This is a genomic window from Hymenobacter armeniacus (genome assembly GCF_014699055.1).
Lineage (GTDB): Bacteria > Bacteroidota > Bacteroidia > Cytophagales > Hymenobacteraceae > Hymenobacter > Hymenobacter armeniacus.
In genome coordinates, this window is record NZ_JACXAC010000001.1 from 453,698 (window position 1) to 509,732 (window position 56,035).

The 56,035-nt window shown below is 63.2% G+C and carries 53 protein-coding genes and 1 tRNA gene (2 of these 54 cut by a window edge); 26 read left to right on the forward strand and 28 right to left on the reverse strand.

The window, feature by feature from the left end; all coding sequences use genetic code 11:
- The 3 genes from murA to IC234_RS01970 all read right to left on the reverse strand — a co-directional run.
- Positions 1-133, reverse strand: the start of a protein-coding gene (murA, locus tag IC234_RS01960; RefSeq protein ID WP_190922144.1) for a UDP-N-acetylglucosamine 1-carboxyvinyltransferase. The gene continues 1,172 nt to the left of window position 1, outside the view; 133 of the gene's 1,305 nt are visible here — the first part of the coding sequence; it begins with the start codon at positions 131-133; its stop codon lies off the left edge, out of view.
- A 140-nt stretch (positions 134-273) separates the two neighbouring features.
- Positions 274-987, reverse strand: coding sequence for a DUF4290 domain-containing protein (locus tag IC234_RS01965; RefSeq protein ID WP_190922145.1), 714 nt, complete (start codon positions 985-987; stop codon positions 274-276).
- A 126-nt stretch (positions 988-1,113) separates the two neighbouring features.
- On the reverse strand, positions 1,114-3,357 hold the full coding sequence (locus tag IC234_RS01970) for an ATP-dependent helicase (protein ID WP_190922146.1): 2,244 nt from the start codon (positions 3,355-3,357) through the stop codon (positions 1,114-1,116).
- Between the two features lie 102 nt (positions 3,358-3,459).
- On the opposite strand from IC234_RS01970, the gene IC234_RS01975 reads away from it, so the two are divergent.
- The gene (locus IC234_RS01975; protein WP_190922147.1) at positions 3,460-4,038 is read left to right on the forward strand and encodes a DUF3109 family protein; all 579 of its coding nucleotides are present in this window, start codon (positions 3,460-3,462) and stop codon (positions 4,036-4,038) included.
- A 113-nt stretch (positions 4,039-4,151) separates the two neighbouring features.
- Here IC234_RS01975 and IC234_RS01980 read toward each other — a convergent pair whose 3' ends face one another.
- A complete protein-coding gene (locus IC234_RS01980; RefSeq protein ID WP_190922148.1) occupies positions 4,152-4,610 on the reverse strand; it encodes a peptidylprolyl isomerase in 459 nt (152 codons plus the stop codon).
- Positions 4,611-4,784: 174 nt separating this feature from the next.
- Here IC234_RS01980 and IC234_RS01985 point away from each other — a divergent pair, with 174 nt between their 5' ends.
- Positions 4,785-5,417, forward strand: a complete 633-nt coding sequence (locus IC234_RS01985; protein WP_190922149.1) for a fasciclin domain-containing protein — start codon at positions 4,785-4,787, stop codon at positions 5,415-5,417.
- Positions 5,418-5,597: 180 nt separating this feature from the next.
- On the opposite strand, the gene rsgA is transcribed toward IC234_RS01985, so the two are convergent.
- From rsgA to IC234_RS02010, 5 genes are all read right to left on the reverse strand, one after another.
- Positions 5,598-6,557, reverse strand: coding sequence for a ribosome small subunit-dependent GTPase A (gene rsgA / locus IC234_RS01990; RefSeq protein WP_190922150.1), 960 nt, complete (start codon positions 6,555-6,557; stop codon positions 5,598-5,600).
- The gene (locus IC234_RS01995; protein ID WP_190922151.1) at positions 6,554-7,807 is read right to left on the reverse strand and encodes a 3-deoxy-D-manno-octulosonic acid transferase; all 1,254 of its coding nucleotides are present in this window, start codon (positions 7,805-7,807) and stop codon (positions 6,554-6,556) included. Before IC234_RS01995 ends, rsgA begins: the two co-directional genes overlap by 4 nt.
- Before the next feature lie 46 nt (positions 7,808-7,853).
- The gene (locus tag IC234_RS02000) at positions 7,854-8,438 is read right to left on the reverse strand and encodes a peroxiredoxin (RefSeq protein WP_190922152.1); all 585 of its coding nucleotides are present in this window, start codon (positions 8,436-8,438) and stop codon (positions 7,854-7,856) included.
- Positions 8,439-8,596: 158 nt separating this feature from the next.
- Positions 8,597-9,370, reverse strand: a complete 774-nt coding sequence (locus IC234_RS02005; RefSeq protein WP_190922153.1) for an enoyl-CoA hydratase-related protein — start codon at positions 9,368-9,370, stop codon at positions 8,597-8,599.
- A gap of 69 nt (positions 9,371-9,439) precedes the next feature.
- Positions 9,440-10,741, reverse strand: coding sequence for an aspartate kinase (locus tag IC234_RS02010; RefSeq protein ID WP_190922154.1), 1,302 nt, complete (start codon positions 10,739-10,741; stop codon positions 9,440-9,442).
- Between the two features lie 191 nt (positions 10,742-10,932).
- Between IC234_RS02010 and fbp the strand changes: the two genes are divergently transcribed.
- Entirely contained in the window at positions 10,933-12,006 is a 1,074-nt protein-coding gene (gene fbp, locus IC234_RS02015; RefSeq protein ID WP_190922155.1) for a class 1 fructose-bisphosphatase, read from the forward strand.
- A 79-nt stretch (positions 12,007-12,085) separates the two neighbouring features.
- Here fbp and IC234_RS02020 read toward each other — a convergent pair whose 3' ends face one another.
- The 3 genes from IC234_RS02020 to yihA all read right to left on the reverse strand — a co-directional run bounded on the left by IC234_RS02020 (position 12,086) and on the right by yihA (position 13,965).
- The gene (locus IC234_RS02020; protein WP_190922156.1) at positions 12,086-12,706 is read right to left on the reverse strand and encodes a DUF5606 family protein; all 621 of its coding nucleotides are present in this window, start codon (positions 12,704-12,706) and stop codon (positions 12,086-12,088) included.
- A gap of 97 nt (positions 12,707-12,803) precedes the next feature.
- A complete protein-coding gene (locus tag IC234_RS02025) occupies positions 12,804-13,265 on the reverse strand; it encodes an energy transducer TonB (protein WP_190922157.1) in 462 nt (153 codons plus the stop codon).
- Between the two features lie 79 nt (positions 13,266-13,344).
- Positions 13,345-13,965, reverse strand: a complete 621-nt coding sequence (yihA, locus tag IC234_RS02030; protein ID WP_190922158.1) for a ribosome biogenesis GTP-binding protein YihA/YsxC — start codon at positions 13,963-13,965, stop codon at positions 13,345-13,347.
- A gap of 433 nt (positions 13,966-14,398) precedes the next feature.
- Here yihA and IC234_RS02035 point away from each other — a divergent pair, with 433 nt between their 5' ends.
- The 4 genes from IC234_RS02035 (at position 14,399) to IC234_RS02050 (ending at position 19,148) form a co-directional block, all read left to right on the forward strand.
- On the forward strand, positions 14,399-16,648 hold the full coding sequence (locus IC234_RS02035; RefSeq protein WP_190922159.1) for an OmpA family protein: 2,250 nt from the start codon (positions 14,399-14,401) through the stop codon (positions 16,646-16,648).
- A gap of 174 nt (positions 16,649-16,822) precedes the next feature.
- Positions 16,823-17,551 carry a bifunctional demethylmenaquinone methyltransferase/2-methoxy-6-polyprenyl-1,4-benzoquinol methylase UbiE gene (gene ubiE / locus IC234_RS02040; RefSeq protein ID WP_190922160.1) on the forward strand — a complete coding sequence of 243 codons (729 nt, stop codon included), beginning with the start codon at positions 16,823-16,825 and terminating at the stop codon, positions 17,549-17,551.
- Complete coding sequence (gene porT, locus IC234_RS02045) at positions 17,500-18,303, forward strand: type IX secretion/gliding motility protein PorT/SprT (protein WP_190922161.1); 804 nt, start codon at positions 17,500-17,502, stop codon at positions 18,301-18,303. The genes ubiE and porT overlap by 52 nt, the downstream gene beginning before the upstream one ends.
- 95 nt (positions 18,304-18,398) lie before the next feature.
- The gene (locus tag IC234_RS02050; protein ID WP_317173326.1) at positions 18,399-19,148 is read left to right on the forward strand and encodes an SDR family NAD(P)-dependent oxidoreductase; all 750 of its coding nucleotides are present in this window, start codon (positions 18,399-18,401) and stop codon (positions 19,146-19,148) included.
- 9 nt (positions 19,149-19,157) lie between these two features.
- Here IC234_RS02050 and IC234_RS02055 read toward each other — a convergent pair whose 3' ends face one another.
- Both IC234_RS02055 and cdd read right to left on the reverse strand, forming a co-directional pair.
- On the reverse strand, positions 19,158-19,808 hold the full coding sequence (locus IC234_RS02055; RefSeq protein WP_190922163.1) for an alpha/beta hydrolase: 651 nt from the start codon (positions 19,806-19,808) through the stop codon (positions 19,158-19,160).
- Between the two features lie 5 nt (positions 19,809-19,813).
- On the reverse strand, positions 19,814-20,311 hold the full coding sequence (gene cdd, locus IC234_RS02060) for a cytidine deaminase (protein WP_190922164.1): 498 nt from the start codon (positions 20,309-20,311) through the stop codon (positions 19,814-19,816).
- A 98-nt stretch (positions 20,312-20,409) separates the two neighbouring features.
- On the opposite strand from cdd, the gene IC234_RS02065 reads away from it, so the two are divergent.
- The 3 genes from IC234_RS02065 to IC234_RS02075 all read left to right on the forward strand — a co-directional run bounded on the left by IC234_RS02065 (position 20,410) and on the right by IC234_RS02075 (position 23,511).
- Entirely contained in the window at positions 20,410-21,753 is a 1,344-nt protein-coding gene (locus tag IC234_RS02065) for a saccharopine dehydrogenase family protein (RefSeq protein WP_190922165.1), read from the forward strand.
- A gap of 45 nt (positions 21,754-21,798) precedes the next feature.
- Positions 21,799-22,752 (forward strand): hypothetical protein, encoded by a 954-nt coding sequence (locus IC234_RS02070; RefSeq protein WP_190922166.1) that lies wholly within the window; start codon positions 21,799-21,801, stop codon positions 22,750-22,752.
- Positions 22,753-22,818: 66 nt separating this feature from the next.
- Positions 22,819-23,511 carry an ATP-binding cassette domain-containing protein gene (locus tag IC234_RS02075; RefSeq protein WP_190922167.1) on the forward strand — a complete coding sequence of 231 codons (693 nt, stop codon included), beginning with the start codon at positions 22,819-22,821 and terminating at the stop codon, positions 23,509-23,511.
- Positions 23,512-23,588: 77 nt separating this feature from the next.
- On the opposite strand, the gene IC234_RS02080 is transcribed toward IC234_RS02075, so the two are convergent.
- From IC234_RS02080 to IC234_RS02105, 6 genes are all read right to left on the reverse strand, one after another.
- Complete coding sequence (locus tag IC234_RS02080) at positions 23,589-24,314, reverse strand: tRNA1(Val) (adenine(37)-N6)-methyltransferase (protein WP_317173312.1); 726 nt, start codon at positions 24,312-24,314, stop codon at positions 23,589-23,591.
- 12 nt (positions 24,315-24,326) lie between these two features.
- A complete protein-coding gene (gene rnhA / locus IC234_RS02085; RefSeq protein WP_190922168.1) occupies positions 24,327-24,791 on the reverse strand; it encodes a ribonuclease HI in 465 nt (154 codons plus the stop codon).
- An 89-nt stretch (positions 24,792-24,880) separates the two neighbouring features.
- On the reverse strand, positions 24,881-25,441 hold the full coding sequence (locus IC234_RS02090; RefSeq protein WP_190922169.1) for a MarC family protein: 561 nt from the start codon (positions 25,439-25,441) through the stop codon (positions 24,881-24,883).
- Between the two features lie 114 nt (positions 25,442-25,555).
- Positions 25,556-26,623 (reverse strand): aminotransferase class V-fold PLP-dependent enzyme, encoded by a 1,068-nt coding sequence (locus IC234_RS02095; RefSeq protein WP_190922170.1) that lies wholly within the window; start codon positions 26,621-26,623, stop codon positions 25,556-25,558.
- 437 nt (positions 26,624-27,060) lie between these two features.
- Positions 27,061-27,507 (reverse strand): type II 3-dehydroquinate dehydratase, encoded by a 447-nt coding sequence (aroQ, locus tag IC234_RS02100; protein ID WP_190922171.1) that lies wholly within the window; start codon positions 27,505-27,507, stop codon positions 27,061-27,063.
- A gap of 45 nt (positions 27,508-27,552) precedes the next feature.
- The gene (locus tag IC234_RS02105) at positions 27,553-30,192 is read right to left on the reverse strand and encodes a M36 family metallopeptidase (RefSeq protein WP_190922172.1); all 2,640 of its coding nucleotides are present in this window, start codon (positions 30,190-30,192) and stop codon (positions 27,553-27,555) included.
- A gap of 135 nt (positions 30,193-30,327) precedes the next feature.
- Here IC234_RS02105 and xerD point away from each other — a divergent pair, with 135 nt between their 5' ends.
- The 8 genes from xerD to IC234_RS02145 all read left to right on the forward strand — a co-directional run bounded on the left by xerD (position 30,328) and on the right by IC234_RS02145 (position 40,472).
- Positions 30,328-31,227 (forward strand): site-specific tyrosine recombinase XerD, encoded by a 900-nt coding sequence (gene xerD / locus IC234_RS02110; protein ID WP_190922173.1) that lies wholly within the window; start codon positions 30,328-30,330, stop codon positions 31,225-31,227.
- An 87-nt stretch (positions 31,228-31,314) separates the two neighbouring features.
- Positions 31,315-34,308, forward strand: coding sequence for an FtsK/SpoIIIE family DNA translocase (locus IC234_RS02115; RefSeq protein WP_190922174.1), 2,994 nt, complete (start codon positions 31,315-31,317; stop codon positions 34,306-34,308).
- Between the two features lie 132 nt (positions 34,309-34,440).
- The gene (locus tag IC234_RS02120; protein WP_190922175.1) at positions 34,441-35,085 is read left to right on the forward strand and encodes a LolA family protein; all 645 of its coding nucleotides are present in this window, start codon (positions 34,441-34,443) and stop codon (positions 35,083-35,085) included.
- 68 nt (positions 35,086-35,153) lie between these two features.
- Positions 35,154-36,455, forward strand: coding sequence for a DUF2851 family protein (locus IC234_RS02125; protein WP_190922176.1), 1,302 nt, complete (start codon positions 35,154-35,156; stop codon positions 36,453-36,455).
- Positions 36,452-37,816 carry a hypothetical protein gene (locus IC234_RS02130; RefSeq protein ID WP_190922177.1) on the forward strand — a complete coding sequence of 455 codons (1,365 nt, stop codon included), beginning with the start codon at positions 36,452-36,454 and terminating at the stop codon, positions 37,814-37,816. Before IC234_RS02125 ends, IC234_RS02130 begins: the two co-directional genes overlap by 4 nt.
- Positions 37,817-37,884: 68 nt before the next feature.
- A complete protein-coding gene (locus IC234_RS02135) occupies positions 37,885-38,517 on the forward strand; it encodes a NeuD/PglB/VioB family sugar acetyltransferase (protein WP_190922178.1) in 633 nt (210 codons plus the stop codon).
- Between the two features lie 87 nt (positions 38,518-38,604).
- On the forward strand, positions 38,605-39,549 hold the full coding sequence (trhO, locus tag IC234_RS02140) for an oxygen-dependent tRNA uridine(34) hydroxylase TrhO (RefSeq protein WP_190922179.1): 945 nt from the start codon (positions 38,605-38,607) through the stop codon (positions 39,547-39,549).
- A gap of 50 nt (positions 39,550-39,599) precedes the next feature.
- A complete protein-coding gene (locus IC234_RS02145; protein ID WP_190922180.1) occupies positions 39,600-40,472 on the forward strand; it encodes a nucleoside phosphorylase in 873 nt (290 codons plus the stop codon).
- A gap of 177 nt (positions 40,473-40,649) precedes the next feature.
- Here the strand turns inward: IC234_RS02145 and IC234_RS02150 are convergent, their stop codons facing one another.
- Positions 40,650-41,663: an acyl-CoA reductase gene (locus tag IC234_RS02150; protein ID WP_190922181.1), complete on the reverse strand. Its 1,014-nt coding sequence runs from the start codon at positions 41,661-41,663 to the stop codon at positions 40,650-40,652.
- 193 nt (positions 41,664-41,856) lie between these two features.
- Between IC234_RS02150 and IC234_RS02155 the strand changes: the two genes are divergently transcribed.
- Positions 41,857-42,207: a 4Fe-4S dicluster domain-containing protein gene (locus IC234_RS02155; RefSeq protein ID WP_190922634.1), complete on the forward strand. Its 351-nt coding sequence runs from the start codon at positions 41,857-41,859 to the stop codon at positions 42,205-42,207.
- 78 nt (positions 42,208-42,285) lie between these two features.
- Here the strand turns inward: IC234_RS02155 and IC234_RS02160 are convergent, their stop codons facing one another.
- Complete coding sequence (locus IC234_RS02160) at positions 42,286-42,771, reverse strand: hypothetical protein (protein WP_190922182.1); 486 nt, start codon at positions 42,769-42,771, stop codon at positions 42,286-42,288.
- A gap of 270 nt (positions 42,772-43,041) precedes the next feature.
- Between IC234_RS02160 and paaZ the strand changes: the two genes are divergently transcribed.
- Positions 43,042-45,105 (forward strand): phenylacetic acid degradation bifunctional protein PaaZ, encoded by a 2,064-nt coding sequence (gene paaZ, locus IC234_RS02165; protein ID WP_190922183.1) that lies wholly within the window; start codon positions 43,042-43,044, stop codon positions 45,103-45,105.
- Between the two features lie 235 nt (positions 45,106-45,340).
- On the opposite strand, the gene IC234_RS02170 is transcribed toward paaZ, so the two are convergent.
- From IC234_RS02170 to IC234_RS02190, 5 genes are all read right to left on the reverse strand, one after another.
- Positions 45,341-46,588, reverse strand: a complete 1,248-nt coding sequence (locus IC234_RS02170) for a 5-(carboxyamino)imidazole ribonucleotide synthase (RefSeq protein ID WP_223827429.1) — start codon at positions 46,586-46,588, stop codon at positions 45,341-45,343.
- Positions 46,585-47,097, reverse strand: a complete 513-nt coding sequence (gene purE / locus IC234_RS02175) for a 5-(carboxyamino)imidazole ribonucleotide mutase (protein WP_190922184.1) — start codon at positions 47,095-47,097, stop codon at positions 46,585-46,587. The genes IC234_RS02170 and purE overlap by 4 nt, the downstream gene beginning before the upstream one ends.
- Positions 47,098-47,207: 110 nt before the next feature.
- Entirely contained in the window at positions 47,208-48,485 is a 1,278-nt protein-coding gene (locus IC234_RS02180) for a dihydroorotase (RefSeq protein ID WP_190922185.1), read from the reverse strand.
- Between the two features lie 78 nt (positions 48,486-48,563).
- The gene (locus IC234_RS02185) at positions 48,564-49,544 is read right to left on the reverse strand and encodes an aspartate carbamoyltransferase catalytic subunit (RefSeq protein ID WP_190922186.1); all 981 of its coding nucleotides are present in this window, start codon (positions 49,542-49,544) and stop codon (positions 48,564-48,566) included.
- 988 nt (positions 49,545-50,532) lie between these two features.
- A tRNA-Asp gene (locus IC234_RS02190) sits at positions 50,533-50,606 on the reverse strand.
- Between the two features lie 299 nt (positions 50,607-50,905).
- On the opposite strand from IC234_RS02190, the gene IC234_RS02195 reads away from it, so the two are divergent.
- From IC234_RS02195 to IC234_RS02215, 5 genes are all read left to right on the forward strand, one after another.
- A complete protein-coding gene (locus IC234_RS02195) occupies positions 50,906-51,853 on the forward strand; it encodes an acetyl-CoA carboxylase carboxyltransferase subunit alpha (protein WP_190922187.1) in 948 nt (315 codons plus the stop codon).
- Positions 51,854-52,005: 152 nt separating this feature from the next.
- Positions 52,006-52,854, forward strand: a complete 849-nt coding sequence (locus tag IC234_RS02200; RefSeq protein ID WP_190922188.1) for an MBL fold metallo-hydrolase — start codon at positions 52,006-52,008, stop codon at positions 52,852-52,854.
- 66 nt (positions 52,855-52,920) lie between these two features.
- Entirely contained in the window at positions 52,921-53,766 is an 846-nt protein-coding gene (locus tag IC234_RS02205; RefSeq protein WP_223827430.1) for a patatin-like phospholipase family protein, read from the forward strand.
- 145 nt (positions 53,767-53,911) lie between these two features.
- Entirely contained in the window at positions 53,912-54,448 is a 537-nt protein-coding gene (locus IC234_RS02210; protein WP_190922189.1) for a 1-acyl-sn-glycerol-3-phosphate acyltransferase, read from the forward strand.
- A 39-nt stretch (positions 54,449-54,487) separates the two neighbouring features.
- A complete protein-coding gene (locus tag IC234_RS02215; RefSeq protein WP_190922190.1) occupies positions 54,488-55,042 on the forward strand; it encodes a hypothetical protein in 555 nt (184 codons plus the stop codon).
- 52 nt (positions 55,043-55,094) lie between these two features.
- Here the strand turns inward: IC234_RS02215 and IC234_RS02220 are convergent, their stop codons facing one another.
- The gene (locus IC234_RS02220) at positions 55,095-55,760 is read right to left on the reverse strand and encodes a DUF4159 domain-containing protein (RefSeq protein WP_190922191.1); all 666 of its coding nucleotides are present in this window, start codon (positions 55,758-55,760) and stop codon (positions 55,095-55,097) included.
- Between the two features lie 272 nt (positions 55,761-56,032).
- On the opposite strand from IC234_RS02220, the gene IC234_RS02225 reads away from it, so the two are divergent.
- Positions 56,033-56,035, forward strand: partial view of a hypothetical protein gene (locus IC234_RS02225; RefSeq protein ID WP_190922192.1) — the 5' portion only. The gene runs 456 nt beyond the window's last position; only the first 3 of its 459 coding nucleotides appear in the window; it begins with the start codon at positions 56,033-56,035; its stop codon lies off the right edge, out of view.

The window sequence follows — 56,035 nt, forward strand, 5'->3', positions numbered from 1 at the left end:
GAATGTTGCTGATGGTGACGGGCTCGGGGGTGAGCAGTACCGCGCAGAGAATCTGGAGGGCTTCGTTCTTGGCGCCCTGGGGCGTGATTTCGCCGCGCAGCTTTTTGCCGCCGCGTACTTCAAATGCAGCCATGTGTTTAGGAGAGAGTAAGATTTGTCATCCGGAGCATTCTGCGATTCAAGCAGAGACGAAGGTCCTTGTCACGCCCGCACGAACGATGGGGGCGTGACAAGGACCTTCGCCGTACTCCAGACGACAGTAAAGAAATGAAATTACTGAGGCGGCTGCTGCGGCTCCTGGCTGCGGCCTTTCTTCCGTTTTTTGCCATTCTTGCCCCCAAAGCCGTTGCCGCGGTTGTCGCGGCCCTCGCGCCGGTCGCGCTGCTGCGAAGGCTGCGGCACAATGAAAGCCGGCGTGCGGCCCACCGGCATTTCAAACAGATTCTCGGCGTCCACCACGGCCGGGTCGAGGCGCAGTTGCCCGCCCGACAGCTCGCTCAAATGCCGCAGAATGGTCACGTCCTTGGCGTTTTCCTTGTTGTGCTGGCGGTAAAGGAACTTCATGGTGCGGCCAATCTGCACGGTGGCCTGCTCGCGTTCGGTGGTGTCCTCGATGGTGAGGGCCTTGGCAATCAGGGCTTCAATGCCGGCGCCGTAGGCGCGCAGCCGGGGCGCGGTGCGGGGGTAGGGCACGCGGGCGGGCTTCTCGGTGCGCACCGTGAGGCTGCGCAGGGGCACGGGCGCTTCCAGCGTCACTTCTTCGCCCGCCATGGCGTGCAGGTGGTTCCAGAGGCGGGTTTGCACTTCCGGCAACTCGCGCAGTGCGGGCTGCAGGCGCAGCATGAGCTGCACAATTTGCCCGGCGCGCTTGGTACGCTCGGCCACGTCTTCAATCTGGGCCAGGCCCTGAATGAGCTGGTAGGTGCTGTGCCCGTATTCGCGCACCAGCAGCTGCAGGTGGAAGGGCAAAGAATTGATATCGGTCATAAAAAACAAAAGGGGAGGCCGCCAGGGGCAGGGCTCAGGCCAAAGATAAGGCGTGTGCGTGCATGGCGGAGGTACTGGCCCGTCGGGCCTTGGCCGTGCCCGGCCCGACGGGCAACCCAGCAGGCGCTAGTGCACCCGCAGCTTGGCAAAGCTCAGCAGCAGCACCTTTTCGCCCACTTCCTCAAATTGAATGGTGGCTTTGGTGGTGCCTTGCTGGGTTTCGAGCTGGCTCACCACGCCAAACCCAAACTTGGCGTGCTCCACGCGCTGGCCGGTTTGGAGTTTGGACGTGTCCGAGGGAGTAAAATCGGCCGGCGCCACGTACTTCGTGGCCTGCACTTTACGGGGAGCGGTCGGAATGAGGTTCGAGCGACGCTCAAATACGTGCTGAAAGGGCGAAGCTTCGCCCGGCCCGGCCGAGAACTTGAAGTTGACGTACTGCGGGTCAATTTCGTCGAGAAAGCGGCTTTTCTCGCAGCTGCGCAGGTTGCCCCACTGGTAGCGCGAAGTGGCGTAGCTCAGCGTCAGTTTCTTCTCGGCCCGCGTGATGGCCACGTAAAACAAGCGGCGCTCCTCTTCGAGGTCGGCCCGCGAGGTAATCATCATCTGGCTGGGAAAGAGGTTTTCCTCCATGCCCACGATGTACACGTTGCGGAATTCCAGGCCCTTGGCCGAGTGAATGGTCATCAACGTCACGGCTTCGCCGTCCTGCTGGGCGTCCTTCACGTCGGAATCGGTGACAAGGGCAATGTCCTGCAGGAAAGCCGCCAGGCTTTTGTCTTCGCGCTCGGGGTCGTCCACGTACTCCTTGATGCCGTTGAGCAGCTCCTGCATGTTTTCGTAGCGGGAGAGGCCTTCAATGCTCTTGTCGGCGTACAGCTCTTCCAGCATGCCGGAGTTTTTGGCAATGAACTTGGCCGCTTCGAAAGCGTCTTCCTTGCCGGCTACCACGATGTAGCTCTTGATTTTCTCGGCAAAGCCCACCACCGGATTGGCCACGCGGGCCGGCATGAACTGGTCGGCATTCGCCACCACTTCCCACAGCGTGTGGTTGGCTTCCTCGGCCGTGGTAATCAGCTTGCTGATGGTGGTGTCGCCGATGCCGCGCTTGGGGTAGTTGATGACCCGGCGCAGGGCCTGCTCGTCGTTCTGGTTCACCGTCAGGCGCAGGTAAGCCACCAGGTCCTTGATTTCCTTGCGCTGGTAAAAGCTCAGGCCGCCAACAATCTTGTACTTGATGTTTAGCTTCCGCAGGGCTTCTTCCATCGCGCGGCTCTGCGCGTTGGTGCGGTAGAGAATGGCAAAATTGTCGTACGACAAATGCCCGTTCATCTTGTCTTCGAAGATGGAGTTTGCCACCAATTTGCCTTCTTCGTTGTCGGAGGCGGCTTTGATGACTTCAATCAGCGTCCCGTCTTCGTTCTCCGAGAAAACGTCCTTGCGCAGCTGGGCCTGGTTGTTTTTAATCACCGAATTGGCGGCCCACACGATATTTTTCGTGGAGCGGTAATTCTGCTCCAATTTAAACACCTGCAATTCCGGGTAATCCTTCTCGAAATTGAGAATGTTGGTGATATCGGCGCCGCGGAAGGCATAGATGCTTTGCGCGTCGTCGCCCACCACGCAGATATTCCGCTCCTTGGCCGCCAGCTTGCGCGTGATGAGGTACTGCGAGTAGTTGGTGTCCTGGTACTCGTCCACCATCACAAACCGGAACATATTCTGGTACTTATTCAGAATATCGGCGTGCTCCTTAAACAGCACGTTGGTGTTGAACAGCAGGTCATCAAAGTCCATGGCGCCGGCCTTGAAGCAGCGCTGCTGGTACTGCTGGTAGAGCACCCCGATTTTGGGCCGCAGAGCCGCCTCGTCGTCGGCCTTGATGTTGGGGTCGTGCAGGTATTGGTTGACCGAAATCAGCTTGTTCTTGGCGGCCGAGATGCGGCCCAGCACCAGGCTCGGCTTGTAGAGCTTGTCGTCGAGCTCCAGCTCTTTCACAATCTGACCAATCAGGGTTTTGGAATCCTGCGTGTCGTAGATGGTGAAGCTGCGCGGGTAGCCAATTTTGTCGGCCTCGGAGCGCAGGATTTTGGCGAACACCGAGTGAAAGGTGCCCATCCAGAGGTTGCGGGCGGCGGGGCCCACCACCTTCTCCACGCGGGCGCGCATCTCCTTGGCGGCCTTGTTGGTGAAGGTGAGGGCGAGGATGTTGAACGGGTCGACGCCCTTTTCGAGCAGGTTGGCGATGCGGTAGGTGAGCACCCGGGTTTTGCCCGAGCCGGCACCCGCGATAATCATGCACGGGCCTTCGGTTTGCATCACCGCGGCCGCCTGCGAGCCATTGAGGAGGGATAAATAATCTAGTGCCATCAGCGAATTAAGCCGCCTAGGGGGCGGTTTACAAAGATACGGCCCACCGGGGAGGGGGCCCAACGAATTTCAGGCCCCGCAGCCGGGGTTATCTTTGTACTAATGATTATTATTCAAGAAACGGTCATCTCCGACGACATCGCCGACAACTTTTTTGTCTGCAACCTCGAAGCCTGCAAAGGCGCCTGCTGCGTGGAGGGCGACCTCGGCGCGCCGCTGGAAGAAGCCGAGCTGCGCATTCTGGAGCAGGAATACGCCAACATCGAACCCTTTCTCAACGAAGCCGGCAAGGCCGCCATCAAAGCCCAGGGCCTCTACATCAAGGATTGGGAAGGAGACTTTAGCACAACAACGATTGACGACAAGGAGTGCGCTTACGCGCTCTACGACGAGCGCGGCATTCTGAAATGCGGCATCGAGCAGGCCTACCTGGCCGGCGCCACCACGTTCAAAAAGCCCATCAGCTGCCACCTGTACCCCATCCGCATCACCAAATACGACGGGTTCGACGCCCTTAACTACGACCGGTGGGGCATCTGCAACCCGGCCTGCTCGTTTGGCGGCTCGCTGGGCGTGAAGGTGTACCAGTTCCTGAAAGAGCCGCTGATTCGCAAGTACGGCGAAAGCTGGTACGGGGAGTTGGTGCGGGAGATTGAGAGCCCGACGACGGAGAAGAAATAAAAACAACTGTCATCCTGAACGCAGTGAAGGACCTTCTCACGCTCAAACGAAATGTTCGGGCGTGAGAAGGTCCTTCACTGCGTTCAGGATGACAGGACCGAAAAAGGCGAAGCCTATTCCTCCTTCACCACAATTTTCTCGATTTCGTCGTTGGCCTGAATCTGGTCGATGACGTCGAGGCCATCGACTACTTTGCCAAACACGGTGTGCACGCGGTCGAGGTGGGCGGTGTTCTGGCGGTCGTGCACGATGAAGAACTGCGAGCCGCCGGTGTTTTTGCCGGCGTGGGCCATGCTCAGGGCGCCGCGCTCGTGGTACTGGTGGCCGCCGCTGGTTTCGCAGTCAATTTTGTAGCCGGGGCCGCCGGTGCCGGGCATGCCTTTGGCGCCGGCGCGGGTGTTGGGGCAGCCGCCCTGAATGACGAAGTTCGGGATGACGCGGTGGAATTTCAGGCCGTCGTAATAGCCTTTCTGGGCAAGGTCGGTGAAGTTTTTCACGGTGTTCGGAGCGTCTTGCTCGTAGAACTCAACCTTCATCACGCCCTTTTTGGTGTGGATTTCTGCGGTTTTCATGGGAATGCGGATTTAGCGGGTAAACTCGGGTGAAGCCGCTGGGGTTTTGGCCGGCGGGGCCGCGAAGGTAAGAAAACCGGCCAGTACCGAAACAACCGGGTGGGGTAGTTTCTTCGTAAGCGCAAACGCCACATTGGCATATACCCTTCCTGCTTTTTTCACACAACCGTTTTCATGAAAAGACATTTTGCTCCTCTGCTGGCTGCTCTGGCCACTTCGCTCCTGATGGCCAGCTGCGGCAACGACAAGCCCGCCACCACCGAAACGGCCGCCAGCAACGTCAACCCCGCCGACTCGCTCGCGGCCCTGGCCGGCGACTCGGCCCGCATGGCCAAGCCCGGCGGCGTGATGGTGGACGGCGTGGCCATGACGGCCGACAAAGACATTGTGGACAATGCCTCGGCCGCCAAAAGCGTGAGCACGCTCGTGTCGGCCGTGAAACAGGCCGGCCTGGTGGAAACCCTGAAAGGCGCCGGCCCCTTCACCGTATTTGCCCCCACCAACGCGGCCTTCGACAAACTGCCCAAAGGCGCCCTGGCCGGCCTGATGGACCCCGCCAGCAAAGAAAACCTGAAGGGCGTGCTCACCTACCACGTCATCCCCGGCCGCCTGGTGGCCGCCGACCTCAAGGATGGCCAGGAGCTCACCACCGTGAACGGCGAAAAGCTGCACATCTCGGTGAAAGACGGCAAGGTGATGGTAAGCAACGGCAAAGACGCGCCCGCTACCGTGCAAATTGCCGACGTGATTTCCAGCAACGGCGTCACGCACGTGATTGACGGCGTGGTGCTGCCGCTGGCCAAGTAAGCGCCCGTTATTGCGAGCGCAGCGACGCAAGCAGTCCTGCTTCGCAGCGACTGACCAAATAATAAAAAAAGCCCCGGCTCTGGATGGAGTCGGGGCTTTTTTATGAGTTTATCGTACTTCAGAGGCTGGTCGTAAAGTGAGGAAGGATTGTGTCGCTGCGCTCGCGATGACAATGCACGCCTAATGCCGATTGTCCTCGCCGGCCAGCATGCTGAGGTAGCTGTCGTAGCGCGGGAGGGCAATGCGGCCCTGGTCCACGGCCTCGCGCACGGCGCAGCCGGGTTCGTGAATGTGCTGGCAGTTGTGGTAGCGGCACTGGCCCAGTAGGGCGCGCATTTCGGGAAAGTAGCCGGCCAACTCGGCGGGCGGCAGGTCTACCAGGCCGAGCTCTTTGATGCCGGGCGTGTCGATGATGAAGGTGCCGGGGCGCACTTCCAGCATTTCGGCGAAGGTGGTGGTGTGCACGCCCTTGTCGGAAAATTCGCTGATTTCGGCGGTTTTCAGGTCGAGGTCGGGCACCAGGGCGTTGATGAGCGTGCTTTTGCCCACGCCCGAATGGCCCGCCAGCAAGCTCACTTTGCCATCGAGCAGCTGGTCGATTTCGGCCACGCCCTCACCGATGCTGGCGGCGCAGGTGCGGCTGGGGTAGCCCAGGCTGGCGTACATGCCCGCGATTTCGGCCTGGTATTCAACCCCCTCCTCGTCGTACAAATCGGTTTTGTTGAACAGCAGCGTGACGGGAATGTGGTAGGCTTCGGCCGTGACCAGAAACCGGTCGATGAACCCAAACGACGTGGCCGGCGACACCAGCGTGACCACCAGCAGGGCTTGGTCCAGATTGGCCGCCACGATGTGGACGTGGCCGGTTTTGTGCACCGAGCGGCGCACGATGTAGTTGCGCCGGGGCTCGATGTGCGAGATGACGCCCGCGCCTTCGGCCTGGGCCTCCACGCTGAAATCGACCTGGTCGCCCACGGCCAGCGGGTTGCTGGCTTTCAGCCCCTTCATCTTGAATTTGCCCCGCAGCCGGCAGCGGTAGAGCTGGCCCGTGGCGCCGCGCACGAGGTACCACGAGCCCGTCGATTTGATGACGGTGCCGCGCTGCAGCGGGCTGGCGTCGGAAGAATGCGCTGGGGTCATGGGGCAGGGGTGAGGCCGGGCAGGGCGGCCATGATGGTGCGGGTGGCGCCGGCCTGGCCGTGCACGTAGTCGAGCAGTTGGTCTTGCAGAGTCAGGCGGAGCTTTTCGCTGTTCCAAATGGGCGCAAACCGGGCGGCCAGCTCCTCGGCGTTGGCCACCGGAAAGGCCAAGCCCAGCTCCGCCAAATCGACGGCTTCCTGAAACCGCTTGTAATTCGGCCCAAAAAAGAGGGGCAGGCCAAAAGCCGCGGCCTCCAGGGTATTGTGCAGGCCCTTGCCGAAAGCGCCGCCGATGTAGGCATAATGCCCAAACCGGTAGAGCTGGCTCAGCAGGCCGATGTTATCAATGAGCAAAACCCGGGCTTGGGCAACGGACGCGGGTTGCGCCTGAGAATACCGCACCACCAAGCCAGGAAATGCGTTTTCCACGGCCAGCAGCGTGGCCTCGTCGATTTCGTGAGTAGCCACGATGGTGCGCAGCCGCCCGGCGTAGTCGCGCAGGAGCGGGGCCAGCGTCGGCAAATCATCGGGCCAGAGGCTGCCGGCCACCAGCACCGGCGCACCATCGGCCACGAATGCTTCCACCACGGGCAGGGAGCGTGGCGCGGCCGCCGCCGTGGCCACCACCGTATCGAAGCGGGTGTCGCCGGCCACGCTCACCTGCCCGATGCCGTGCTGGCGCAACAGCGCCGCCGACGTTTCGGTTTGGGTGAAGATGTGGGCGAAGCGCGCGAGGATTTGCCGGAAGAAGCCGCCCCAGGGCTTGAAAAACACCTGCTCGGGCCGGAAAATGGCCGATACCACCACGGCCGGAATGCCGCGCCGGTGGGATTCGGTGAGGAAGTGGTACCAGAACTCGTACTTCACAAACACCGCCAGCCGGGGCTGCACCGCGTCGAGAAACGCCCGGGCATTGCTGCGCGTGTCGAGCGGCAGGTAGAAGATGTAGTCGGCCCCCGGCCAGTTCTTCCGGATTTCGTAGCCCGAAGGCGAGAAGAAGGTGAGCACCAGCTTCACCTCCGGGTGGGCCTGGCGGTAAGCTTCGAGCAGGGGCCGGCCCTGTTCAAACTCGCCCAGGGAAGCACAATGAAACCACACCCGCGGCGCCGCCTCGGCGCTCAACTCGTGGCGAATGCGGGCCAGCAGGCCGCGGCGGCCGGCCACCCACGCCGCCGCCTTGGGCACCAACGGCGCCAACAGGCGCAGCAGCAGGCCATACAGGCCCAGGGCTATGTTATAGAGAAACAGCAAGCCTCAAAATTACGCAAATGTGCCCAAGGTCATGGCCCGGCTCGGTTTAGGCTTCGGTGGTTTGTTCCCAATCGGCGGGGCAGGATTCGCCGTTTTTCTCGAAATGCTGCAGCGCATCAATCATGCGCAGGGCCTCGGTGAGGCTGCGGCCGAGGGGCCGGTCGTTCACGAGCTGATGCCGCACAATGCCGTCGCGGTCGATGAGGAACAGGCCGCGGTAGGCCAGGGGCGAGCCCACGTACACCATTTCGCCCTGCTCGGTGTAGTCGTAGTGGCCGCCCAGCACGTCGTAGTTGGCCGAAATGGTTTTGGTGGCGTCGGCCACCAGCGGATACTTCACGCCGAAAATGCCGCCCCGCTCGCGCGGCGTCAGTTGCCAGGCCAGGTGGGCGTATTGGGTATCGGTAGAGCAGCCCACCACGGCCACGCCCCGCTTTTCAAACTCGTCGAGCCGGTCCTGAAAAGCCAGGATTTCGGTGGGGCACACCCGGCTGAAATCGGCCGGGTAGAAGTAAAACAGGACGTGCTTTTTGCCCAGGTAGCGGTCCAGCGAAAATTCTTCTTCGAAGGTGCCGTCTATCACGGCCGTGGCTTTAAAAGAGGGGGCGCGCTTGCCCACGAGTACTGCCATTTATAAAAGGTTTGTTGGGATGTAGGGGCTTGTACGGAATTGAAACCAGAACGTCATGCGGAGCACAGCCCAAGCATCTCACGTGCAGCCGTACGCACGTTGCTTGCGCGGGAGAGGTGCTTGGGCCGTGCTCTGCCTGACGTTTTGATTTTAAGCATTTAGCGCCCCTTAAACTCTGGCTGGCGCTTCTCGACGAAGGCAGCCATGCCTTCTTTCTGGTCGTCGGAGGCGAAGGTGAGGTAGAAGTTTTTGCGCTCGAAGTGCAAGCCTTCTTCCAAGTGGGCCTCGAACACGCGGTTGATGGATTCTTTGGCCAGGCGGGCCGCCACGGGGCTTTTGGCGGCAATGCTGGCGGCCAGCCGGAAGGCTTCTTCCAGGTACTGGCCCACGGGCACCACGCGGTTCACGAGGCCCACGCGGTGGGCTTCCTGGGCCGAGATAAACTCGCCGGTGAGCACCATTTCCATGGCTTTGGCCTTGCCCACGGCCCGGGCCAGGCGCTGGGTGCCGCCCGCGCCGGGCATGGTGCCCAGCCGGATTTCGGGCTGCCCAAACTGGGCCGTTTCCGACGCTACGAGCATGTCGCAGGTCATGGCCAGCTCGCAGCCGCCGCCCAGCGCAAAGCCCGAAACGGCCCCAATCAGCGGCTTCCGAAACCGCCGAATCTGCTCCAGCGTGGCAAACCGGTCGTCCAGAAACATATCCACCGCCGTTTTGCCGGCCATTTCCTTGATGTCGGCCCCGGCCGCAAATGCCCGCTCATTGCCCGTGATGATGACCACGCGCACCGCCTCGTCGGCATCCAGCGCCTGCAGCGCGTCGCGGATTTCGCGAACGAGTTGCCCGTTCAGGGCATTCAGTTCTTTGGGCCGGTTGAGTTGGATGAGGGCCACACCGGGCCGCGCTTGAGGCGTTACGAGTAAGAAGTCCATGGATGAGATGTGGCGCGGACGTTGAGTCCGCGAGTGAATCAGAAAGCAATTGCCGGCTACAAGCCCGCGCTACTTGCACACAAATTGAAACGTGCTGCGCGTGCGCTGCTCCAGCAGCAGCGCCCGGCCGGCGGTGAGCTGCTGAATGCTGGCCGCGTCGTAGTTTTTGATGGTGAACAAGGTCAGCCCGGTGTTGTAGTGCAGCTTGAATTGCTCGCGCAATAAATCCAGCAGCAGGTGCACGCGGCGCTCCGAAAAATCGGTGCACACCGAGAAGCTGATGGCCGAGTTCTGCATCACGTTAATCTTGAGCTTGGCCTGCGCCAGCGCCGCAAAAATCACCGCCAGGTTCTCTTCCGAGATAAACGAAAAGTCCTTGCTTTCGAAGGAGAGCAGGCACTGGTCGGTTTTGCGAATAAACGCCGGCGCCAGCGCGGGGTGCTGGCAGTCGTGGATTACGGTGCCTTCTGCCGCGGGGTCCAGAAACGACTTTACGTATAGTGGAATGCCTCGGTCAGCCAGCGGCTTAAGCGTTTTAGGGTGAATGACGGAGGCGCCGTAATACGCCATTTCAATGGTTTCGCGGTAACTAATTTCTGGGTAGCGCACCGTGTCTGGGAAAATTTTGGGGTCGGCGTTGAGCAGGCCGGCCACGTCTTTCCAGATGGTCACCGACTTGGCCCGTAGGCAGTAGGCCAGGATGGCGGCCGTGTAGTCGGAACCCTCGCGGCCGAGGGTGGTGGTGCGGCCGTCGGCGGTGCCGCCGATGAAGCCTTCGGTTACCAAAATCCGGGCACCGTCTGCCAGGGCTTTGGTGACGAACTGTTTGGTGTGCGCTTCGGTTGCGGCCCACTCAATTTTGCCTTCGCGCCAGGTTTCGTCCGTATTCACGATAAGCTGGGCGGGCACATGCTGGGCCGCCGCGTCAGGCAAAAACTGCGCAAGAGCGGTGCTAACCAATAGGGTTGAAAACCGCTCGCCGTACGAAACCACTTGGTCATAACCCGAGTCGTACGATTCGGGCAAGTGCACCAGGTGCATAAATTTTAGCCCTTCGGTAAGGTCTGCCACGAGGTGCTGCAACTGCTTCAGCAGCTGCGGCAGGTTTAAGGACGGAATCAAGGCCGCCAGTTCTTCGCAAGCATTCTCGTGGTAAGCCGCCAAGCGGGCAGCTTGCTGGTTCCAGTCCTCGCCCCGGTACGCCAAATCATAAATCTCCTCCAGCGCGTTGGTTGTCTTGCCCATCGCCGACACCACAATCACCAGAGGCCCCTGCGGCCCAAAGTCCCGCACGATGCGGCAAAGGTTGAGAATGGCCGCCGCGTCCTTCACCGACGCGCCGCCAAATTTGTACACCTGCAAATGTTCCATCGGCGGCAAAGGTAGGCGCAGCACTAGGCTAAAATGAAAGCCCTTACCTTCCTCGGAAAGGCGCTTACAACCGCGTTTTGTGCCCCTAGGGCAAACGTATGCGCTTAAAAAAGGGCAACTTCCTACAAAAAACTACGCGGCCTGGGGAGTAGCTTTGTTGTCCGTTCCCGCCACCATTTTTTAGGATTGATATGGACCACAACAAGCTGGCGTTGCCCGTCGGCACCACCCTCGACCGTTTCATCATGCGCAAGCAGGAAGACTTTCCCTACGCCACGGGGGAGCTTTCGCAACTGCTGCGCGACATCGCGCTGGCCGCCAAAATCGTCAACCGCGAAATCAACCGCTCGGGCCTCATCGACATCGCCGGGGCCTACGGCAGCCAGAACGTGCAGGGCGAAGACCAGCAGAAACTCGACGTCATTGCCAACATCCGCTTCATCCGCGCCCTGCGCAACGGCGGCGAGGTGTGCACCATCATTTCGGAGGAAGACGACGAGATGATTCAGACCGGCAACAACCAGGGCAAGTACGTGGTGGCCATCGACCCGCTCGACGGCAGCAGCAACATCGACGTGAACGTGAGCATCGGCACCATCTTCAGCATCTACCGCCGCGTGTCGCCCACCGGCCGCGAGGGCACCGCCGCCGACTGCCAGCAGCCCGGCACCCACCAGGTAGCCGCCGGCTACGTCATCTACGGCTCCAGCACCATGCTGGTGTACACCACCGGAAACGGTGTCAACGGCTTCACCTACGAGCATTCGCTGGGCGAATTCTTCCTTTCGCACCCCGACATCTCGACCCCCAAAACCGGCGCCATCTACTCCATCAACGAGGGCAGCTCCGACTCGTTCTCGCCCGGCGTGGCCGCGTTTGTCAAGCACTGCAAAGACCAGAAGTTCTCGGCCCGCTACATCGGCTCGCTCGTGGCCGACTTCCACCGCAACCTGCTTAAGGGCGGCATCTACATCTATCCTTCCACGGCCAAAAGCCCCGAGGGCAAGCTGCGCCTCATGTACGAGTGCAACCCCCTGGCGTTCATCGTGGAGCAGGCCGGCGGCAAAAGCTCCAACGGCAGCCAGCGCACCATGGAAATCGAGCCCAAAAGCCCGCACGAGCGCTGCCCCGTCTTCATCGGCAGCAAGGAGCTGGTGGAGCAGGCCGAAGCTTTCCTGGCCCAGGAAAAGCAGGCCAGAGCGGCCGAGAACAAGGAGGCCCTCACCAAAGAGGCCCCGTTGGCTAAAAAAGCCGTGGCCAAATAGCCCGGCAGGCAGCCCAAGCCCAACAAAAAAGCCGTTTCGACGTGTCGGAACGGCTTTTTTGTTGGTGGTCAACGCGGGCCTATTCGGCCTTTTTGCGGCTCTTCTTGGCCGGAGCGGTGGCTTCGGGGTTGCCTTCGGCGGCGGGGGCCGGGTCGGTTTCGGCAATGACGCCACCCGTGCTCAGCGGCTCGTTGGCCGCGGGCTCCTCGGCGGCTTTGGCCGATTTGCGCTTGGCTTTGGGAGACGCGGCCGGGGCTTCAGCGGCGGGCGTTTCGGCCGCAGCTTCGGCCACGGGGGCTTCGGCGGGCTGGTAGGGGCGGTGCTTGCTCACGATGCCGTACCAGGTGGCCAGTTTCTTAATGTCGGACAGGTACACCCGGTCGCGGTCGTAGTCGGGAATCACGCCGGCCAGGAAATCGGTCAGCTCGCCTTCGCTCGACTTGGCCGTGACCGGCGAGGCCGCGCCGTGCTTCTGGTAAATGCGCTCAAATACCTCGGTCAGCGGCACGGTCTGGTCGGGGTCCTGGGTGTAGATGGAGATTTCCGACAGCAGCGACACTTTGTTGCGAGCTGGGGCCAGCGTCCGGGTGGCTTTTTCGTCGAGGCTTTCAACCAGGACGCCGTGGCGGGCGGCGCGCACCAAGCGGTACAGGCCGGGCATGCCGCTGATGGCGGCCAACTCTTGCAATTCGTAGGGCATTTTTGGGAATTATGAATGGGAAAATGACCAATGAGGCAGAAAAAGCCGACGCAGGCGCCGGCTTCTTCTTTTCTCATTGGTCATCCAAAATTACGAACTATTGCGCATCCGTCGCGTTCGAGGCCGTCTGGCCCAGCTTGAACACGATGGGCAGGCTGGCTCGAATGGGCAGCTCGGGCTTCTTGAACTTGAGCAGCCGCACCACGCGCAGGGCTTCTTCGCCGGTGCCGCCGCCCAGCTGCTTCACAATGCGCATGTCCTGCATGGTGCCGTCGGCGTTCAACTGGAAGCTGATGATGCACTGGCCCTGGATGCGGTTGCGCTTGGCCATCACGGGGTACTTCAGCTCCTTGCCGATGAACTCGTACATGGCGGCCTGGCCGCCTTCGTAGTACTCGGCCACGGGAATGGCCTTGCCCACCGAGCCGATGCCGGTGCCTTTCTCGCCGGGCGCCTGGCCCGCCGGGGTGGTGTTGGGGGTGGTTTGGGCCAGGGCCGGGGCGGCCGCGGCCAGCAACAGGCCCAGGGCCAGCTGCGAAACGGAACGTGCTTTCGTCATGATGATGAAATGGGGCGGGGAAACAAGAGGAGTGAGGCCCACCGCGGGCCCGAGCCCCGATGGCAATTTAGGGGCCAATCTACGCATCGGGCGCCGCATCGGCCACCCACTGTCGGTTGACTTCGGCAATAAAATCGAGCAGCTCGTCGCGCCCCAGTCCGGTTTCGGCCGAGGTGAGGAAGTGGCGCGGCAGCTCGTCCCAGATTTCGCTCATCTTCTTAAGGTAATCGGCCAGCAGGGCCTTGGTCTGGGCCGTCGACTGCTTGTCGGCTTTCGTGAACACCATCACGAAGGGAATGCCTTCCTCGCCCAGCTTTTCCATAAACTCCAAGTCGGCGGCCTGCGGGGCGTGGCGCGAGTCGATGAGCACGAACACGCACATGAGGTTGGCCCGGTGGCGCAGGTAAAAATTTATCATGCGCGTCCACTCGGCGCGCGATGTTTTGCTCACTTTGGCGTAGCCGTAACCCGGTAAATCGACCAGGTACCATTTCTCGTTGATGATGAAATGGTTAATCAATTGCGTCTTGCCCGGCGACGACGACGTTTTGGCCAACCCTTTGCGTTCGGTTAGCATATTAATAAGAGAGGACTTGCCCACGTTGGAGCGCCCGATGAAGGCGTATTCGGGCAGCGTGGGGGCCGGGCACAACTCCGCCCGCGAATTACTCGTGAGAAATTGGGCGTCGTGAATAATCATGGAAAGCAAGGAAATAGGAAATTGTCAGGAAACCCAAAATTACGACTGAATGCGGGCGCGCTTCGAATAAATAAAAGGAGTTGAATGAATTGCTATTTCCTTGGTGCGTCTATATTTGCGCGGCATGCCTGCCTTCCAAGTGGGCCGCTGCCGTAGCACTCGACCGCTGTTGGATGGCCGTTATTTCGCCAAGAACCGCTTTTAGCAAGCAAAAAACCTATCTTTGCCCGCCAGCAACCCCTCCGGTTTTGGGATTTTGGGCGGTAGGCCCGGCGGTTGGCAACGGTTACCTTATTCGCATTTGCGGATTAAAGCCTAACCCTGCCGTGGTTTTTCAGTATAAGCCCAAAATATAGTTTGCTCCGCAGCCCTTCCGGGGCTCGTTTCCTCGTACAACCCCTTCAGAAATTCTTTTTTTCAAACCTCTCCTCCAATGGACAACTTATCCAGAAGGTTACTGCAAGCGTCGTGCGCCGTTGCCCTTTCCGCCACAGTAGCCGCTCCGGCCCAGGCTCAAAGCACGCGTAAAGACCTCAAGACCGGCAACAAGTTCTTCGAGCAGGAAAACTACCGCGCTGCACTGCCTTACTACGAGAAGGTGCTTGCCAAAGACCCGAACAACGCCAAAGCGCTGTTCAACGCCGGTATTTCCTACATGTCCTTCGACAAGGAGAAAGCCAGCGACTACATCTATAAGGCGCAGAAGCTGAAGCCGAAGGTGTCGAAAGACGTGGAATACTGGCTGGGCCGGGTAGACCACCTCAACTACAACTTCGACGAGGCCGTGGCTCACTTCCAGGCCTACAACGCCACGCTGAAGAAGAACGACCAGCGCAAGGAAGAACTCGCGCAGCTCATTCAGCACAGCAAAAATGCCAAGGTGCAGTTCAACTCGCCCAAGGACATTTTCGTGAAGAACCTGGGCCCCACCATCAACACGCAGTATTCGGAGCACAGCCCGGTTATTTCGTCCGATGACAAGCTGCTCATCTTCACCTCGCGCGGCGAAAACGTGACCGGCGCGGCCGGCAAGCCCAGCGACAAGAAAAACAAAGCCATTGCCGCCGACGGTGAGTACTACGAAGACATCTTCGAAGCACGCCGCATCGACGACGAAAACTGGGAGAAGCCCCGCTCGCTGAGCGGCGTGCTCAACGGTAAAGGCCACGACGCCTCCACGCAGCTGTTCGACAACGACACCAAGCTGCTGATGTACCGCAACGACAACAACGGCGACATTTTCGTGTCGGACAAGACGGGCGGCGACTGGTCGGCCCCGAAGCCGTTGGACAGCAACATCAACTCGAAGTCGTACGAAGGCGACGCTTACATCACGCCGGACGGCAAAACCCTGTACTTCGCTACGGGCCGCTACTCCGAAGATGGCACGCTGGACCTGTACTACAGCACCCGCGCTGAAGGCGGTGATTTCGGCCCGGCCAAGTCGCTCGGCGCCAACATCAACACCAAGTACGACGACGATAGCCCGTACCTGAGCAAAGACGGCAAGACGTTGTACTTCTCGTCGCGCGGCCACAATACGATGGGCGGCTACGACATCTTCAAGTCGGAGTGGGACAGCGTGGGCCGCAAGTGGGGCGCCGCCCAGAACATGGGCTACCCCGTGAACACCCCGGACGATGACTCCTATTACCGCCTGAGCCCCGATGGCTCGTATGCCTATCTCAGTTCGTACCGCATTGGCGGCTACGGTGAGAAGGACATCTACACCATCAACTACATCAAGAACGCCAACATCCGCGGCAAGGTGTTCTCGTCCAAGGACAGCACGACCGTGATTCCGGGCGTGGAGCTGGTGTTCAGCGGTGCGCAGGCCGACAAAACGGCTCTGAGCTTCCGCGACATCACCAAGCCCGACGGCTCGTACCAAGTGGCCGTGCTTTCGGGCCGCACCTACCAGGTGGCCGTGAGCAAGGATGGCAAAAACATCGAAACGCAGGAATTCCCGGTGCCGGTGTCGACCAACGACTCGACGACCATCACCAAGAACTTCTACGTGAACTACGTGGACACGACGTCGACTTCGATGTTCGCCACGAAGAACATCTACTTCGATACCGACAAGTACAAGCTGCGTCCGGAGTCGATTACGACCCTGAACGAAATCAGCTCGATTCTGACGGCCAACCCCGGCATCAACATCTCGATTGAAGGCCACTGCGACTCGCGCAACACCGACGAGTACAACATGGTGCTCGGCGACAACCGCGCCAAAGCCGCCTTCAACTACCTGAAGAAGCAGGGCATCACCGAAACCCGCATGAGCACCGTAAGCTACGGCGAGCGTCGTCCGGCCGCGCCGAACGATTCGCCCGAGAACATGCAGCTCAACCGTCGTGACGAGTTCAAGGTAGTGGGCGGCATGCCGACCACCGGCACCATGAACAACGGCACGGGCACTACCGGCATGGGCGCCACCACGACCACCGGCACCACGACCACCACGACTACTTCGGCTCCCCTGGTGCCCGGCAAGAGCAAGGTGAAGATGGCCGACGGCACCAAGGTGAAAACCAAGGTGGACGAGGATTCGGACAAAGTGAAAGTGAAAACCAAAGGCCCCAGCGGCGACACCAAAACCACCACCAAAAACGGTGAGCTGGACGGCAAAGCCAAGGACGCCAACGGCGAAAAGACGAAAATCAAAGCCAAAAATGAGTAGTCGTTGACGCTGAGAAATTTGGGAAGCGGGCCGGGCACATTGCCCGGCCCGCTTTTTTATGGGCGCTCGGCACTCATTGCCACCGAATTGCTGGCCCCGGCGCCAACAAACCCGGCCCCTTGGGCGTTGGGAGAAAACAATTTTCCCGCAACCTTACCGTTCTTTGCGCCCCTCATGGCCGTATTACCTTATAAAGACAACTCCGCCGACAAGAAATCGCAGGTGGCCCAGATGTTTAACTCCATCGCGGGCAAGTACGATTTCCTCAACCACTTCCTCAGCGCGGGCACCGACATTTACTGGCGGCGCAAGGCGGTTGACGAGCTGAAGGCCCTGCGCCCGGCGCGCATTCTCGACATTGCCACCGGCACGGCCGATTTCGCGATTGAGACGCTGCGGACCGCCGCGCCCGACGCGCAAGTAACCGGCGTGGACATTTCGGAAGGCATGCTGGAAGTGGGGCGCCGCAAGCTGGCGGCCAAAGGCCTGGGCAACCGCATTCAGCTGGAATTGGGCGACTCCGAGAACTTGCCGTTTCAGGACGGCGAGTTTGACGCCGTGACGGCGTCGTTTGGGGTGCGCAACTTTGCCCACCTCGAGGCCGGCCTGGCCGAGATGCGGCGGGTGCTGCGGCCCGGCGGCAAGCTCGTGATTCTGGAATTCAGCAAGCCCACCGCGTTTCCGCTCAAGCAAGCGTATAATTTTTACTTCCGCCGGGTGCTGCCGGTTTTTGGCAAGCTTATTTCCAAAGACCAATCGGCCTATACCTACCTGCCCGCTTCGGTGCAGGCATTCCCCGACGGCCCCGATTTTTTGGCCATCCTCACCAAAGTCGGCTTTAAAGAACCTGCATGGCAACCCCTCACTTTCGGCATCAGCTCCATTTACACGGCGCACAACTAAAGCGCTTGGCCCTGCTGGGCCTGCTGCTGCTGCTATTGCCCTCGCTGGCCCACGCGCAGCGCCGGGCCCGCTCCAAAGCCAACCGCGGCAAGAATGGCACGCTGAAATCCATCACCACCCAAAACCTGCCTTCTTACGACGAGCGGTGGTTTCACCCGGGCATGTACGTGGCCCTCGCGGCAACGCGCTTCGACATTGAGCAGTCGCAGTACTACATCGCCACCCAAAACGTGACGGCCAACTCCATTGTGAGCCCCACGCTGGGGGTGGGCTTTATCGGCGATGCGCGCATCGGGGGGCCGAATTCGCCGTTCATCTTTCGGTTTGCGCCGGGGGTGAGCTTTCTCACGCGCAAGGTGGAATTCAAGCCGCGCAATTACCCGGTGCCCGACTCTATCGTGACGCAGGAGGTGTCGTCGACGGTGGTGCAGTTTCCCATCATGCTGAAGTACCAGTCGGACCGCCGGCGCAACGCCCGCATGTACATGATTGCCGGCATCAGCCCCAGCATTGCGGTGAGCAACCGGCGCAACGACCCCCTGCGCAACATGCTGCGGACCGCCAACAGCGACCTGACCCTGGAGTATGGCGTGGGCCTCGACCTGTTTTACCCGCTGTTTAAGCTGGCGCCGGAGCTGCGCTTTTCGCACGGCCTGCGCAATCTGCTGGAACCGCATAACGACGTGTTCAGCCGCAGCCTGCAAAGCATGAGCACCAACGCGGTGACGCTTTACATCAACATCCAGAACTAGGGTTTGGCGGTAAGTTGCTCGTGGTGATTTGTTTGTGTGCTATTGTTCACTGACCACACGTAACTACCAGCCAACACCCGGAAACCGATAACAACATTATGCGCACTGCCTTCATCACGGGAGCATCATCGGGAATTGGCCGGGCCACGGCTGTGGCACTGGCGGGGGCGGGGTTTCAGTTGGTGGTAGCCGGGCGGCGGCGCGAGCGGCTAGATGAGCTGGCCGCGCAGCTGGCCCCGGTGCCAGTGCACGTGCTGGAATTCGACGTGCGCGACCGGGCGGCTGTGAACGCGGCGGTGGCCTCGCTGCCCCAGCAGCTGCAGGCGCCCGACGTGCTGGTAAACAACGCCGGCGGCGCGCACGGGCTGGCCCCCATTCAGGCCGGCGACCCTGCCGACTGGGACCAGATGCTGGACGCCAACGTGCGCGGCCTGCTGAACGTGACGCACGCGCTGCTGCCGGGCATGACGGCCCGCCAGACCGGTTTTATTCTCAACGTGGGCTCCATTGCCGGGCAGGAGGCGTATGCCAACGGCAACGTGTACTGCGCCAGCAAAGCCGCCGTGCAGATGCTGACCAAAACCATGCGCCTCGACCTGCTGCCCACGGGCGTGCGCGTGGCCGAGGTGAACCCCGGCGCCGTGGAAACCGAGTTTTCGCAGGTGCGCTTCAAGGGCGACGAGGCGCGGGCGGCCAAGGTATACGAGGGCTTCGAGCCGCTGCGCGCCGAGGACGTGGCCGACATCATTGTGTTTATGGTGACGCGCCCGCCGCACGTCACCATTGCCGAGGTGCTGGTGCTAGCAGGGGCACAGGGCGCCGCCACCACCATCGTGCGCAAGTAAACAAGCCGCTTATTTGGCGGCCAGGCGGGCCAGCAGCTCGCGGTTGAGCTCGTGCCGCCCGGCAAACGTGGCCACGATGGGGGAGCCGCCTAGCTGCCGCAGCTGCTCGAGCTGGGCTTGCAGCTTTTCGGCGTCGATGTATTCGTCTGCGGTGCCGGCCACTACCGACAGGCGCAGGCCGTGCAGCAGGGCGTGGGCGGCCACGGCCGGCAGGTCTGGGGGGAAGCCGCCGGCCCACAGAATGAGGTGCGCCGGCCGAAACGTTGCCTGCGCCAGCCAGCGCGAAACGGTGGCCGTGCCCTGCGAAAATCCAAGCACCGTGATTTCAACCTCGGGTGGGCACGCGGCCAGTAGCTGCCCGGTGAGTTGGTTGAGGAAGTTGACGTGGTCCTCAATTTCGTGCAGGCGGTCGTCGCGCGTCATCCAGCTGGCGCCCACGCGGCCGCTGGTGCCGTCGAGGTAAAACCGGGAAAGCCCTTCCGGCGCCACCACCACTGTATCGGGGTCAGCCTCGGCGAGAAAGGCGAAGTGGCGAATGAAATACTGCGCCAGCTGCCCGTAGCCGTGGCACACCAGCCACACGCGCCGGGTGCGCGCCGACAGCTGGCCCAATTGGTGGTAGCGGGCGCGGCGCGCCACGAGAAGGTGATGCTCGGCCATCGGCGCTACAGCGTGGGCAGGTCGTCGGGCGAAAAGTTGAAGGGCATGAGGTCGGTTACGGAAGCAAACCGCAGGATGGTGCCGGCCCGGCTGGGCAGCAGCAGCGGGATGGCCCGCGACTGGCGGGCTTCGTACTCCAGCATCACCTGCCGGCAGGCGCCGCAGGGCAACGCCGGGCCGTACTCGCCCCCGGCGGGCCGGGCGGCCACCGCCATGCCCACAATGGGCGCGTGGCCGGGGCGGCTGGCGGCCAGGCCAAACAGCGCCGTGCGCTCGGCGCACAGGCCGGAGGGGTAGGCCGCGTTTTCCTGGTTGGTGCCCCGAAACACGGTGCCATCGGCCAGCAGCAGCGCGGCCCCCACCTGGAAGCCGGAATAGGGAGCGTAGGCGTGGGCCGTGGCCTCGCGCGCGGCTTGCCAGGTGGTTTGCTCGTCGGCAGTTAAGTCGGTGGGAAAATCCAGCTCTTCGTAGGCAATGAGCTGCTGGCGGGAATTGCGGGCCATGCGGATTTAATGAAGGGGCGCGAAGGTAATAATATTGCTGTGAATGAATGGCGCCGGCGTTCCGTGCCGGGCGCGGCGGCGCGTCCTACTTTTGCGGCATGAATTCCCGCCTTCTGCTCCTTGGCGCGGGCCGCTCGGCCTCGTCGCTTATTCAATACCTGCTGCGCCACGCGCCCACCGAGGGCTGGTTTCTGACCGTGGCCGATGCCAATCCTGCCCACCTGGCGCCGGTGCTGGCCGCGCACTCGCAATACGCCCGGGCCGTGCCTTTCGACGCGGCCGACGAAAACCTGCTGGAAGACTTGGTGGCCCAGGCCGACGTGGTGATTTCGATGCTGCCGGCCGTGCTGCACCCGGTGGTAGCGCGGGCCTGCGTGCGGCACGGCCGGCACCTGGCCACGGCCAGTTACGTGAGCCCGGCCATTGGCGAGCTGCAGGAGGCGGCGGGGGCCGCGGGCGTCACGCTGCTCATGGAATGCGGCCTCGACCCCGGCCTCGACCACATGTCGGCCATGCGGGCCATTGCCCACATTCGGGCGCGGGGCGGCGTGATTACGAGTTTCAAGAGCTACTGCGGGGGCCTGCTGGCGCCTGCGGCCGAGGCCGACAATCCCTGGAAGTACAAGTTCACTTGGAACCCACGCAACGTGGTACTGGCCGGCCAGAGCACGGCCAAATTCCTCGAAGACGGCCGGCCGCGCTTCATTCCCTACCAGCAACTCTTTGCCCGCACCGAAAAGCTCACGCTGCCCGAGTACGGCGACTTTGAGGGCTACGCCAACCGCGACTCGCTCAGCTACCGCGCGCCCTACGGGCTCGACGACATCCCGACCATCCTGCGCGGCACCCTGCGGCGGCCGGGCTACTGCGCCGCCTGGCACGCCCTGGTGCGCCTGGGCCTGACCGACGACGCCGTGAACCTTGACAACCCCGAAACCATGACCTGGGCCGAGCTGGTGGCGGCCTACTTGCCCGCGCCGCACGTGCCCGGCCTGGAGGTGGCCACGCGCGCGGCGCAGTACCTGGGGCTGGCGCCCGAAAGCGAGGAAATGGGCCGCCTGCACTGGCTGGGCCTGTTCTCTGACCGGCCGGTGGGCCACGCTCACGCCACGCCGGCCCAGCTGCTGGAGCGCCTGCTGAGCGAAAAGTGGCAACTGCAGCCCCACGACCACGACCTGATTGTGATGCAGCACCTCTTTGAATACGAGCTGAATGGGGCTACCCACCGCCTCACGTCGTCGCTGGCCGTGGAGGGCGACGACGCCACCCACACCGCCATGGCCAAAACCGTGGGCCTGCCGCTGGGCATGGCCGTGCGCCGGCTGGTGCGCGGCGAAATCGCCCAGCGCGGCGTGGTCATCCCGGTGGCGGCTGACCTGTATGAGCCCATTCTACAGGAACTGGCGACGGAATACGGCATCCGCTTTCAGGAACAGGAATAGTAGACCGCTACAATCTGCCCCCCGGCTCACGCGTTAGGCTCGTCCATGTCTGCGTTGCTTGCTTACCTGCGCCTTCGTGGCCGTCTGTCCTGGCGCCTTTTGGTGGAAGTGGGGTGGCTGCGCATGGCCGTGCTGGGGCCCATGGTACTGATTTTGGTGAGCCGGGCGCTTGTGCTGGCTGCCCCCCACCGGCAGGCGCAGTGGCTGGTGCCCGTAGCGCTGCCGCTGCTGCTGGCTTCGGCCCACCGGCAGCGGGCCGACCTCCGGTTCTTGGCCACCAGCGCGCCAGATTACCGGCGCTGGCTGGCCGTGGAATATGGCGTGGTGGCCCTGCCCGCGGCCTTGCTGCTGGCTTGCTTCCAGGATTGGGGCGCGGCGGCCCTGCTGCTGGCGGCGGCTCCGGCCGTGGCAGCCCTGCCGGCCGCCCGCGAAGACCGCAGCACCCGGCACCGGGCGCGCAGCCTGTTTCGCAGCGAGGCGTTTGAGTGGGTGGGGGGGCTGCGGGGCGGCGGGCAGTGGCTGTGGCCGCTGCTGGTGGCGGGGGCCTGCTGGTGGCACGCCTACCCGCTGGCACCGGCGGTGGCGCTGGCCGTCTGGCTGCTGCTGCTTGCGGGGTGTTTCGGCACGCCGGAGCCGATTACGATGCTCACGCTGGCGGGGCAACCCTCGCGGGCCTGGCTGGGCCGCCGGCTGCTGCTGAGCCTGGGCTACGCCGCCCTGACGGCCGCACCACTGCTGTGGGTGCTAGGCAGCGGGCCGGCGGGAGCGGGCGGCGCGCTGGCCGTGGGCACGGCTTGGCTGGGCTTGGTGGGCCTGCTCATTCTCGCCAAATATGCCTTTTACCCCAATGCCACTCACATTCGCACCACCCAGGCGCTGGTGCTGGGCGTGGCTTTTCTGCTGCCCGGCCACCCGTTGTACCCGGTGCTGCTGCTGGTGGCCGTGGGCGGCCTCATTTGGCAAAGCCAGCGGCGCCTGCGTGCGGTGCTGGGTAGCTGAAAGCAAAGCAGTCAGAATCGATATCCTTTTAACAGTGCATTCTTATCGGGTTCTCCATCACCTCACATGCTTGAAATCCTGGACCTGCGCAAAGCTTATGGCCCGCACGAGGTGCTGCAGGGCGTGAGTCTGGCCTTGCGCCCCGGTACCATTCACGGCCTGGTGGGGGCCAACGGCGCCGGCAAAACCACGCTGATAAACTGCTTATATGGCTTGGAAACGAGCTTTGGCGGAAGCGTGCAGGACACGGCCGGCGTGCCCGTGCGCCACAGCACCGGGCTGCTGCCCTACGAGCCCTATTTTTACCCGCGCCTGACCGGCCGCGAGTACCTGGAGTTCTGCCTGCAGGCGCGTGGCCGCCGGCTGTTGGACTTTGCGGGCTGGAACCAGGTGCTGGAGCTGCCCCTCGACCAATACGCTGACGAATATTCAGCGGGCATGCGCAAGAAGCTGGCCCTGCTGGCCTTGCTGGTGCAGCAGTTCGATTACCTCATCCTCGACGAGCCCTTCAACGGCCTCGACCTTGAAGCCAACCTGCTGCTGAAATCCATCCTCAAGCGCCTGCGCGACCGCGGCACGGGCATTTTGCTCACTTCGCACATCCTGGGCGCCCTCACCGAAACCTGCGACGAAATATCGGTGCTGGTGGCCGGGCGCATCCAGCGGCACTACCCGGCGGCCGAGTTTGGCACCCTGGAGCACGACCTGCTCGACAGCCTGCACCGCGAGAAACTGAAGCTGCTGGACGGCCTGGTATAGCGCCGCGTATTCGCGTCTCGCCGCGGAGAGTGAGCTATACGCAAGCGGCGCGCACGCCGCGACGCAACCATGCGTCCTTACAGCGCCAGGTAAAACCCGGCCAGCAGCGCCCGGAACTCAGCCGAATACGCTCCGTCATCCGTGGCGCTGCGGATGACCAACTCGGTTTCGGCTACTTGCGCCGCCTCCTGCCGGAAGCCGACGATGTGCCGCAGCGGCCGGCTGCCGGGCCGGTGCCGCACCACCAGCCGCGTGGCCGGGTGCAGGCCCAGGCCGGCCGCTTCCTGCGCAAAGACCTGCATTTCGGGCGGGGGCAGCAGCACGGTGAGCAGGCCGCCGGGCCGCAGATACGCCGCTGCAAAAGCCGCCAATGCTTCGAAGGAAAGCGTGTCGGCGGCTTCGTGGCGGGCGGTGGTGCGGGCCGCATCCGGCGAGCGCAGCGACTGCCGAAAGAAGGGCGGGTTGCAGATGATGTGGCTGAAGGGAGCTGGTTGCGTGGCCGCAAATTCGGCCAGGCCCAGCGCGTGGATGCGGATGCGCCCGGGCCACGGACTGGCCGCGGCATTGGCCGTGGCCTGCGCAGCGGCCGCAACGTCGATTTCCACGGCTTCAATCTGCACGGTGGGATGACGCTGGGCGGCCATGAGGGCCAGCAGGCCGGTGCCAGTGCCAATGTCCAGCAGCCGCGTGGCCCCGCGGAGGTCGGCGGCCGCGCCCAGCAGGCAGGCGTCGGTGCTCACCTTCATGGCGCAGGCGCCTTGCTCGATGCGGAACTGCTGAAACTGGAAGTAGTCGTTGGGCACGGCGGCGTGTACTTAACCAGCCGCCACGATGGCCTCGTAGCCCTCATCCACCAACAGACCTTTGCCCGTGGCGCTTTGCACGGCCAGCACGTCGCAACGCTCGTTTTCGGGGTGGCCGGCGTGGCCTTTTATCCAGTGGAAGGTGACCTTGCGCTGCTTGTAGATGCGCAGGAAACGGCGCCACAGGTCTTCGTTGGCTTTTTTGCCAAAATCGGGCTTGGCGGCCCAGCCAAACACCCATTTCTTCTCCACGGCGTCGACCACGTATTTTGAGTCGGACACCACGCGGATGGGCAGCTCGGGCCGCGTCACGGCTTCGAGGCCCACGATGACGGCCAGCAGTTCCATGCGGTTGTTGGTGGTGAGGCGGAAGCCCTGGGTGAGCTCTTTTTCGTGAGGGCCGTAGCGCAGAATGGCGCCGTAGCCGCCCGGGCCGGGGTTGCCGCGGGCCGAGCCGTCGGTGAACAGGTGAATCAAGTTCGTTATCAGTTGTTCGTTGTTCGTTGTTAGGTTGTTCAGGATGAAGTTCTAGACCAACAACTGACAACGAACAACGGACAACAAAATTAAAAATTGGTTTTAAACAGCTTGATGGCGATGGCCAGCAGAATCACGCCAAACACTCGGCGCAGCACGTCCTCGCCGCCTTTGCCGAGCTTGCGCTCTATCCAGGGGCTGGTTTTGAGCACCGCGTACACAAACAGCAGGTTTAGCAGGATGCCCACCAGGATGTTGGGCAGCGAGTAGGCGGCCCGCAGCGAGAGCAGCGTGGTCATGGTGCCGGCGCCAACAATGAGCGGAAACGCCAGCGGCACAATGGAGCCCGTGCTGCCCGACAAATCGGACTTGAACAGCTCGATGCCGAGTATCATCTCCAGGCCAATGAGGAAAATGACCACCGCGCCGGCCAGGGCAAAGCTCTGGTTGTCGACGCCCAGCAGCCGGAGCAGGCTTTGCCCCACAAACAGAAACGTGACCATGAGGCAGCCCGCCACAAAAGTGGCCAGCTCGGCCTTGATGGCGCCTTCGCGCTGCCGAATCTGAATAATCACCGGGATGGACCCGATGATGTCGATGACGGCAAACAGCGTGAGCGTGACCGAAAAGATGTGCTGGAGGTTGAACATGGACCTTGCAGGGTGCTGAGGAACGGCGTGCAGCGCGCAGCGAAGCATCCCGTGTGCTTTCACTGATTACTTTCTGCGAGCGAGGTGCTTCGCTGCGCGCTGCATGACCGTCAATTAGCCTGGGTATTCCTTCGCGAAAAACTGCACCAGCGCCTCGAAAGCGGCGTCGGGCACGGCGGGGAAGTTGGCGATGCGGACGGTGGTGTTTTTGAGGGGGCCGTAGCCGCTGCCCAGTTGCAGGCCGGCTTCCTTGGCTTTGCCCTTGATTTCTTCGATGAGCGCGGCGTCGCCTTTCAGGCCGACGACGGTGGTGGAGCGCGTTTCGGGGTTCGTGACGAAGGGCTGGAGCGGAGTGGCCTGGTCGAAGAAGGCGTAAAGCTTCTCGGCGCGGTCCACGAGGTGCTGGTGCACGGTTTTGATGGGCTCGCGGTCGGCCAGTACGCGGCTGAGCAGGTAGATGCCCAGCACGTTGGGCGTGTAGTTGGTTTGGTAGTTCAGCATCTGGCTCAGCATGGCCGGCAGCGCGTTGTAGTGGGCGCGGTCGTTCACGGCTTTGGCCTGGGCCACGGCGCGGGGCGACAGTATCATCACGCCCAGGCCGGCGGGCAGCCCGAAGCACTTCTGCACCGAGCCAAACCACACGTCGGCCTTGATGTACTTCAGGTTGAGCCCGGCCAGCGAGCTGGTGGCGTCCACGGCCAGCAGGGTGCCGTTGAGGCGGTTGAACAGGTTCAGGATGAAGCCTTCGCGCAGCTGGGTGGCGGTGCTGGTTTCGTTCTGGGTGATGCACACCAGGTCGGTGTCGTCGGCCGAGAAGGGGAGGGCGGCGATGTCGGGCACCTCGTCGAGCCCAAACGAGAGGCCCGTGCTGGCCGGCCGCAGGGCCTGGGCATACTTCAGCCACTTTTCGCCAAAGTCGCCGTTGTAGAGGTGGAAGGAGCGGCGCGGCGTGAGGCTCTGGGCCAGAATTTCCCAGCACTCGGTGGCCGAGCCCGTGAACAGGACGGTATAGTCCTGCGGCACGTTGAGCTTGGTTTTGAGGTCGGTCACCGTCTGGCGCACCAGCGAGGTCACTTTTTCGGAACGATGCGGGGCCGAGAGCCAGCCCTCGTCAAAGGCATCGGTGAGGTATTGCCGAACGGCGGGGTATACGGCCGAAGGGCCCGGGTTGAAAGTATACATGGGGAGAGAGCAAATGGAGAGAGGCGCCGCCAGCGCAAAGGTAGCGGCTACGCCAACCGTCAAAGGAAGGATTTTGTGGCGGTTCAGCGTCGCCCGAACGTTCTGAACACCCATTCCATTGTCTCCGCGCCCATCCTAAGGCTTCTTACCCGCGTGGTGGGCTGAAGCACATCGTGTTCCTTCCACAGCCTGGCAAGCTATTTCCGAACGTTCGCCAGTTGATGCTGGGGCACTAATCTCCATGGCTCCACCCACGCCCCCAATTACCGAAGCACAAACCAGCAGTTTTGCAGCGCTGCCAGGTATTGCCGGACCACAAATTGCGCCTGACAGGCCCCATTAAAGGCCTCCGGGGCATAAACCATGCAAGTGGAGCACAAAATCTATTTCTGCCGCACAAACGCTCAAGCCGGAGCACAACCCCGCACAAGCGCGGCTCACACCCGGAAGCCGACGCGCTTGGGTTGCTGGTTCACGAACCACTGCACGGCCAGCCGGTAGCTTTCCAGCCCGAAGCCGCTGATGCTGCCGGCGCAATTTCGGCCCAGCAGGCTTTTTTGGCGGAAGTCTTCGCGGGCGTGCAGGTTGCTCAGGTGCACTTCCACCACGGGCGTGGCGATGGCGGCCACGGCATCGGCCAGGGCCACGCTGGTGTGGGTATAGCCGCCGGCGTTGAGCACAATGCCGTGGTGCGAAAAGCCCACTTCGTGCAGCTTGTCAATGAGCGCGCCCTCGTGGTTGGACTGAAACTGCGTGAGCGTGTGCTCCGGAAAAGCCGCTTCCAGCTCCGGAAAAAAGTCTTCGAACGAGCGGGTGCCGTACACGCCGGGCTCGCGGCGGCCGAGCAGGTTGAGGTTGGGGCCGTTGATAATCAGAATGTGCATGGCAAGCCGCGCGGGGCGGAAAAAGGCGTTGTGAAAGCAAATACATCAGGGCTGCACCACCACGCGGCGCGTGAGCACGCCCGCCGCGGTGCGGGCCCGCACCAGGTACACGCCGGGCGCCACGGTGCCCAGGTCGAGCACGGCGCCGGCGGCCGCGGCAGTAGCCGAAACGGTGCCCGTCCACACGGTCTGGCCCAGCATCGACTGCACGGCCACGGCCACCGGCGCGGTGCCGGCGGCCGTGCCCTGGCTCAGGCGCAGGGTGAGCTGGCCGCGGGTGGGGTTGGGGTAAACATCGAGCGTGGCGCCTGCCAGCTGCGGGCCGGTGGTGGCCAGGCCCGTGGGTATCAGGAAGCCGGCCGTGTTGTCGAGCAGGTCGTCGCTGCTGCCCTGCACGGCGTTGGAGCCCATGCCGCGCCGGGCAAACACCTGCCAAATCAGCGCCTGATTGGCCCCGCCAAACGTGGCGCGGTCGGCGGCCAAGATGGCGTCGCGGCCGTCCAGGAAGCCGGGGCTGCAGGGCTGCAGCTTCAGGGCGTCCATCACCAGTTGCAGGGTTTTGTTGTTGCCGCCGGTGCCGGTGCTCAGGTTGGCGTCGTAGCCGTAGCGCTGAATCATGGCCCAGTTCAGGTCCCACAGCACGGTGCACCACACCAGCCCGATGTTGTGCGAGTCGTAAGGGTAGCCAAACCCGTCGTCGCCGTAGTTCACGCCGTTCACCGTCTGGCCGATGAAGGCGTAGGTGGCATTATTGGCGGCAAAATTGGTGCTGTAGGGCAGCGGCCGGATGCCCGGCCCCGAAGTGGGCTGGCTCAGGACGTAGGTGCCAATGCCTCGGGGCGTGGTGCCCACATCGCCGGGCCGGGTGGTCATCCACAGCTCAAAAAAGTCGCTCCAGCCTTCGCCCATCTGTTCGGCGTTGTCGAGGCAGTTGGGCGCGCCGGCCGGGCCGCCCGTGAGGCGCGTGCTGATGCCGTGCGCGTACTCGTGCGCCACCACGCCGTTGTCGAAGCCGCCGTTGCGGTCGGGCGGCGCGGCGGCCCCTCGCAGCGAGGCCGTGAGGGGCCCGCCGGAGGCCATGGCCGTTTTCAGGCGCTGGCCGTCGGTGCGCGTCACCATCACCAGCGGTATGCGCAGGCCCACCGTGTCGGCCGGGTCCATTTCCAGATGCACCAGAAAATCCTGGCTGTGCAGCAGCACCAGCGCCCGGGCGCCCGCCTGCTGGGCCGCGCGCAGCTTGTCGACATAGGCGCAGTCGTAGTCAAAATCGGCCACGGCGATGTTGCCGCGCACCTGGGCCGCATTGAGCCAGGTGCCGCGGCAGCCGCTGGAAGGGGTAGAAGAGCCGTCGTTGGCCAGCACCAGCGTGCCGCTCAGGGGCGCGCCCAGGGGCAGGGCCCGGCCCACGGGGGCCGGCATCGCGGCGTAGGTGCCGGCGGCCGGGCCGGAGCCGGCCACCGTGAGGGCGTTGGGCAAGAGCATCTGCCAGATGCCCAGCACAATCTCAGGATAGGAGAAGGGCGTGATGACGCCGTCGGCGGTGGGGTTGAAATAGCCTTCGCTGTAGTTCTCCCCAATCTGGGCCCGGATATAGTCGCCGCCGCCGGCCACGCCGGAGTAGTTAGTGGCCTGGAAGTTGCCGCTGGCCTCGCTGAAGCCGTAGCGCAGGCTCAGGTCGTGCATCAGGTTGGCCCAGTAAAACAGGTTGGTGAGGGCGGCTGGCTGGTTGGCTTGGGCCGAAAGCGCCGGATTGTGGGCAAAGTCGAATTCCAGCCCCGTGCCGCCATCGGGCGAAAAGCCGGGCGTGACCACGTGGTTGCCCGTCGGCGTGAAGGCGTACGCGTTGTTGCCGCGGCTGATGGTGTATTCCGGGCCGGCCGCGCCGTTGGTGTCGTGCCAGCCGAAGGGCGAGGCCACCGCGTCGGCCGGGCTCACCGCCACAGTGGCGGCGCCGTGCAGGGGGCTTTCGAGCGGTGCGGCAAACACGCGGTAGCCATTGGCCACGGCGGGGCCCTGGGCCCGCTGCGGGCTGGCAGGCGCCGACGCCGGCAGGGCCGCGCCGGCTTTTCTCGTCTCGCGAATGATGCGGTTGCGGGCCTTGAGCACCCGGCCGGTGGCGGCGTCCACCAGCACAGTCCAGGCGTCGGGGCCGGTGGCGGGGCGCACCTGCACCTGCCACGCGGCCGCCAGTGCCCCGGTGGGCCGGCGCAGGTACACCAGGGTGGCGGGCTCGGGGGCGGCGGTGGCGGGCTGACGCAGGTGGGTCAGGGCCGTGGCGGTAGCGGCGCTGGACGTCACCGCGGGCGCTGCCAGCCGGGTCACCGCGGCTCTCAGGCCACCCACAAAGCTGCCGGTGCGGCTGAGCAGCTTGCCGGCCGCGTCGAAGTGCAGGCCGACTTCGGTGCCCTGCACCGCGGTGCCGTTGAGCTGCTGGCACAGAAAGGCGTGGCGCAGGCCGTTGTGCGCGTCGGAGTAGCTACCCGTCACCACTAGGTCGTTCAGGTCGGCATCGCTCAGGCCCAGGCTGGCGGCGTGGGCCCGCACGTACTCCAGGGCTTGTGTCTGCACGGGCGAGGCAACGGTGGCGGTCGGCGCGGTGGGCTGGGCCAGCACGGGCATTGCGCCCAGCAGGGCCGCGCAAAACAGAAGCCGACGGTGGGTGGCAGTGAGGAAAAGTGGCAGCATGCAGGAAAGGAAAAGGTGAGATGGATAAGCCGTGGATGCCGACCCCGGGCGAAAGGTTGGCTCAGCTGCCGGCAAAAATGCGCCAATTTTCGGCCCCGGCCCCGGCCGCCGCCCCGGCTGGCCTACTTTTGCCCCATGACCTGGCCCCAAGCCCTGAAACAATTCGACGGCTACCTGCGCCTCGAAAAGTCGCTCTCGCCCAACTCCGTGGAAGCCTACGTGCGCGACGCCACCAAGCTGCAGCAGTTTCTGGTGTTCCAGAAGCTGCACGTGGGCCCGCTGCAGGTGACCACCGAAATCCTGCGCGAGTTTCTCACCACCTTGCAGGGGCTGGGGCTGGGCGCCACCTCGCAGGCCCGCACGCTGTCGGGCCTCAAGGCCTTCTTCAACTTCCTCATCATGGAAGACCTGCTGAAGCTCGACCCCACCGACACCCTCGAAGCCCCCAAAACCGGCCGCCACCTGCCCGACACCCTCAGCTACCCCGAGATTGAGCAGCTGCTGACCGCCATCGACCTGAGCACCGACGACGGCCTGCGCGCCCGCGCCCTGCTCGAGGTGATGTACTCGTCGGGCCTGCGCGTGAGCGAGCTGTGCGACTTGCGCCTGAGCAACATGTACGCCGACCAGGGCTTCATCAAAGTGGTGGGCAAGGGCAATAAGGAGCGCCTCGTGCCCATCGGCCGTGAAGCCCTCAAGCACCTCAACTTCTACTTGAGCGGCGTGCGCGGCCACCTCGACATCAAGCCCGGCGCCGAAGATTTCGTGTTTCTGAGCCAGCGCGGCCGGCCGCTTTCGCGCATCACCGTCTTCACCACGCTCAAGAAACTGGCCGAGCAGGCGGGCCTGCGCAAAACCATCAGCCCGCACACCTTGCGGCATTCCTTTGCCACCCACCTCATCGAGGGCGGGGCCGACCTGCGCGCCGTGCAGGAAATGCTGGGCCACGCCAGCATCACCACCACCGAGATTTACACCCACCTGGATAGGGATTACCTGCGGCAGGTCATCACCGAGTTTCACCCACGAAGCTAAGAAACAGGCGAAAGGGGAGGGGCCCGGCATTGTACCGGCCATTTTCAAGGCCGCATTGTGTAAATTTGGCCTTTATGCTTCCGTCGAATGGCCGATAACCGATACAAGAACACTCCCGCCGGCCCGTCGGCTAACCGCCCGGCCGAGCCCCGGCCCACGCGGCGCAACGAGCCCCGCGCCAACGGCCCGGCGCCCGAGCCCGCCCCGGCCCGTGCCCCCGAGCCCCGGCCCGCCGCGGCCAACGTGCCCAAAGCTGCCCGCCCGGCGCCCGCGGCCAAGCCCGCCAAGCCGCCCCGCGAGCCCCGGGGGCCCATGCCCGGCGTGGGCAAGCTGCTGGAAATCCTGCGCGACCGCCGCTTCCACCTCTTTGTGGGTTTTGGCTTGCTGCTGGCCAGCCTCTACCTCACCATCGCCTTCACCTCTTTCCTGTTCACGGGGCACGCCGACCAGAGCGTGGTGGCCTCGCTGAGCACCGTGCCGGTGAAAGAAGCCGGGCAGGAATCCGGCAACTGGCTGGGGCTGTTGGGGGCGTGGGCGGCTCAGCTCTTCATTTACAAGCTGTTTGGGGTGGCGGCGTTTGCGCTGGTGCCCATCGTGTTTTTTCTGGGGGCTAAAATCGTCTTCCGCACCGCCAAGGTGTCGGTGAGCTACGTGCTGGCCCTGGGCCTGTTCACCATGGCCTGGCTGAGCGTGCTGCTCGGCTACGTGGTGGTCACGCTGGCCACGCCCGGCGCCGACCCCGTGCTGGCCCACCGCCTCGACTTCCTGTGCGGCGGCGTGGGCTTCGAGGCCGCTTCCTGGCTCGATAGCCTCATTGGGTGGGGCACGGTGCTGCTGCTGGCTTTTGCGCTCATCTCGTTTGTGGTGTTCTTCTTCAACGTCACCAGCCTGAATCTGGGCAACTTCCGCCGCCTGAGCACCGAAGACGACGCCGACGAAGACGCCGAGCTGGAAGCCGAAATAGCCGCCGAGCAGGCCGCCGCTGCCGCGCCGGCTCCCGTGGCGCCCGCCGCCCCGCAAATGACCCTGAAAACGCGCCCCGCCGCGCCCGCGGCAGCCGTTTCAACCGCCGCCACCAACTCCGCCGCCGGCGCCCAGAACACCGATTTGGAGCTGGACAGCGACGAGCCCGGCACGGCTCCGGTTGAGTTCGAGCCCGCCCCGCGCATGGGCGCCGGCGTGGCCCTGAGCGTGGGCAGTGCGGCCCTGGCCCCGGCCGCGGCGCTGGCATCTACGGCGGCCGGCGCTGCCACGGCTGCCGCCGCCGCGGCCGTGCCGCTGGTGGCTTCCGGCCCGGCTTTTTCCATTGAGATGCCCACGGCTGAAGTGGTGGAAGTGGCGCCCAGCGCGCCCACGGCCACCATTCCCACGCCGCTCTCGCTGGCCGACCTGGCCGATGGCGACATGCCTGCCGTGGCCCCGCTGGCGCCCGCTGCCCCGGTGGCCCCGGCGGCCACGCGCCCGCTCGAAATCACCGTGCCCGGCCGCGACGACCTTGACCCCAACGCCGGCGCCGACATCGCCGCCGTGGCCGACGAAGACGAGGACGCCGACGCCATGCCCCCCGGCAACTACGACCCCACGCTGGAGCTCTCGCGCTTCCAGTTCCCCACCCTGGAACTGCTCAACGACTACGGCGTGGCCAAGGCCCAGGTAACCAAGGAAGAGCTGGAAGCCAACAAGGACCGCATCGTGGAGACGCTGGGGCACTACGGCATCGGCATTGCCAGCATCAAGGCCACCATCGGGCCCACCGTCACGCTTTATGAGATTGTGCCTGAAGTGGGCGTGCGCATTTCCAAAATCAAGAGCCTGGAAGACGACATTGCCCTGAGCCTGGCCGCGTTGGGTATCCGCATCATTGCGCCCATTCCGGGCAAGGGCACCATTGGCATTGAGGTACCGAACACGAAGAAGGAGATGGTGAGCATCCGCTCGGTGCTGGGCTCGGAGAAGTTTGCCCGCTCGGAGATGGATTTGCCGGTGGCCTTCGGCCGCACCATCACCAACGAGGTGTTCGTGGCCGACCTGGCCAAAATGCCCCACTTGCTCATGGCCGGCGCCACGGGCCAGGGCAAGTCGGTGGGCCTGAACGTGATTCTGGCTTCGCTGCTCTACAAGCGCCACCCCGCCCAGCTCAAGTTTGTGCTCGTCGACCCCAAGAAGGTGGAATTGAGCATTTTCAACAAGATTGAACGCCACTACCTGGCCAAGCTGCCCGACACCGACGAGGCCATCATCACCGACACCAAGAAGGTGGTGAACACGCTCAACTCGCTGTGCATGGAGATGGACCGGCGCTACGACCTGCTCAAGGAAGCCGGCTGCCGCAACCTCAAGGAGTACAACGCCAAGTTCATCGAGCGGCGCCTCAACCCGAAGAAAGGCCACCGTTTCCTGCCCTTTATCGTGCTGGTCATTGACGAGTTGGCCGACCTGATGATGACGGCCGGCAAGGAGGTCGAGACGCCCATTGCCCGCCTCGCGCAGCTGGCCCGCGCCATTGGCATTCACCTCATCGTGGCCACGCAGCGCCCGTCGGTGAACGTGATTACCGGCATCATCAAGGCCAACTTCCCCTGCCGCATCTCCTTCAAGGTGACGAGCAAAATCGACTCGCGCACCATTCTGGACACCGGCGGTGCCGACCAGCTCATCGGCCAGGGCGACATGCTCTTCTCGGCGGGTTCCGACCTGATTCGGGTGCAGTGCGCCTTCATCGACACGCCGGAGGTGGACCGGGTTTGTGACTTCATCGGCGAGCAGCAGGGCTATTCTGACGCCTACCTGCTGCCCGAAGTGGCCGGGGCCGACGGCGACGCCGGCAGCGGCAACGAGGAGATGGACCCTTCTGAGCGCGACACCATGTTTGAGGAAGCGGCCCGCTGCATCGTGCTGCACCAGCAGGGCAGCACCTCGCTGCTGCAGCGCAAGCTCAAGCTGGGCTACAACCGCGCCGGCCGCCTCATCGACCAGCTGCAGCACGCCGGCATCGTGGGGCCGTTTGAGGGCAGCAAGGCCCGCGACGTGCTCATCCCCGACGAGTACCAGCTGGAGCAGCTGCTCAACTCGATGAAGTAGGACAGGCTTCCGTTTGGCTACTTTTTTTGCCTCATCGCGGCATCATTGGCATTTTGGCCGGACGTTTGTTAAACGAAATCCGTATCAGGCCATCAGAGCGCATTCAACCCCGCTCACAGCTTTTTCCATCTAATGAAAAAATACCTCTCTTCCCTGTTGCTCGCGGCCACGCTGGCGCTGCCCGCCGCCGCCCAGCAGGACCCCAAGGCTGGCAAAATTCTTGACCAGATGAGCGCCAAATACCAGGCCCTGAAAGCTTTCCAGGCCACTTTCACCCAAACGCTGGAAAACCCCGGCGCGAAGGTGAAGCAGAACATCAACGGCGACATCGTGGTGAGCGGCCAGAAATTCCGCCTCAAAATCAGCGGCCAGGAGGTCATCAACAACGGCACCACCACCTGGACCTACCTGAAAAACGAAAACGAGGTCAACATCTCCGACTCGGACCCGGACTCGCAGGATATGTCGCCCTCGCAGATTTATACGATGTATAAAAAGGGCTACAAGTACACCTACGTGCAGCAAGTCACGGAAGGCGGCGAGCCCCTCGACGTGATTGAGCTGGCCCCGGAAAACCGCCAGAATGACGTGTTTAAGGTGCGCCTGAAAGTGCGCAAGAAGGATGCTTCGGTGAAAAGCTGGCAGATGTTCAAGAAGAACGGCAACCAGTACACCTTCCTCATCAAAAACTTCAAGCCCAACCCGCCCGTCGACGCCAACACCTTTGCCTTTGATAAGGCCAAGTACAAAGGCGTGAAAGTGGTGGATTTGCGGTAATCGTAGGTTGCCCTCCGAATTAGAAAACGGCCCGCTCCGAAAGAGGCGGGCCGTTTTACATTTGCTGCATGCGCGAAGATTTCTACCATTACGTCTGGCAGCACCAGTACTACGACAAGCTGAATTTGCGCACCACCGGCGGCGAGGAAATCCAGGTGCTGCGCCCCGGCCACCGCAACGCCGACGCCGGCCCCGATTTCCTGAATGCCCGCCTGCGCATCGGCGAGGTGGAGTGGAACGGCGCCGTTGAAATCCATCTGCGCGCCTCCGACTGGGCGCGTCATCAGCACCAAATCGACCCCAAATACGACCAGGTGATTTTGCACGTGGTGGCCAGCGCCGACGCCGAAGTGACCCGCACCAACGGCAGCGTGATTCCCGCGCTGGCCTTGCAAACCCGTGTTGCGCCCGAGCTGCTGGCGCGCTACCACGCCTTGGTAGAAGCGCCCGCGGCTGCGCCGCTGCCGTGCGCACCGCTGCTGCAGCTGGTGCCCGAAATCACCAAAACCATGATGACCGAGCGCGCCCTCCTGGAGCGCGTGGAGCACAAGGCCGACGCCGTTATGACCCTGCACGACAGCCTTGGGCAGGACTGGGAGGCCACCGCCTACCACGCGCTGATGGCGGCGTTTGGCTTTCAAAAAAACAGCGAGCCCCTGGCCCGGCTGGCCAAGGCCGTGCCGCTGCCCGTGCTGCGCCGCCATCGCCACGACCAACGCCAACTCGAAGCGCTGCTGTTCGGGCAGGCCGGGTTTCTTGTTGAAAATGAAGAGACGGCAGCCGATGACTACATCCGCGACTTGAGGCAGGAACACGACTTCCTGCGGCACAAATACAGCCTGGCCGAAACTGCCCTGCAGGCCCATGAGTGGAACTACCTGCGCCTGCGGCCGGCCAACTTCCCGCCGGTGCGCCTGGGCCAGCTGGCCGGCCTGCTGCACGCCCGCCCGGCCCTGTTCGACGCCCTGCTGACGGCGCAGAGCGTGGCGGCGCTCACCGAGTTTTTTCAGGCGCCGGCCCCGGAATACTGGCGCCGCCATTTCCGGCCGGGCCGCCCGGGCAAAGTGCCGGCCCTGGGCAAAAGCAGCATCGACCTGCTCATCACCAACGTGGTGGTGCCCCTGCGCGTGGCCTACGCCCGGCACGTGGGCCAGCCGGCCGTGGTGGAAAGCAGCCTGGCCTTGCTCAGCCAGCTGCCGCCCGAACACAACCAGTACACCGACGTGTACGATGCTCTTGGCTTCGCGCACCGCACGGCGGCCGAGTCGCAGGGGTTGCTGGCGCTGCACAAGCAGTATTGCGCGCCCCGCCGCTGTCTGCACTGCACCATTGGCAGCCGTTTGGTACAACAACCCCGCGTCGCTCGATGAAACTTGCTATTGCGTTGGTTCTGAATGCGGTGCTGCTGGCGGTGCTGCTGCCGTGGCTGCGGCGGCAGTGGGAGCGGGCGCCGGCCTGGGCGCGCGGGCTGCTGGCCTGGGGGCTGGCCGGGCGGCTGCTGGTGGGCGCCTGGCGGGGCTGGCACCTGGCCGACGACGCCCTGTTCATCAGCGAGCAGGCGGCCTCCGTGACGCGCCTGCTGCGGGCGGGGCAGGTGTGGCAAGCGCTGTTCACCGACGAGGTGGGCTGGCGCCAGCAGGTCATCACCTACTACGGCATGTCCAACACGCTGTTCATGGCTAAAATCCTGGGGTGGCTGAATTTGGCCTCGCTGGACAGCGGCTGGCTGAACGGCATCTACCTGAGCTTGTTCAGCTTCGTGGGCTGCTGGACGTTGGCCAGCATTTGCTTGCGGCTGTTTCCGCGCACGCCGCCAGCCGCCGCCGTGGTGGCGTTTGTGGCGTGGCCCACGGTGGTCTTTTGGGCGGCTGGCGTGGCCAAGGAGCCGCTGCTGCTGGGCAGTGGAGCCTGGCTGCTGGCCCTGTACCTGCAGTTGTTTTACGGGCCGGGCGTGGCGTCGGGCCGGGGGCGGGCTGCCACGGTGGTGGGCCTGCTAGTGTTGGCGTATGTACATTTTTTCATGCGCTATTTTTTCGCGGCGCCCTTGCTGGGGGCGCTGGCGGGGCTGGCCGTGGTGCACCTGCTGCAGCGGCTGGGCGGCGCGCGCAGCCGGGTGGCGCAGGTGCTGGTGCTGGCGGCGGTGCTGGCCGGCGGCGCCTGGGCGGCTACCCAAGTGAGCGTGGCGTTCCGGCTCAATAAATTCACCAACCAAACCATGCGCATCTACGCGCACTCGCTGGAGATGTCGGCCGCCAAGGCCCACATTGAGTACCCGGACCTGCGGCCCACCGCCGAAAGCTTTCTGCGCCACGCCCCGCAGGCGGCCCTCAATGCCTTCACCCGGCCGTGGGTGGGCGAGTCGTGGCAGCCGCTGTACGTGGCCGCTGCCCTCGAAAACCTGGCGCTGCTGGGGCTGTTTGCCACCGCGGCCTATGCCGCGTGGCGCAAGCGCTGGGGCCATTTGCCCTTCGGGCTCGTGGCGGCCCTTGCCATATTCTGCTTGGTGCTGGCCGTATTGCTCGGCCTGAGCACGCCCAACCTGGGCTCGCTGAACCGCTACCGCAGCGCGGTGCTGCCCTACCTGGTGTTCCTGCTGCTGCAAAACGACGTGGCCGCACGGGCCCTGCGCCGGCTGGGGCTGGGCAGTGGCCAGCATGCGCCCGGCGAAGAGCCGCCCGCCGCCCCGGTGCCCGGCAGCAATGCTCCTGCGACGGGCGCCGTACCTTTGTAGCTCTCCGCGACCCGGACGGCCCAGTTGCGGCGCCCGGTCCTCGCCCCAGCCCTCTGCAACCTCTTCTAATGGAAAACCCCGTTATCATTCTTGGCGCCCAAACCGTGGGCACCGCCGCCCTCGACGCTTTTCTTTCCAACGACGTGGTGGTGTACTGCCTGCTCGACGACGATAAAAAGCTGCAAGGCACCGAGCTGCTCGACGTGCCCGTGATGGGCAACACCGACGACGGCGAGCTGCTGAAATTGCTGGGCAAAAAGTGCGAAGTCTTTGTGGCCACCGACGACACCGCCAGCCGCCGCAGCCTCACCGAGATGCTGCGCAACGAGTACGAGGCCGTGCCGGTGAATGCCATTCACGAGCGCGCCAGCGTATCGAACCATGCCACGCTGGGCCACGGCAACTACGTGGGCCCCAACGCCGTGGTGGCGGCCACTGCCACGCTCGGCGACGGCTGCCTGGTGAACGGCAACGCCGTGGTGGAAGCCCGCGCCACCGTGGGCAACTTTGCCCAGCTGGGCAGCGGCGCCCTCATCGGGGCCGACGTGCAGGTGGGCGAGCAGGCTTTCGTGGGCGCCGGTGCCGTGGTGGTGGCCGGCGTCAAAATCGGCGACAAAGCCCGCGTGGGCGCCGGCTCGGTGGTGGTGGCCGACGTGCCCAACGGCCAGACCGTGTTCGGCAACCCCGCTGTGAAAGTGTAAATTATAGTTGTCAGTTGCTCGTTGTCAGCTGTTAGTCTCAGACTTCGCAGTTGACAACGAGCAATTGATAACGAGCAATTGACCATTATGGACTACCAGGTTCTTCTGTACTACTGCTATACGCCGATTGAGAACCCCGAGCAATTTCGGGAAGAGCACCACCGCCTGTGCCTGGAGCTGGACTTGCGCGGCCGCATCATCGTGGCCGCCGAAGGGCTGAACGGCACCGTGTCGGGCACCCGCGAAAGCTGCGCCCGTTACATGGAAATCGTGAAGGCCGACCCGCGCTTTGCCGCGTTGGAGTTTAAGGTGGACGACGTGGCGGCCCACACCTTCCAGAAGCTGCACGTGCGCGTGAAGCCCGAAATTGTGCACAGCAGCCTGCGCCACGTGCGGCCCCACGAGAAAACCGGCCAGCACCTGTCGCCCGAGGAGTTCAAGGCCCTGAAGGACCGCGACGACGTGGTGGTGGTCGACGTGCGTTCGGACTACGAGTACAATCTCGGCCGCTTCAAAAACGCGGTGACGTTGGACATCGAAAACTTCCGCGACTTCCCCGACCGCGTGGAGCGCCTTAAGGAGTTTAAGGACAAGAAAATTCTAACCTACTGCACCGGCGGCGTGAAGTGCGAAAAAGCCAGCGCCTACTTGCTGGAGCAAGGCTTCGAAAACGTGTACCAGCTGCACGGCGGCATCATCAAGTACGGCATTGAGGCCGGGGGCGAGGACTTCGACGGCCAGTGCTACGTGTTCGACAACCGCGTGGCCGTGGACGTGAACCGCGTGAACCCCACCGTGATATCGCGCTGCCAGCACTGCCAGCAGCCCAGCAACCGCCTCATCAACTGCGCCAACCCGCACTGCAACGCCCACCTGCCGCTGTGCGAAGCCTGCGGCGACCAGCTGCAGGGCGCCTGCTCCGAAGCCTGCGCCGCCCACCCCGACAAGCGCGCCTACGACGGCACGGGTTCTTACCCCAAGCTAAGCAACCATTACAACCCTGCCCAAGGCCTGGCCTCGTACAAGGCCTGAAACGACTTCCCTCGCTCCGTTCCCACCCCGAACACCTTCTCACCATTCCCATGATTCCCTCTTCCGAGCTCATCCTGAACCCCGACGGCAGCATTTACCACCTCAACCTGCTGCCCGACCACATTTCCGACACCATCCTCACCGTGGGCGACCCCGGCCGGGTGGCCCAGGTGAGCCGGCATTTCGACTCGGTGGAGTTTGAAACCACCCACCGCGAGTTCGTGACCCACGTGGGCTACTACCGGGGCAAGCGCATCACGGTGCTGAGCACCGGCATGGGCACCGACAACATCGACATCGTGATGAACGAGCTCGACGCGCTGGTGAACATCGACTTTGTGTCGCGCACGGTGCGGCCCCAGGAGGAGCGCATGAGCCTGCGCATCATCCGGCTGGGCACCAGCGGCAGCCTGCAAGCCGACGTGCCCCTGGGCTCGATGCTGGCCACCGAGCACGCCGTGGGCCTCGACAGCCTGGCCCAGTTCTACCCGCTGATGGAAACCGGCCTGGAAACCGAAGTAGCCACCGAGCTGCAAAAATCCCTCGGCTTGCCCTACGCGCCCTACGTGGTGCGGGGCTCCGACCTGCTGCGCGAGCAGCTGGGGGCCGGCATGGTGATGGGCAACACGCTCACCTGCCCCGGTTTCTACGGCCCCCAAGGCCGCAGCCTGCGCCTAGAGCTGCGCATCCCCAACTACATCGAGCGCCTGCAGAACTTCCGCCACCAGAGCGCCGAGGGCGAGTTCCGCCTCACCAACTTCGAGATGGAAACGGCCGGCTACTACTCGCTGGGCCGCATGCTGGGCCACGAGGTGCTGTCGCTGAATGCCATCGTGGCCAACCGCGCCACCGGCGAATTTGCCGACAACGCCGGCGCCGTGGTCGATGCCATGATTGAGCAGACCCTGCAACGCCTCGTCTGAACCACGGATTCGACGGATTTTTCGGATTTCGCGGATTTTGTGGACGATGCAATCATCTAGTTGTAATTCAAAAACAAACAGAGAAGGCCATCCCGACGGGATGGCCTTCTCTGTTGCTGTTCTTGGGTTGACATCCACAAAATTCGCGAAATCCGAAAAATCCGTCGAATCCGTGGTTCAGACGAGTTCGGCCAGGAATTTCATTGTGTCCACCCGGTCGGCGTACTCGTCGACGGGCGGCGACTGGGCTTGCCCAAACGGGTGGCTGCCCGCAAAACGCGCCCCGGCCGAAACCACGCACTGCATTTGAGCGGCAATGTCTGTCAGTTGGTCTACGAGGTCGATTTCGCTGGAGTATTCGGAATAAAAGACCATTGAAATGGGCGAAACCAGCCCCTGGCTAGGCCGGATGAGGAAGAAGCCGTTGTCGAAATGCGGCTCGTTGTTCACCAGCAGAATGCTCTTGTTGTAGTCGTAGTTGTTGTTGTACTTGTGGTGGTGCACCACCCCTTCGAAGGGCTGCAGGGCATCGAGCAGGGACACGAAGCTGTAGTCTTTGGGCACGAACAGCTTGCTCACGTTGCGGCAGCCCAGGCCGTAGTACTGGAAAATGTCGGGGCCCAGCTTGGCCAGCTCCTCGTTGGTTTCCTGCCCCGTCAGCACGGCTACGCTGGTGCGGTTGCGACGGATGATGTTGGGCTTCTTGCCGAAATAATACTCGAAGTAGCGCGCCGTGTTATCGGAGCCGGTGGCGATGAAGGCATCGGCGGCATTGAGGCGCGGCAGTACCTGCATGAAGTCCGCAAAGCGCGGCTCAATGCGGGTCAGTTCTTCCATGAGCCAGAGCATGAGCACGGTGTCGTCGGCGCTGAGCTTGGCCAGCAGCACGTGGCCGCTGATGAGCACGCACAGCATATCGTGAAAGCCCACCATGGGGATGTTGCCGGCCATCACCACGCCGATTTTGTGCACGGTGGTGGGCTCGGGCGGGTAGCGGCCGGCCCAGCGGCGCAGCGGCGCCTCGGCCAGCAGGTGGGCCAGGCCGGCGAAGGCGGCCGTCACGTTCGGGGTGTCGAACCAGGCGTTTTGGTTGCGGGCGCGGGCGGCCAGGGCCGTAAGCTCGTCGGGGGAGAGGGAGGCCAGGCGCTGGCCCAGGGCCACAAAAGCGGCAAGTCGTTCGGATTGATTCATGCAAAAGGGGAGGCCCGGCGCGCCAGGGCGACGCGCGGGCAGAGGAATTGTCAGCAAAATTGGGCTAAACCATGCAAACCCGGTCGGTGTTGGCTAATTTTGTCCGGCCAATGACCGGCGCGCGCCCGCTTTTTTACGTAAAGCCTGCTCGAACTGCTTTGGTTTCTTCACAACTTTGACCCCCCGACGCCACATGGCCATCATGATAACCGACGAGTGCATCAACTGCGGTGCCTGCGAGCCGGAATGCCCCAACAACGCCATTTACGAAGGCGGCGCCCAATGGCGCTGGGCCGATGGCACGACGCTGAAAGAAGTCACCGCCGCCGACGGCACCGTGGTAGCGGGCACGGCCCCGCAAACGCCCGTTTCGGACGAATACTACTACATCGTGTCGGATAAGTGCACCGAGTGCGTGGGCTTCCACGAAGAGCCCCAGTGCGCCGCCGTGTGCCCCGTGGACTGCTGCGTGGACGACCCCGACCTGCGCGAAACCCGCGAGCGCCTGCTCGAAAAGAAAGAATGGCTGCACATCGCCGCCTGATTTCTTGTACTTGAAAAGGAAAAGGCCGCTTCCAAAGGAGCGGCCTTTTTGGTGGCAATTAATTCTGCAAATTGCTGCTTACTGTGCCGATTCAGCCGAAGCCGCCTGCGGCGTCAGTTTTACCCCCGTGAACAGCTGGGGGTTGCTCACCGACGCAATGGGCTCGACGTTCAGGCGCTTGTCGAAGCGGCTCACGTTGGCCAGCTTGAGCAGGGTCTCATAATTGGCGGTGTGCCCGGCTTTGGTTTTGATAAAGAAGCTGTTGACCCGAAGCGTTTCGGGATTGTAGCTCACTTCCAGCGCGGTGGTGTCGCGCCAATAGGTGTAGAGGGCTTCGGTGGCGCCCGACGGGCCCACGCGGGGCGTGCGGTCGTGGTCGGGGCGAATGCTTTGGCCGGTGAGGGGCTGGGCTATTTGGTCGGCGTTCATGCCCAACAGGGCCGGCACATCGAAGGCCCGGCTCACGGGCGGCACCGCGGTGGCGGTGGGCGCATCAGCGGCGGGCTGGTCGGTGGCCGCGCACCCCAGCAAGAAACCCAGCGGCAGGAGGAAACGGTAGCGCATCAGTTCAGAGTTAAGTGAGGCAGAAGGAGGTATACGCAAAAGCTGGCGCGTGCGACCAACTCTTCTGATTGCCATCCCCGCAGCATGCGCCGGGCACGAGCGGGGCCTGCCACTTAAATTCGGCCGCCAATGAACCGCAACGGCCGGCAAACCCCTTTAGAACCGCCGGCGTGTAGCGTGGACTCCGCGAGTCCGCGCCTGCCAGAACGTTCTACCAAACGCGGACTTGCAGAGTCCGCGCTACAATTCTAAACATCATTCCCACCCACCATGCCCCACACCCTCGAAAACTACACCCTCGGCCGCTGGACGCCCGGCGCCAGCGCGCCCCAGGAAATGCTCGACGCCAGCACCGGCGAAGTCATTGCCCTGGCCAACACCGAAGGCTTTGACTTTGCTTCCATTCTGGACTATGGCCGCCGCGTGGGCAACCCCAAGCTGCGCCGCATGACCTTCCACGAGCGGGGCCGCATGCTGAAGGCGCTGGCCTTCCACTTGCAGGAAAAGAAGGAGATTTTCTACGAGCTCAGCTACCGCTCCGGCGCCACGCGGGCCGATTCCTGGATTGACATAGAGGGCGGCATCGGCAACCTGTTTGCCAACGCCTCGCTGCGGCGCAAGTTTCCCGACAAGCCGTTTTACGTGGAGGGCGAGCCGGTGGGCCTGAGCAAGGGCGGCACCTTCATGGCCCAGCACCTGCTGGTGCCCCGCGAAGGCGTGGCGGTGCACATCAACGCCTACAACTTCCCCATCTGGGGCATGCTGGAGAAAATTGCGGTGAACCTGCTGGCCGGCATGCCCGCCGTGGTGAAGCCCGCCGTGCCCTCGGCCTACCTCACCGAGGCCGTGGTGCGCGAAATCATCGCCTCCGGCATCCTGCCCGAAGGCGCGTTGCAGCTCGTGGTGGGCTCGGGCCAGGGCATTCTCGACCATGTGACCTACCAGGACGTGGTGACCTTCACCGGCTCGGCCGCCACCGGCCGCAAGCTGCGCGCCCACCCGCGCCTCATCGAAGAAGCCGTGCCCTTCACCATGGAAGCCGACTCGCTCAACGCCGCCGTGCTGGGCGTGGATGCGCGGCCCGGCACCCCGGAGTTCGACTTGTTCATCAAGGAAATCCGCAAGGAGATGACGGCCAAGTGCGGGCAGAAATGCACCGCCATTCGCCGCGCCATCGTGCCCGAAGCCTACTTGGAAGACGTGCAGATTGCCCTGGGCAAGGCCCTGGCCCAAACCACCGTGGGCCACCCGCAGGCCGAAGGTGTGCGCATGGGCGCCCTGGCCGGCCGGGCCCAGGCCGAGATTTTCCGCGAGCGGGTGCGCCACCTGGCCCAACACACGCCCATCGTGTATGGCAACTTGGAAGAAGTGGAGCTGCTGGGCAAAGAGCGCGGCGCCGACTACGCCAAGGGCGCCTTCACCTCGCCCATCGTGCTGCGCAACGACGACCCGTTCAAGCACCTCGACAGCCACGAAATCGAAGCCTTCGGCCCGGTGGTGACGCTGATGCCCTACCGCGAAACCGAAGAGGCCGTGACGCTAGCCAACATGGGCAAGGGCTCGCTGGTGTGCTCCCTGGCCACCAACGACCCGCGCACGGCCCAGGACTTCGTGCTGGGCGCCGCCACGCACCACGGCCGCATCCTGGTGCTGAACGGCGAAATGGCCAAGGAAAGCACCGGGCACGGCTCGCCGCTGCCGCAGCTCATCCACGGCGGCCCCGGCCGGGCCGGCGGCGGGCAGGAGATGGGCGGCATCCGCGGGGTGGAGCATTTCATGCAGCGCGTGGCCCTGCAGGGCTCGCCGAGCATGATTACGGCCATCACGGAAGTCTACCAGACCGGTGCCAAGCAGATAGAAAAAGACAAGCACCCCTTCCAGCACTACTTCGAAGAGCTCGCAATTGGCCAGACCTACACCACCCACCGCCACACCGTGACGGAGGCCGACATCAGTGCTTTCGCCCAGGTGTCGGGCGATAATTTCTACGCCCACGTCGACGCCACCTCGCTGGAGGGCACGCTCTTCACCGGGCGCGTGGCCCATGGCTACTACATCCTGAGCAAGGCCGCCGGCATGTTCGTGGACCCGCGCAAAGGGCCCGTGCTGCTCAACTACGGCCTCGACGAATGCCGCTTCACCAAGCCCGTGTACCCTGGCATGACCATCGGCGTGACGCTGACGGTGAAGGAAAAAGTAGGGCAGGAGAAGCGCGACGAAACCGACGTGGCCAAAGGCATCGTGCGCTGGCTGGTGACCGTGACCGACGAAACCGGCGAAACCGTGGCCGTGGCCACGATTCTGACCATGGTGAAGAAGCGGAATCAAGAGTAGAAAATTCAGTAGATTCAATTATCGAAAACACAGAGTGCCAGCCGATAGCGGCTGGCACTCTGTGTTTAACAAGGCCCGATGGGATGACTGAGGCCTTTCGGGCGAGCCATCAGGGCCGGGTAGCCTGCGGCGAGGTCAAAGACCGTCACAAGGTTTGGGGCACCCGGCTCACAAATGGCTCGATGCTCGAAATGATGGGCAGGAGGGACGGCCCGCTAGTGTTGAAAGTCATTGGCTAATCCTCGTATCCCGGCAAGCCGAGCAGTGCGACAGCGCGCTGGGCCACAGCTTTGACACTGGCAACATCCGGACCGGTGATGGTCAGGTGGCCCATTTTGCGGCCGGCGCGGGCGTGCAGCTTGCCGTACAGGTGCAGGTGCGTGCCCGGCAGGCGCAGCACGGCCGTCCAGTCGGGCTCGCGCCGTTGGCCGCTGGCGTCCAACCACACATCGCCCAGCAGGTTGAGCATGATGGCCGGCGAATGCTGACGCGGCTGCGGCAGGGGCAGGCCGGCCATGGCATGCACCTGCAAGTCAAACTGCGAGGCGTCGCAGGCGTCCAGGGTGTAGTGGCCGCTGTTGTGCGGGCGCGGGGCCATCTCGTTCACCACCAGGCTGCCGTGTTCGCTGCCGTCTTCTACCATAAAAAACTCGACGCACAGCACCCCAACGTAGCTGAGCTGCTGCGCAATGGCCACCGCCGCGTCGCGGGCCCGGGTTGCCAGGGCGGGCGGCATGTTGCCTTCGTAGGCGTGGGTAACGGCCAAAATACCGTCGACGTGCACATTGCGCTGCGGGGCGAAGCTGACCACTTGCCCGTCCCAGCCGCGCGCTACCAGCACCGAACATTCGGCGGTGAGCGGCAGCATCTTTTCCAGCACGCACGCCACGCTGCCTAGCTCCGCCCAGGCTGTGGCTAGGTCCGCGGCGTTCCGGACGCGGACCTGGCCCTTGCCGTCGTAGCCCAGGCGGGCGGTTTTGAGGATGCCGGGCAATAAGTCCGGCCGCTCATCCCGGACGGCCTGCAACTCAGCCGGCGTTTCAATCACCGCATAGGGCGCACAGGTCACCCCCGATAGGTCAGCACAGGCCACAAAGTGGGCTTTTTCCTCGATGCGGTTTTGGGCAATGCCCACCACGGCCGCGCCCGGGGCCACGGGCCGCGTTTGCGCCAGCGTCTGCAGGGCCTGCGCGGGCACGTTTTCAAACTCGGTCGTGATGGCCTGGCATAAATCAGCAAGCTGGGCCAGCCCGGCCGGGTCGTCGTAGTCGGTCTGGATGTGGTGGTGGCTCACCAGCCCGGCGGGGCTTTCGGTGTCAGGCTCCAGCACGGCGGTGAAGTAGCCCAGGCGCTGGGCGGCGTGCACAAACATGCGGCCCAACTGGCCGCCGCCCAGCACGCCCAGGGTGGCCGGCCTGCCCGCGGCATCCGTGCTGCCGGGGTAAATAGGCGTCATCGCGGCAATGTGCATGGCGTTGTTCATACCGGCAGCGTCATGGCGCGGGCGGCCTCGGTTTGGGCAACGCGAAACGCCTGCAGCTTGGTGGCCAGCCCCGGGTCGTGCAGGGCCAGCATGCTCACGGCGAACAGCGCCGCATTGGCCGCCCCGGCCGTGCCAATCGCAAACGTGGCCACGGGCACCCCTTTGGGCATTTGCACAATGCTGTGCAGCGAATCAACCCCCTGCAAATGGCGGCTGGCCACTGGCACCCCCAACACGGGCACCGTGGTTTTGGCAGCCAGCATGCCCGGCAAGTGGGCGGCCCCGCCCGCGCCGGCAATGATGGCCTGCAAGCCGCGCGGCCCGGCTTGCTCTGCGTAGGCAAACAAGTCGTCAGGCATGCGGTGGGCCGACACCACGCGCGCTTCGTGGGCCACGCCAAAATCCGTGAGAATCTGCACGGCGTGCTGCATGGTGTCCCAGTCACTGCTGGAGCCCATGACCACGCCGATGAGGGGGGGGGGAGAATCAGAGGTGGAGGAGGTACTCATAAGGTCAGGTAATTGGTCGTCCTGCTGAGCGCAGCCGAAGCATTTCTACCGCTTCGGCTGCGCTCAGCAGGACCTTCTATATTAACGTTTGTCTTTCCGTCACCAACCCATTAGCGCTCTAACAGGACCTCTGTTCCAAGAATCACCATATCCACGCTGCCTTTTAAGGTCTGGTTGATGAAGGGCGTGTTTTGGGATTTGGACTTCATAAATTCCTTCGTGAAGGTGGTTTCCGCCTCGGTATCGAACAAGAGGCAATCGGCCGGTTGGCCCACTTCGATGGCGGCCACCGGCAGGCCCATCAGGCGGCGAGGCTCTGCCGAATAGCGCTTCACTACCAGGTCCCAGCCAAACTTGCCGGGCTCGACAAAGTGGTGGTAGAGCGACACCAGCGCCGTATCGAGGCCGGTAATGCCGTTGGGCGCGCTGATGAAGTCCTGGGCCTTTTCGAACGGCGTGTGGGGCGCGTGGTCGGTGGCAATGAGGTCGAACACGCCTTCCTTGAGGCCTTCGAGTAGCGCGTCGCAATCGGCCTGCGTGCGCAGCGGCGGGTTCATCTTGTAGTTGGTGTCGTAGTCGCCAATGTGCTCGTCGGTGAACAGCAGGTGGTGCGGGGCCACCTCGGCTGTCACCTTCACGTCGCCGCGCGATTTCCACCAGCGAATGGTTTCCATGCCCAGCTTGCTCGACACGTGCTGGATGTGCACGTGGGCGCCCGCCGCCCGGGCCAGCCGGATGTCGCGGTCGATGATAATCTCCTCGGCGCAGGCCGGCGAGCCCTTGATGCCCAGCCGGTAGCTCATCACGCCTTCGTTGAGGGCACGCGGGCCGGCCAGCTCCGGCACCTCGCAGTGGCTGGCGAAGAACATCCCAAACTCGGTGGCGTACTGCATGGCCCGCAGCAGCACCGCCGGGTCGGCCGTGGTGTCGCCGTCGTCGGTCAGCATTTTCACCCCCAGCTCGCGCATGCCTTCAATCTCGGCCAGCTCCTTGCCTTCGCGGTTTTTAGTGACGCAGCCGGAGGTATACACCGGAATGCGGGCCCGGTCCCGGGCATTTTCCAGTACGGTCGCCACCGCGGTGGCCGAATCCAGGGCCGGGCGGGTGTTGGGCATCATCACCACGCCGGTCACGCCGCCGTTGATGGCGGCTTCGCTGCCCGTGGTGATGGTTTCCTTGTTCTCGAAGCCGGGGGCGCGGAAATGCACGTGGGCATCAAACATGCCGGGCAGCAGCACGCGGCCCCGCGCGTCGACGACCCGGGCATCCGCGGGAATGGCCAGGCCTTGGCCGATATCCTGAATTTTCCCTTCGACAATCAGGACATCGCTTTCGAGCAGCACAGGAGAATTTTCGGAGGCGATGCGGGCGTTTTGAAGGAGAAGCATGAAGTATTAGTTGCTGTGAACCACAAGGGGTAGTGGAGAGGAAAATGAAAAAACGAAGGCCGCGGACGCGTGCGGCGGTCAGGGCGTAATCACCGTCGAGTTGGCGCGCGGCTGTCCAGCATACGCTTCCTGCTTCGGGAAGTCGCCGCCCGGCGTGAGCCAGTCGAGCACGGCCATGCGCACGGAAATGCCGTTTTCGACCTGGTTGGTAATCAGGCTGCGCTCGTAGTCCATCACGGCGTCGCAGAGCTCCACGCCCCGGTTCACGGGGCCGGGGTGCATAATGTAGAGGCCCCGGTCGCTGATTTCGGCCAGCCGGGTGTTGGTGATGCCGTAGACGCGGTGGTACTCGCGCACGCTGGGGAAAAACTGCACGTCCTGGCGCTCCAGCTGCACGCGGAGCAAGTACACCACGTCGGGCCCCCAGGCCATGGCCGCCTCGTAGTCGGTGAAGCGGGGGATGGTGGCCGGCACGTACTTGGGCACCAACGAGCCCGGCCCGAGGTACGCCACCTCCACACCCAGCTTTTGCAGCAGCGTGCTGGTGGAGCGCGCCACGCGCGAGTGCAGAATGTCGCCGATGATGAGGACTTTCTTGCCGCGGGGGTCCGGGAATTTCTCCTTGATGGTGAAGGCGTCGAGCAGGGCCTGGGTGGGGTGCTCGTGGGCCCCGTCGCCGGCGTTGATGACGGCCGCCGTGGTCTGCCGCGCAATCATGCCCGGCAGGCCCGAGTGGCTGTGGCGCACCACAATGTAGTCGGTGCGCATGGCCTGGAGCGTCTCGATGGTTTCGCGCACCGACTCGCCCTTGGTGATGGAGGAATGGTCGACGTTGAAGTTCGTGACCTCCGCCGAAAGGCGCTTGGCCGCCACCTCAAACGACGAATGCGTGCGGGTGCTGGCCTCGTAGAACAGCATGAGTACGGACTTGCCCTCGAGGGCCGGGATTTTCTTCACCGAGCGGGTGAACAGCTTCTTAAAGGACGTGGATTGGTCGAGCAGGAACTCGATTTCCTCGCGGTGAAGGGATGCGATGTCGAGCAGGTCTTTGCGTGCCATACCAAAGCGGGGGAAAATAAGTACGTGGTCAGAATGAGAGACGGGTAAGACGAGCGGTTTTCGATGCGCTTACCCCGCATTGGCGCCATGATGTATGACTGTCTGCGGGGCAGCCAACGAACTCAGCGGGCATAAAAAAACCGTTTCGGAATCCGAAACGGTAACGGGGCAACAGGCGGAAAAACAACGGAAACAACAGCGTCAAAATCGGGAGAACCGATGGCGGCAAAGACCTTCCGGTCCTCCCGCGGTCCCCGGTCGAGCAGGGCTCCGCGCTTCATCAACAGGTGTTTTGGTTGAAGCATGACGCAAAACTACGGAATTGTTAAGCCAGGCAACTCATCCATAATGTTAAGTTATTTTTTGCATTGCTTTCCCCACCTTCTATTTCCGACCTAACGGTCTAAACCACGCTCTTTTTGTCGTGCTTTTCGCCGCTAAAAAAAAATATGGCCTGCGTAACCAATTGCTTTGCAAGCACAATCCAGCTTAACTTTAGCTCTTTATTTCGGAGGCTCAGTGGGCAAGCCACTGATTTCAGGCAGCAAGCAGCGCATGAACAACCCGGTAGTTCACGGGCTGCTTCGCTTTTGGACGGCGCCATTGGCGTCGAGTACGCTGGCGGTTAACTGGAAACACAGCAGGGTGTGGGCAGGGAAGTCAACTGACTTTCACAGCCACACTACCGGCTGGTGATTCGAAGAAGAAAAAGGCCTGCTAGTTAGAAGCAGCTAACGCTGCAAAACAAAGTGCCAGTTCATTCGAATTGATAGTGACTGAGTCGCTGGCTTTCACAAGCAGTGCCACCACAAGAACGGGTGGCTGCAGGACTGCTGAATGCAGAGGAAGCGTGGGTTGGGTCGATTGATAAATCCTTAAATGGGGACGGGCTGCATAACGACTGCCACCTTTTTTCGCCGCCATTTTTCGCTTGGGCAATAAAAAAGGCCATTTCCGTGCTGGAAATGGCCTTTTTACAAACGATTCGCGGTCTGGACGGGACTCGAACCCGCGACCTCCGCCGTGACAGGGCGGCATTCTAACCAACTGAACTACCAAACCGTTTGCCTTGGTGGAGAAGCCGTGTGCTTTTCCGCTTTGGTGTTACAAAGGTAGGGCAAGAAAACCGCGCCCTGCAAACCTGGGGCCAATATTTCTTCAAAAAGAATTCGATTTTGGGGCTTTGGGGTTGTTTCTCAGGAACATTAATTTTTGCGTGCTGCTGCAACAAAGGATGTTTTACCTTTGCCGCCCGCTCCCGTGGCGGCAGTTTGGGGTGGCGTGGGCAGGTATAAGCCCCGTTTTGCCCGCGCCGCCCGTTATTTTCGCCTTCCCACTCCCCGCAATCTTTTTCGCGCCTCATGCTCCTTGACTTTGAACAACCCATTGCTGCCCTCGAAGGCAAGCTCCTCGAAATGCAAAAGCTCGCTGCCGACAGCGACGTGGAAGTAGGCGCAGCCGTGGCGGCGCTGGAAAAGCGCATCAAAGACCTTAAGAAAGAAACGTACGCCAACCTCACCCGCTGGCAGCGCGTGCAGCTCTCGCGGCACCCCGACCGGCCCTACACCCTCGATTATATTGAGGGCATGGCCGAGAAGTTTGTGGAGCTGCACGGCGACCGTACCGTGGGCGACGACAAGGCCATGGTGGGCGGCTTCGGCGAGATTAACGGGCAAACGGTCATGTTCATCGGCCAGCAGAAGGGCCACAACACCAAGCAGCGCCAGTACCGCAACTTCGGCATGCCCAACCCCGAGGGCTACCGCAAGGCGCTGCGCCTGATGAAGCTGGCCGAGAAATTCAACGTGCCCGTGGTGACGCTCATCGACACGCCCGGCGCCTTTCCGGGCCTGGAGGCCGAGGAGCGGGGGCAGGGCGAAGCCATTGCCCGCAACCTTAAAGAGATGTTTATGCTGAAAGTGCCGGTGGTGTGCGTCATCATTGGCGAAGGGGCCAGCGGCGGCGCCTTGGGCATTGCCATTGGCGACCGGGTGCTGATGCTGGAAAACACGTGGTATTCGGTGATTTCGCCGGAGTCGTGCAGCAGCATTCTGTGGCGCTCCTGGGATTACAAGGAGCAGGCGGCCGAAGCCCTCAAGCTCACGGCTACTGATATGCAGAAAGCCGGCTTGGTCGACGGCATTGTGAAAGAGCCCCTGGGTGGCGCCCACACCGCTCCCGAGCAAATGATTGACACCCTGAAAAACACGCTGCTCAAGACGCTGAAAGAACTGGCCGCCATCCCGGCCGAAGAGCGCATTTCGCAGCGCATCGACAAGTTTTCGGCCATGGGCGTGGTGGTGGAGTAGCCGCGTTGATATAGAAAATAAAAGAACGTCATGCCGAGCGCAGCCGGAGTGTTTCTACTGGGGAAGTAACTAGTTACTCTCGCTGTAGAAGCGCGTTGGCTGCGCTCAGCATGACGTTTGCTTTTTGATTACGAACCGTTCACATCCCACCCATGAAAATCCATACCCTTGATACCGGCTTGTTCAAACTTGATGGCGGCGCCATGTTTGGCGTGGTGCCCAAAAGCATGTGGCACAAGCTGAACCCCGCCGACGCCAACAACATGTGCACCTGGGCCATGCGCTGCCTGCTGATTGAGGACGGCGGCCGGCTGCTGCTGATTGACAACGGCATCGGCGACAAACAGGACGAGAAGTTTCGGGGGCATTTTTACCTGCACGGCGACGACACGCTGGAAAAGTCTCTGCGCAAGCTGGGCTTTAGCAGCAGCGACATCACCGATGTCTTTCTGACGCATTTGCATTTCGACCACTGCGGCGGCTCGGTGCTGCGCCGGCCCGACGGCGCCCTGCAGCTGGCCTTTCCCAACGCGACGTATTGGAGCAACGAAGCGCATTGGAGCTGGGCCGTGACGCCCAACCCGCGCGAAAAGGCCAGCTTCTTGCGGGAGAACATCCTGCCCATTCAGGAAAGCGGGCATTTGAAGTTTGTCGACCTAGGCGCGGGCGTGCCCGATGCGCTGCCGCAGTTCCGCGAAATCATTCTGGCCGATGGGCACACCGAGAAGATGATGGTGCCGGTGATGGAGTACAAGGGCCGCACGCTGGCTTTCATGGCCGATTTGCTGCCCAGCGTGGGCCACATTCCGCTGCCGTATGTGATGAGCTACGACGTGCGCCCGCTCCTCACCATGCCCGAGAAGGAAGCCGTGCTGCGCCGGGCTGCCGATGAAAACTGGGTGCTGCTGCTCGAGCACGACCCCACCCACGAGGCCTGCACCGTGCAGCACACCGACAAAGGCGTGCGCCTGGCCGAAACCCTGCGACTGGCGGACCTGTAAGCCCGGTGAGGGGCTGGAAGGGGGGAGAAGTAGCGGGTTGTTGTAAAACCCGTACAAGGACAAACCTTGCCACAATCGAACGTGCAGCCCACCCACCACGCCACCACTTCAGCACCCCAGCACTCCGCCAATCTGCCTGCCCACCAGTTGGGTTTGGCCTTGTCCGGCGGGGGGGCGCGCGGCATTGCGCATTTGGGGGTGTTGGCGGCGCTGGATGAGCTGCAACTGCCGGTGGCGCAGCTAGCGGGTGTGAGCTCGGGGGCCATTGCGAGTGTTTTTTACGCGGCGGGCTTTCCGCCCAGGGAAATACTGCGGCTGCTGCAGGAAACCAATGTGGTGCGGCTGACGCGGCCGGCCTTCAGCCGGTTTGGCTTGCTGCACTTAGATGCCGTGTCGCAGCTGCTGGCCCGGCACCTGGGCACCACGGCCAACTTCGAGGATTTGCGCCTGCCGCTCACGCTGGTGGCGACGGATTTGATGGCCGGCGAGTCGGTGTATTTCAACTCGGGGCCCTTGCTGCCGCCGCTGCTGGCTTCGTCGGCGGTGCCAATTGTGTACCGGCCGGTAGAATATCAGGGCCGCCAACTGGTGGACGGCGGCCTGCTCAACAACTTGCCCGTGGAGCCGCTGCTGGGCCAGACGGGCCTGCGGGTGGTGGGCGTCAACTGCAACCCCATCAATTCCGAAGCGCGCATTCCCAACTTCCGCCGGCTCATCGAGCGAACCCTTCACCTGGCCATCAACGCCAACACCACCAGCCGCAAAGCCCAGTGCGACCTGCTGCTGGAGCCGCCCGACCTGCGCCACTACCGCCCCCTGAGCTACAAGCGCGGCACCGAGCTGTTCGACATCGGCTACCGCTACACGCTGGCGCAGGCCGATGCGTTGGCGGCGCTGCTGCAGCGGCCCTAGCCGCGGGCGTGGCGCAGCATTGTGCCCCGCGGCCCATCTTTGCAGTTGTAAACCGCCGACGGCTTCCGGTATTTCCTGGGCGCCGTTTCTCACCCTTATGTTGCCCCGCATGACTCCCCGCGAAAAATCTCCCTTTTGGTACACCATGGCCACGCTCGTTTTCAAAGTAGCGGGCTGGCACCTGGGCGAGATTCACAACCCGGAAATCAAGAAGAGCATGATGATTGCGGCGCCCCACACCAGCAACTGGGACATCATTCTGGCCCGGGCGGCCTTCTACCTGATGGGCGTGCCCGTGCGCTTCACCGTGAAAAAGGAGTGGACCGACAACTGGGCCCTCGGCTGGCTGGTGAAGGCCATTGGCGGGCTGGCCGTGGACCGCAGCAAAAACAACAGCCTCGTCGACGGCATGGTGAAGCTGTTTGACGAGCGCGACGAGCTGGTCATCCTCATCACCCCGGAGGGCACGCGCGCCTACCAGCCGCGCTGGCGCAAGGGCTACTATTTTGCCGCCCTGGGCGCCCACGTGCCCATCCGCCTGGGCTACCTGGACTATAAAAAGAAGGAGGCCGGCATCGGAGAGGCCGTGTGGCCCACCGGCGACTACGAAGCCGACGAAGCCAAAATCAAAGCGTTCTACCGCACCATCACCGGGCGCTTTCCGGAAAAGGGCGTGCGGTAGGCCAATGGCGAATTGGGCTTTTGCCCGTACCTTTTGGCCATGGAAAAGCTGGCAACGCTGCTCTGGATACTCTTTGGCCTCGGCGCCTTCGTGTTTCGGCTGATAAAAAAAGCCCAGGAAACCACCGCCCGCGAAATGCAGGAGCGGCCGCGCCGCACGCCGCACGACCCGCCCGCGCTGCCCACCGCCACTTTTCAGGAAATGCTGCGGCAAATGCAGGCGCGCAACGCCGCCGCGCCCGACACGCCCCGGCCCGTCGTGGTGCCTCCCGTGCCCCAGCCGGCGCCCCACACGCTGGCCGGGCGGCCCATGCCGCGGGAAGTGGCGCGGCCGGCGCGCTCGCAGGAGCGCACCGCGGTGACCCAACGCTCGCTGGAGGCACCGGCCACGGCGCGGCCGCACAATGCGCCCGCGCCGCCGGCCCAACGCTCTTCGGGCCTGCCGCGGGCATCGGCCCGGCAGCCGCTTCTGGCAAAAGCAGAGGCGCCTGCGCCCGTGGCCACCGCCGAAGCCGTGCGCGAAATGCTGCGCCGGCCCGAGAGTGTGCGGGCCGCCTTTGTGCTGAGCGAAATATTTGCCCGCAAATACGAATAGACGCCACACGCCGCGTTTCGCGGCTGCCCAGCGTGGGCTGGCAGACCGGTTATCAGTCCTGCGTCAGGGCGTAGGCTACGAGGTTGGCGCCCATGCGCAGGGCGGCTTCGTGGGTGGCGGGGGAGTCTTCGGGGTAGGTGCCCACGTCTTCCCAGCCGTTGCCGAGGTCGCATTCGTAGCTATAGAAGCACACTAGGCGGCCCTTGTAGAGCAGGCCAAAGCCCTGGGCGCGCTTGCCGTCGTGCTCGTGCACCTTGGGCAGGCCCTTCGGGAACTGGTATTTCTGGTGGTAAACCGGGTGGGAGTAAGGCAGCTCGACAAATTCCAGTTCGGGAAATACCTTCTTCATCTCGGGGCGGATGAATTTATCGAGGCCGTAGTTGTCGTCGATGTGCAAGAAGCCGCCGCCGGTGAGGTAGCGGCGTAAGTTGCGGGCCTCGGCGGCCGTGAAGCTCACGTTGCCGTGCCCGGTCATGTGCACGAAGGGGTAGGTGAGGAGCTCGGGCGCGTCGAGCTCCACGGTGGCCTCGTCGGGCGCGATGTTGGTTTTCAGCGTCTGGTTGCAGAAGCTGATGAGGTTGGGCAGCGAGGTTTTGTTGGCGTACCAGTCGCCGCCGCCGCCGTAATGCAGCTTGGCAATGCGGAAGCTGTAGGACGAAGGGCCGGCCGCGGTGAGCGTGAGCAGCAGCGCAGCGGTGAGCAGCAGGTGTTTCAGCATAGGAGTCGGCGCCAGGCTAGCCCTGACAGCCCTATAAAGTAACGGCCGAATCGGAAAGTTCAGGCTCCATGGCGCCGAAAAGGCGGGAATTCACGGCAACTGTTGCTCCGGAGGCGTGCGGCTGGCTGCGCCGGTTTGGCCGGTGCCAAACAGCAGAAGCGGTTGAACCGCGGGCTCCATAACAAGCCGCGTGGTCGAATCGAAGCGGCCCGCAGCAACTTTAACGCGTCCGAATTAGTAAGCGGAATCACGTTGTACTTCACGCTTGGCCCATG

Excerpts from the sequence above, each read along its gene's own strand:
- IC234_RS01965 (WP_190922145.1), bottom strand. The coding sequence starts at position 987 with ATGACCGATATCAATTCTTTGCCCTTCCACCTGCAGCTGCTGGTGCGC.
- IC234_RS01970 (WP_190922146.1), bottom strand. The coding sequence starts at position 3,357 with ATGGCACTAGATTATTTATCCCTCCTCAATGGCTCGCAGGCGGCCGCG.
- IC234_RS01975 (WP_190922147.1), top strand. The coding sequence starts at position 3,460 with ATGATTATTATTCAAGAAACGGTCATCTCCGACGACATCGCCGACAAC.
- IC234_RS01980 (WP_190922148.1), bottom strand. The coding sequence starts at position 4,610 with ATGAAAACCGCAGAAATCCACACCAAAAAGGGCGTGATGAAGGTTGAG.
- IC234_RS01985 (WP_190922149.1), top strand. The coding sequence starts at position 4,785 with ATGAAAAGACATTTTGCTCCTCTGCTGGCTGCTCTGGCCACTTCGCTC.
- rsgA (WP_190922150.1), bottom strand. The coding sequence starts at position 6,557 with ATGACCCCAGCGCATTCTTCCGACGCCAGCCCGCTGCAGCGCGGCACC.
- IC234_RS02000 (WP_190922152.1), bottom strand. The coding sequence starts at position 8,438 with ATGGCAGTACTCGTGGGCAAGCGCGCCCCCTCTTTTAAAGCCACGGCC.
- IC234_RS02005 (WP_190922153.1), bottom strand. The coding sequence starts at position 9,370 with ATGGACTTCTTACTCGTAACGCCTCAAGCGCGGCCCGGTGTGGCCCTC.
- IC234_RS02010 (WP_190922154.1), bottom strand. The coding sequence starts at position 10,741 with ATGGAACATTTGCAGGTGTACAAATTTGGCGGCGCGTCGGTGAAGGAC.
- fbp (WP_190922155.1), top strand. The coding sequence starts at position 10,933 with ATGGACCACAACAAGCTGGCGTTGCCCGTCGGCACCACCCTCGACCGT.
- IC234_RS02020 (WP_190922156.1), bottom strand. The coding sequence starts at position 12,706 with ATGCCCTACGAATTGCAAGAGTTGGCCGCCATCAGCGGCATGCCCGGC.
- IC234_RS02025 (WP_190922157.1), bottom strand. The coding sequence starts at position 13,265 with ATGACGAAAGCACGTTCCGTTTCGCAGCTGGCCCTGGGCCTGTTGCTG.
- yihA (WP_190922158.1), bottom strand. The coding sequence starts at position 13,965 with ATGATTATTCACGACGCCCAATTTCTCACGAGTAATTCGCGGGCGGAG.
- IC234_RS02035 (WP_190922159.1), top strand. The coding sequence starts at position 14,399 with ATGGACAACTTATCCAGAAGGTTACTGCAAGCGTCGTGCGCCGTTGCC.
- ubiE (WP_190922160.1), top strand. The coding sequence starts at position 16,823 with ATGGCCGTATTACCTTATAAAGACAACTCCGCCGACAAGAAATCGCAG.
- porT (WP_190922161.1), top strand. The coding sequence starts at position 17,500 with ATGGCAACCCCTCACTTTCGGCATCAGCTCCATTTACACGGCGCACAA.
- IC234_RS02055 (WP_190922163.1), bottom strand. The coding sequence starts at position 19,808 with ATGGCCGAGCATCACCTTCTCGTGGCGCGCCGCGCCCGCTACCACCAA.
- cdd (WP_190922164.1), bottom strand. The coding sequence starts at position 20,311 with ATGGCCCGCAATTCCCGCCAGCAGCTCATTGCCTACGAAGAGCTGGAT.
- IC234_RS02065 (WP_190922165.1), top strand. The coding sequence starts at position 20,410 with ATGAATTCCCGCCTTCTGCTCCTTGGCGCGGGCCGCTCGGCCTCGTCG.
- IC234_RS02070 (WP_190922166.1), top strand. The coding sequence starts at position 21,799 with ATGTCTGCGTTGCTTGCTTACCTGCGCCTTCGTGGCCGTCTGTCCTGG.
- IC234_RS02075 (WP_190922167.1), top strand. The coding sequence starts at position 22,819 with ATGCTTGAAATCCTGGACCTGCGCAAAGCTTATGGCCCGCACGAGGTG.
- IC234_RS02090 (WP_190922169.1), bottom strand. The coding sequence starts at position 25,441 with ATGTTCAACCTCCAGCACATCTTTTCGGTCACGCTCACGCTGTTTGCC.
- IC234_RS02095 (WP_190922170.1), bottom strand. The coding sequence starts at position 26,623 with ATGTATACTTTCAACCCGGGCCCTTCGGCCGTATACCCCGCCGTTCGG.
- aroQ (WP_190922171.1), bottom strand. The coding sequence starts at position 27,507 with ATGCACATTCTGATTATCAACGGCCCCAACCTCAACCTGCTCGGCCGC.
- IC234_RS02105 (WP_190922172.1), bottom strand. The coding sequence starts at position 30,192 with ATGCTGCCACTTTTCCTCACTGCCACCCACCGTCGGCTTCTGTTTTGC.
- xerD (WP_190922173.1), top strand. The coding sequence starts at position 30,328 with ATGACCTGGCCCCAAGCCCTGAAACAATTCGACGGCTACCTGCGCCTC.
- IC234_RS02115 (WP_190922174.1), top strand. The coding sequence starts at position 31,315 with ATGGCCGATAACCGATACAAGAACACTCCCGCCGGCCCGTCGGCTAAC.
- IC234_RS02120 (WP_190922175.1), top strand. The coding sequence starts at position 34,441 with ATGAAAAAATACCTCTCTTCCCTGTTGCTCGCGGCCACGCTGGCGCTG.
- IC234_RS02125 (WP_190922176.1), top strand. The coding sequence starts at position 35,154 with ATGCGCGAAGATTTCTACCATTACGTCTGGCAGCACCAGTACTACGAC.
- IC234_RS02130 (WP_190922177.1), top strand. The coding sequence starts at position 36,452 with ATGAAACTTGCTATTGCGTTGGTTCTGAATGCGGTGCTGCTGGCGGTG.
- IC234_RS02135 (WP_190922178.1), top strand. The coding sequence starts at position 37,885 with ATGGAAAACCCCGTTATCATTCTTGGCGCCCAAACCGTGGGCACCGCC.
- trhO (WP_190922179.1), top strand. The coding sequence starts at position 38,605 with ATGGACTACCAGGTTCTTCTGTACTACTGCTATACGCCGATTGAGAAC.
- IC234_RS02145 (WP_190922180.1), top strand. The coding sequence starts at position 39,600 with ATGATTCCCTCTTCCGAGCTCATCCTGAACCCCGACGGCAGCATTTAC.
- IC234_RS02150 (WP_190922181.1), bottom strand. The coding sequence starts at position 41,663 with ATGAATCAATCCGAACGACTTGCCGCTTTTGTGGCCCTGGGCCAGCGC.
- IC234_RS02155 (WP_190922634.1), top strand. The coding sequence starts at position 41,857 with ATGGCCATCATGATAACCGACGAGTGCATCAACTGCGGTGCCTGCGAG.
- IC234_RS02160 (WP_190922182.1), bottom strand. The coding sequence starts at position 42,771 with ATGCGCTACCGTTTCCTCCTGCCGCTGGGTTTCTTGCTGGGGTGCGCG.
- paaZ (WP_190922183.1), top strand. The coding sequence starts at position 43,042 with ATGCCCCACACCCTCGAAAACTACACCCTCGGCCGCTGGACGCCCGGC.
- IC234_RS02170 (WP_223827429.1), bottom strand. The coding sequence starts at position 46,588 with ATGAACAACGCCATGCACATTGCCGCGATGACGCCTATTTACCCCGGC.
- purE (WP_190922184.1), bottom strand. The coding sequence starts at position 47,097 with ATGAGTACCTCCTCCACCTCTGATTCTCCCCCCCCCCTCATCGGCGTG.
- IC234_RS02180 (WP_190922185.1), bottom strand. The coding sequence starts at position 48,485 with ATGCTTCTCCTTCAAAACGCCCGCATCGCCTCCGAAAATTCTCCTGTG.
- IC234_RS02185 (WP_190922186.1), bottom strand. The coding sequence starts at position 49,544 with ATGGCACGCAAAGACCTGCTCGACATCGCATCCCTTCACCGCGAGGAA.
- IC234_RS02195 (WP_190922187.1), top strand. The coding sequence starts at position 50,906 with ATGCTCCTTGACTTTGAACAACCCATTGCTGCCCTCGAAGGCAAGCTC.
- IC234_RS02200 (WP_190922188.1), top strand. The coding sequence starts at position 52,006 with ATGAAAATCCATACCCTTGATACCGGCTTGTTCAAACTTGATGGCGGC.
- IC234_RS02210 (WP_190922189.1), top strand. The coding sequence starts at position 53,912 with ATGGCCACGCTCGTTTTCAAAGTAGCGGGCTGGCACCTGGGCGAGATT.
- IC234_RS02215 (WP_190922190.1), top strand. The coding sequence starts at position 54,488 with ATGGAAAAGCTGGCAACGCTGCTCTGGATACTCTTTGGCCTCGGCGCC.
- IC234_RS02220 (WP_190922191.1), bottom strand. The coding sequence starts at position 55,760 with ATGCTGAAACACCTGCTGCTCACCGCTGCGCTGCTGCTCACGCTCACC.